The sequence below is a fragment of the Methylobacterium ajmalii genome (assembly GCF_036448855.1).
Lineage (GTDB): Bacteria > Pseudomonadota > Alphaproteobacteria > Rhizobiales > Beijerinckiaceae > Methylobacterium > Methylobacterium ajmalii.
In genome coordinates this window covers 1-54593 of the sequence record NZ_JAZFXT010000029.1, presented here as the reverse complement: position 1 = coordinate 54593, position 54593 = coordinate 1, and the positions used below count along the sequence as shown (strand labels likewise).

Genomic DNA, 54593 nt, shown 5'->3' with positions numbered 1-54593 from the left:
ATGCAGATCGAGGGCCGGGGCGTCGCGAAGGACCAGGCCGCCGGCCGCGCCCTCCTGGAGAAGGCCGCCGCGCGGGCCGACGCGACGGCGAGCTACAACCTCGCCCTGATCCTGCTCGGCACCGGCGTGCCCGCCGACCTGACCCGGGCCGCCGACCTGCTGCGCCAGGCCGCCCACCAGGAGCTGGCCCCGGCCCAGCACGCGCTCGGCGTCCTCCACCTCCAGGGCCGCGGGATGCCGAAGGACACCGCCAAGGCGGCGGACTGGTTCCGCCGCGCCGCCGACAACGGCGATCTGCCCGGCGAGGTCGAGTACTCGATCCTGCTGTTCAACGGCGAGGGCGTGGCGAAGGACGAGGCCCGCGCCGCCCGCTACTTCCGCCACGCCGCCTTCCGGGGCAACGCCGTGGCCCAGAACCGCGTCGCCCGGCTCTACGCCAGCGGCCGCGGCGTCCCGAAGAACCTCGTCGAGGCCGCGGCCTGGGACATGGCTGCCCGGGCGCAGGGGCTCTCGGATGCGTGGCTGACCCAGGCGGTGTCGGGTCTCACGGCCGACGAGAAGGCGCGGGCGGAGCGGCTGGCGGCGGACCGGGCGGGGCCGTGAGCCGAGAGCCGCCGGCGCGCATCAGCCCCGCATCGCCCGAAAAGTGGTTTCCTCGCCTCGTGCCGATGCTCTAGAGCCAATCACCAGCCAAGCGCCCCGCCTCCCCGCGGTCGCGCGCTCTTGCCGTTTTCATCCGACGCGGGCGCCAGCGCCCGCCCCAAAGGATTTCGCCCATGACCCCGACCCGCATTCCGGGAGCCGCCGCCCGATGATCGTCTCCCCCCTGATGACCGTGATGGTCGATGCCGTGCGCAAGGCGGCGCGCGGGCTCAAGCGCGATTTCGGCGAGATCGAGAACCTGCAGGTCTCGCGAAAAGGCCCGGGCGACTTCGTCACCGCGGCCGACCGCAAGGCCGAGGCGACCCTGCGCGAGGCGCTGATGAAGGCGCGGCCGGGCTACGGCCTGATCATGGAGGAGAGCGGGGTCATCGAGGGCCAGGACAAGACCCATACCTGGCACGTCGACCCCCTCGACGGCACCACCAACTTCCTGCACGGCGTGCCGCATTTCTGCATCTCGGTCGGCCTCGAGCGCGAGGGCACGATCGTCGCCGCGGTGATCTACGAGCCGATCAAGGACGAGCTCTACCTCGCTGAGCGCGGCAAGGGCGCCTTCCTCAACAACAAGCGCCTGCGGGTCGCCGGCCGGCAGGACCTCGCCGACAGCCTGGCGCTCTACGGCTCGCCCTATCTCGGCCGCGGCAGCCATCCGCGCCTGCTCAAGGAGCTCGCCGCCGTGATGGCGGTGACCGGCGGCGTGCGCCAGACCGGCTCGGCCGCCCTCGACCTCGCGGCGGTGGCCTGCGGCCGGGCCGACGTCTACTGGGAGCGCGACATCAAGACCTGGGACATGGCCGCCGGCCTGCTCCTGGTACGCGAGGCGGGCGGTTTCGCCAGCAGCGCCGATGGCGGCGCCGACCCGATGACCGCCGGCTCGGTCGCCTGCGGCAACGAGGTGCTGCAGCGCGAGCTCGTCGCCATCCTGCGCAAGGTCGGCGGCTGACCCCGCCCGCCGGGCCGGCTCCCTGCCGGTCCGGACCTTCGCCGACATTTCACGAAAAAGGTCTCCGCATGGACCCGCGCACCACGTCCGCCCTCAAGGACGCGATCCGCTCGATCCCGGACTATCCGAAGCCCGGCATCGTGTTTCGCGACATCACCACCCTGCTCGGCGATGCCCGTGCCTTCCGGCGCGCCGTGGACGAGCTGGTGCACCCTTACGCGGGCGGCCGGATCGACCAGGTCGCCGGCATCGAGGCGCGGGGCTTCATCCTCGGCGGCGCGATCGCCCACCAGCTCTCCTCGGGCTTCGTGCCGATCCGCAAGAAGGGCAAGCTGCCCCACACCACCGTGTCGATCGCCTACGCGCTCGAATACGGCACCGACGAGATGGAGATCCATTCCGACGCGGTGAAGCCCGGCGACCGGGTGATCCTGGTCGACGACCTGATCGCCACCGGCGGCACCGCCACGGCGGCGGTCGAACTCCTGCGCCGGATCGGCGCCGAGGTGGTGGCGGCCTGCTTCGTCATCGACCTGCCGGAACTCGGCGGCGCCGACCGCCTGCGTGCCCTCGACCTGCCGGTGCGTACCCTGATCGAGTTCGACGGGCACTGACAAAAAAGGCGGACCTCTCGGCCCGCCTCCCGGTCGTCACTTATTCCATTCTACCCACCTCATCCTGAGGTGTTGGCGATCGCAGATCGCACGCGATCGAGGATCGACTGACCTCCAAGGAGAGCCCCAGAAGTCTCTGCGCTTCCTGGAGCCCTCCTTCGAGGCCCACTGCGTGGGCACCTCAGGACGAGGTCGTGAATGGGAGGGATGCGGAAGCTTTCCGACAGATCCCTCAGGCTGCCTTGGCCAGGCTCTCGAACAGGCCGCGCCCGTCGGTGCCGCCGACGAGGCCTTCGACGAAGTTCTCCGGGTGCGGCATCATCCCGAGCACGTTGCGGGTGTCGGAGTAGATTCCCGCGATCGAGTTGAGCGAGCCGTTGCGGTTGGCCTCCACCGTGAGCTGCCCGGCCGCGTCGCAGTAGCGGAACGCCACCCGGCCCTCGCCCTCGAGGCGCGCCAGGGTCTCGGGGTCGGCGAAGTAGTTGCCCTCGCCGTGGGCGACGCAGACGTCGATCACCTCGTTCTGGGCATAGGCCTTGGTGAAGGCCGTGTCGGCGCGCTCCACCCGCAGGGTCTGGCGGTGGCAGATGAAGCGGCGGCCGACATTGCGCATCAGCACGCCCGGCAGCAGGCCGGACTCGCACAGGATCTGGAAGCCGTTGCAGATGCCGAGCACCAGCCCGCCGCGGGCGGCGTGGGCCCGCACCGCGTCCATGGCGTGGGCGCGGCCCGCGATGGCGCCGCAGCGCAGGTAGTCGCCGTAGGAGAAGCCGCCGGGCAGGACCGCGAGGTCGGTGCCGGCGGGCAGCTCGGTCTCGGTGTGCCAGACGGTGGTCACCTCGGCGCCGGCGAGGCGCAGGGCCCGGGCGACGTCCCGCTCGCGGTTGGAGCCCGGGAAGACGACGATTGCGGCCTTCATCGGGCGATCTCGACGCGGTAGTTCTCGACTACGGTGTTGGCGAGCAGCCGGTCGCAGGCGGCCTTCACGGTGGCCTCGGCGCTCGCCTCGTCGGCGGCGTCGACCTCGACCTCGAAGAACTTGCCCTGGCGCACGCCGGCGATGCCGGTGATCCCGAGCGAGCGCAGCGCCCCCTCGATCGCCTTGCCCTGGGGATCCAGGACGCCGTTCTTCAGGGTGACGGTGACGCGCGCTTTCATCGGCCAGACCTTCGGCAACGGGGAGGGCTTTTGTCTGGCTCCCGATAGTGCGGAACGTGCGCCGAGGCAACGCCGGGCCGGCGTCCACGGCGGCCGCGCCGACGCGGATTGATCTTTGCTGGTAGGATTCTAATACTCCCCGGGAGACCGGGCGCCGCGGCACGGGCGTGCGCCGCACCGGGGCGGTGTGCCGGGTCAGGGGTGGAACATGTCGGACGCCGACGATGCGTTCATTCGTCAATCATTCGACCTGATCGACGGCCTCGACGGCCTGTCGGATCCCCTGGACGTGCAGAAGACGATCTTCGACCTCGTCGCCCGCTGCGGCTTTTCCTACTTCGCCATCACCCGGTTGCCGCAACCGAGCGACCGGCTCGGCCCCAACCTCCTGCTGAGCGTCTGGCCCGAGGGCTGGCTCACGCATTACGACCGGGTCGGGCATTACCGCTACGATCCCGTGGTGCGGCACTGCTTCCGCACCACCGAGCCGTTCTCCTGGAACGAGGCGCCCCTCGATCCCGACACCGCCCCGCAGGCCCGCCGGGTGATGGAGGAGGCGCGCGAGCACGGCATGGGCGCCGGCTACTGCGTGCCGATCCACGACGCGCACGGCTTCCAGGGCGGGATCTCGCTGGCCGGCGAGCGGGTCGAGATGACGCCGAGGGTCCGGCGCGCCGTCCACCTCCTCGGGCTCTACGCCTGGTCGGCCGCCGCCCGCACCACGTCCCGCCGGCGCAAGCCCGGCGGTCGGCTCCTGAGCGCGCGCGAGCGGGACGTGCTGTCCTGCGCCGCGCAGGGGCGCACCCAGGAGGAGACCGCCGACTTCCTCGGCGTCTCGGTCGAGACCGTCTCCACCTACCTGCGCAACGCCCGCACCAAGATCGGCACCCGCAACACCACCCACACGGTGATCGAGGCCCTGCGGCTGCGGGAGATCACCCTCTAGAGAAACGGCGAGAATCCACGCGATCGGCGGTCACCCTCCCGGTTTTCCGGGATACCGCGGGACGTCCTCCTCTGGCCTTATGGCGCCGGACCGAGGGACGTCAGCGCATGATCCGCCTCCATGCCATCGACCGGACGAGCCGCGGGGCCTACGCGGACGCCCTGGCGCAGCACCATGCGCTGCGCCGCGCCGCCTTCGAGGAAGGCCGCTGCCGGGCGCTGCGCAGCGTCGACGCCGCCGGGCGCGACCGTTTCGACACCGAGGCCACGCGCTACCTCCTGGCCATCGACGGCGACGGCCGGGTGGCGGGCGGCACCCGGCTCCTGCCCTCCGATGGCCCGACCCTCCTGAACGCGGTCTTCCCGCACCTCGCCGACATCCGCGGCCTCCCGCGCGAGCCCGGCACCTGGGAATGCACCCGGCTCTTCTCCTCCACGCGCTACCGCGAGGAGCGGCCGCTGTCGCGGGCCGCCGGCATCGTCTCGGCGGGCATGATCGAGCACTGCCTCGAGCAGGGCATCCCGTACCTGAGCCTCGTCGTCGAGACCTACTGGATCCCGCAACTCGCCGAGATCGGCTGGCGGCCGCGGCCCCTCGGCCTGCCCGTGGCCTGCGAGGGCGTGTCGCTCTGCGCGGTCTCGATCGCGATGAGCGAGGAGGCCCTGCGGGAAACCCGGGCGGCCTACGGCATCGTCGCCTCGGTCCTCGCCCGTACCCCGCCGCCGCCCGACCGCACCCGCGCCGGCCGCGGCTTGGCCGCCTGAGGGGAACCGCGATGCCGTACCACGACGACACCCGCGTCCCGATCCCGCTCCGGGCCCTGCACCTGCCGGCCGTGTCGCGCGCGCCGGCCGACCGGATGGCCGAACACCTGATCGAGGCCTACCGGCACGCCGCCGCCTGCGAGGACCAGGTCGTCCTCGACCTGCTCCGGCTCGCGCTCGGCTATGTCGGGCGGACCTATCCGCCTACCGCGCTCCACGCCGCGGAAGAGCCCTGGTCATGACCTCCGGCGCGCTTCCCGCACCCGCTTCCCGATTCTCATCTCCCCAAGACCAGGCACGCATCATGGCCCTCGCGATCCACGCCTCCGCCCCGCATTCCGACATGTCCCAGGCCGCCCGGGCCGAGATCCAGGCCCTGCGCCTGGCCGCCGGCATTCTCGACCTGCAGCACACCGCGAGCCCGCAGATCCGCGACCTGCCCTCCGTGCAGGCGATGATCCGCGCCGCCACGGCGCTGTTCGACGAGCTCGGCTTTATCGAGGAGGGCGAGCCCGAGCGGACGATGTCGTCCTGAACCGCCGCGGCTCCGGCGTCCCGCCGCGAGGAGCGTCGGACGGACGAGAAGGCGCGCGGCGCCCTGCTCCCGTACGGGAGCCGGGTGCCGCGCGCTTTTTTTGTCCGGATCGTCGTGCGTCCGATCGCGGGCGCCGCGCCGTCCTCGCGGCGGCGTCATACGGGTTCCGCAAGCGATCTTCCGGAAACCGTATCAGTACGCCACCCTCTTCTCGACGTAGCGGAACTGGATCGCGGTGAGCCCGATCACGATCGCCATCAGCACCACCGACTGCGCCGCCGAGCCGCCGAGGTCGGCGCCGATGCGGCCGTCCTGGTAGACCTTGTAGACCAGCGTCTGGGTCGCCCGGCCGGGGCCGCCATGGGTCAGCACGTCGATGACGCCGAACGTCTCGCAGAAGGCGTAGACGACGTTGACCACCATCAGGAAGAACGTGGTCGGCGAGAGCAGCGGGAAGATGATGGTCCAGAACCGCCGGGCCGGGCCGGCGCCGTCGATCGCCGCCGCCTCGATCACGCTGCCGGGGATCGCCTGGAGGCCGGCGAGGAAGAACAGGAAGTTGTAGGAGACCTGCTTCCAGGCCGCCGCCATCACCACCAGGATCATGGCGTGGTTCCCGTCCAGCAGCGGGTTCCACGGGATGCCGATCTGGTTGAGGCCGCGCGCGATCAGCCCGAGGCCGGGCTGGAACAGGAAGCCGAACAGCACGCCCGCCACCGCCGGCGCCACCGCGTAGGGCCAGATCAGCAGGGTCCTGTAGATCCCCGAGCCCCGGATCTCCCGGTCCGCCATCGTGGCGAGGAGCAGCGCGAAGCCGAGGGAAAGCCCCGCCACCGCCGCGGCGAAGACCAGCGTGGTGACGAGAGCCTGGTAATAGGCCGGGTCCGTGAACAGGGCCCGGTAGTTCTCGAACCAGACGAACTCGGTCGAGAGCCCGAACGCGTCCTGCATCTGGAACGACTGCCAGACCGCCTGCACCGCCGGCCAGTAGAAGAACAGGCCGACGATGAGGAGCTGCGGCGCGATCAGCGCCGCCGGCAGCAGCCGGCCTCCGAAGGTGACGCGTTCGGGACCCATGATGTTACCGTCCGGCCTGCTTCTCGAACTGGCGCAGCATCGCGTTGCCGCGGGTCGCCGCCTCGTCGAGGCCTTGCTTCGCCGTCTTCTTGCCGGCCAGCGTCGCCTCGATCTCCTCGGCCCACAGATCGCGCATCTGCGGCAGGTTGCCGAGACGCAGGCCGCGGGAGTTCTCGGTCGGCGGCTTGTTGGTCAGCTCCTTGATCGGCGTCTCGAGGGCCGGGTTCTTGTCGTAGAAGCCGTCCGCCTTGGACTTCTCGTAGGCGGCCTTGGTGATCGGCATGTAGCCGGTGGTCTGGTGCAGCTTCGCCTGCCGGTCGGTGTCCGACAGGAAGGTGAAGAACTTCGCCACGCCCTTGTACTCGTCGGGCTTCTTGCCGCCCATCACCCACAGCGAGGCGCCGCCGATGATGCTGTTCTGCGGCGCGCCCGGCACGTCGGGATAGTAGGGCATCGGCGCCGAGGCCCAGGCGAACTTGGCCGCGCCCTTGACGTTGCCGTAGGAGCCCGACGAGCCGAACATGATCGGGCACTCGCCGGCGGTGAAGCGGCCGAAGCCGCTGTCGTAGCGACCCGAATAGTCGAAGCTCTTGTCCTTCTGCGCCTCGGCGAGGTTGGCGAGGTGCTTGACCTGGAGCGGGCCGTTGATCTCGAGCGTGGTGTCGAGCCCGTCCATGCCGTTGGCCTTGGTGGCCACCGGCACGTTGTGCCAGGCCGAGAGCTGCTCGATGTTGAGCCAGGTGACCCAGGTGGTCGAGAAGCCGCAATTCGGGAAGCCGTTCTGCGTCAGCTTCTTGGCCGCCGCGAACAGGTCCGGCCAGGTCTTCGGCGGCTCGGAGAGGCCGATGGCCTTCAGGGCGTCGAGGTTGGCCCACATCACCATCGACGACGAGTTGAACGGGAACGAGAGCATCTCGCCCTTGGTCGTCGAGTAGTAGCCGGTGATCGCCGGCAGGTAGGCGTTCGGGTCGAACGGCTCGCCGGCATCCTTCATCAGCTGGTAGACGGGCTTCACCGCGCCCTTGGCCGACATCATCGTGGCGGTGCCGACCTCGAACACCTGCATGATGTGCGGCGCGGTGCCGGCGCGGAACGCGGCGATGCCGGCATTCAGCGTCTCGCCGTAATTGCCCTTGTAGGTCGGCACGACCTTGTAGTCGCTCTGGCTCGCGTTGAACTCGTCGGCGAGGCGGTTGACGGCGTCGTTGTTGGCGCCCGTCATCGCGTGCCACCATTGCAGCTCGGTGACGGCGAGCGCCGGGGTCGCGGCCAGCGCCAGGCCTAAGCCCGCGAGCGCGATGCGGATGGTCGGGGTGGGGGCCATCGGGTTGTCGTCTCCTCGTGTGCGGCCCCTCATGCGGGGCCCGCGTGACACTCCGACGACAGGCGCCGGGGGTGACGCGGTCCGCACCGTCTCCAGCGGCGGGCAGCTTGTTAGTAGCTGGCTAAGCACAGCCGTGAGCGGGGGACAAGGGAGGTTGTGAGGACTGCGACTCCGCCGGTGCCGTTCTCCGGATCATCCTACCCACGACCTCATCCTGAGGTGCCGGGCGATCGGAGATCGCTTGGCCTCGAAGGAGGGCTCCAGGGATCGCCGAGACTTCTGGAGCCCTCCTTCGAGGTCAGTCGATCCTTGATCGCGCGCGATCTGCGATCGCCAACACCTCAGGATGAGGTTGCGGGTCGGACGGGGACCTCGGCGTCGACGCGTCAGGACCGCTTCCGGTCCCGCAGCGCCTGAATGGTCGTGGTCGGGGTGATCGCCTCGGGATCGGTCGGGCAGTGCAGGATTGCCGGCAGGCCGGAGGCGAGCGCCCGCGCCAGGGCCGCCGGAAAGTCCTCGGTGCGCTCGACCCGCTCGCCGTAGCCGCCGAAGGCGGTGGCGTAGGCGGCGAAATCGGGGTTCTTGAGCGCGGTGCCGGAGACGCGGCCGGGATATTCGCGCTCTTGGTGCATCCGGATCGTGCCGTACATCCCGTTGTCGACCAGGATGACGATGACCGGCAGCCCGTACTGCACGGCGGTGGCGAATTCCTGCCCGTTCATCAGGAAGTCGCCGTCGCCCGAGACGACGACCACGGTGCGCTCGGGGAGCAGCCGCTTGGCGCCGATGGCGGCGGGCACGCCGTAGCCCATCGAGCCCGAGGTCGGGGCGAGCTGGCCGTCATGCGACCGGAACGGCCAGAAGCGGTGGACCCAGGTGGCGAAGTTGCCCGCGCCGTTGCACAGGATCGCGTCGGCCGGCAGCGCCTCCCGCAGATGCGCCATCACGCCGCCCATCTGGAGCGTGCCCGGCGTGGTGATCCGGGTGGGATCGCTCCAATCGAGGTAATCGGCATGCAGGGCCTCGGTGCCGGCGGCCCAGGGCAGCGCGCGGGGCGGCTGCACCGTCTCGATCGCCGCCGCGAAGGCGGTCGGGCTCGCGTTAATGGCGAGCGCCGGGCTGTAGACGCGGCCGAGCTCTTCCGGGTCCGGGTGGACGTGGACGAGGGTCTGGCGCGGTCCCGGAATGTCGAGGAGCGTGTAGCCCTGCGAGGGGATCTCCGACAGCCGCCCGCCGACGACGAGCAGGAGATCGGCTTCCTTGATCCGGGCCAGCAGCTTCGGGTTGACGCCGAGGCCAAGATCGCCGGCGTAGCAGCGGTGATCGGCCGGGAAATGGCCCTGGCGCCGGAACGAGCAGGCGACGGGAAGCGAGAACAGGTCGGCAAAGCGCGAGAAGCGCCGCACGGCCTCCGCCGACCAGCGGCTGCCGCCGAGGATCGCGAAGGGCTTTTCCGCCTGCCCCAGCAGGTTCTGCAGGGCGACCATCTGGGCGAGCGCCGGATGGGTCTCGACCGGCCGGAAGACGGGAGCGTCCGGGACGGTCGCGGTCTCGACCAGCATGTCCTCGGGCAGCGCGATCACCACCGGGCCGGGCCGGCCGGCGGTGGCGACGTGGAAGGCGCGGGCGATCAGCTCGGGGAGGCGCTCGGCGCTGTCGATCTCCGTCACCCACTTGGCGATGGTGCCGAACACCGCCCGGTAATCGAGCTCCTGGAACGCCTCGCGCTCGCGGGCCGCCCGCTCGATCTGGCCGACGAACAGGATCATCGGGGTCGAATCCTGCTTGGCGATGTGCAGGCCGGGCGAGGCGTTGGTGGCGCCGGGACCGCGGGTAACGAAGCAGATCCCGGGTTTGCCCGTGAGCTTGCCGTGCGCCTCTGCCATCATGGCGGCCCCGCCCTCCTGCCGGCAGACGGTGAGGCGGATCTGCGCGTCGTGCAGCGCGTCGAGCACCGCGAGGTAGCTCTCACCGGGGACGCAGAAGATGTCGCCGACGCCGTGGCGGGCGAGCTGGTCCACCAGGATCTGCCCGCCGGTGCGGGGGCGGGGGGCATCGGTCATGGGTTTGGTCTCCAGCATTCTCTTAGGCCCCGATTCAGGGCTTCTCACGGTCTATCCGATCCACAACCTCATCCTGAGGTGTCAGTCCATCAGAGATGGACTGACCTCGAAGGAGGGCTCCAGAAGGCTCCGCGATCCCTGGAGCCCTCCTTCGAGGTTAGCCGATCTCTGATCGGCTAACACCTCAGGATGAGGTCGAGGGTGGGAGAGAAAAGACTTGCGCGTAATGCTTGCCCTGGATCGATCCGCGTCACCCGCCCCAGGCCGGATCGGCCAGCACGCTCTGCGTATGGTCCCCCACCTGCGGCGAGGCGGTCTCGGCCGCCATCGGCACGCCGTCGATGACGATCGGCGAGCGCACGCTCGGGATCGTGCCGCCCTTGGCGCGCGGATCGGGAAGGTCGAGGCGCATCCCGCGATGGACCACCTGCGGGTCCGAGAAGACCTCGGCGAGGTCGTTGATCGGACCGACCGGCACGTTGACGGCGCCGAGCCGCGCCAGGAGGTCGGCCTTGGTGTGGCGGCCGGTCTCGGCCGCGATGAGCGGGATCAGCACGTCGCGCCGGGTCACCCGGCCCGGATTGGTGGAATAGTCCGGGTCGAGGTGCCAGGTGGTGCCGAGCACGCCGCAGAACTTCTGGAACTGGCCGTCGTTGCCGCAGGCGACGATGATGTGGCCGTCCGACGTCGGGAAGACCTGGTAGGGGACGATGCTGGTATGCTCGTTGCCCATCCGGGGCGGCAGCATCCCGGAGACGAGGTAGACCAGCGCCTGGTTGCCGAGCACCGAGACCTGCGTGTCGAGGAGCGCCATGTCGATGTGGCAACCCTTCCCCGTCGCGTGCCGGCCCTGGAGCGCGGCGAGGATCGCCACCGTGCCGTAGACCCCGGTGAACACGTCCGCGAAGGCGACCGCGGTCTTGACCGGCTCGCCCTCGGGCTCGCCGGTGAGCGACATGATCCCGCCCAGCCCCTGGACCATGAAGTCGTAGCCGGCGCGGGGCGCGTAGGGCCCGTCCTGGCCGAAGCCGGTGACCGAGCAGGTGATCAGCCGCGGGTTGAGGGCGCTCAGGGCCTCGTGGTCGAGGCCGTACTTCTTCAGGCCGCCGACCTTGAAGTTCTCGATCACCACGTCGGCGTGGGCGGCGAGCTTGCGCACCACGGCCTGGCCCTCGTCTGTCTCGAAATCGGCCGCGACCGAGCGCTTGCCGCGGTTCGTCGAGTGGAAGTACGAGGCCGAGAGCGTTTCGCCGTCGGCGCCCTCGACGAAGGGCGGGCCCCAGGTCCGGGTGTCGTCGCCGACGACCGGCCGCTCGACCTTGACCACGTCGGCGCCGAGATCCGCCAGGAGCTGCCCGATCCAGGGACCGGCCAGGATGCGGGCGAGTTCGAGCACCTTGATGCCGGCGAGGGGTTTGTGCACGAAGACCGAGCCTCCCGTTGGCGCGCCTCCCGTTGACGGGATGACGCCTAAGATCCCGCTTCTGCGGAATCGCGTTCCGCCTGCATACGCCGAAGCTTAGGCGGCGGGAAAGGCCGCCGGCCTCCGGTCAGCCCTGCGCCAGCCGCCGCCCGGTGGCGGGGTCGAACAGGTGGAGCGCGCTTGCGTCGATCGCGAGCCGCACCGTGTCGCCCTCCTGCGTGGCGGAGCCGGCGGGCACCTGCACCGCCACGTCGGTGCCGGCGAGCGGCCCGTGCAGCAGGCGCGTGGCGCCGAGCTCCTCGACGAAGGCGACCCGGAACGGCAGCCCGTCCTCGGCGATCCGCAGGTCCTCGGGCCGGATGCCGGCCTCGACGGCGGTGCCGGGGGTGAGGCCGGCAACCGGGATCACCGTCCCGTCGATCCGCACGCCGCCGTCTACGGCCTCGGCGGACAGGATGTTCATCGGCGGCGAGCCCATGAAGGTCGCGACGTAGCGGGTGGCCGGTCGGCGATAGATCTCGATCGGGGTGCCGACCTGCTCGATCTGGCCGCCGTTCATCACCACCAGCCGGTCGGCCATGGTCATCGCCTCGACCTGGTCGTGGGTGACGTAGACCGTGGTGACGCCGAGCTGGCGCTGCAGGCGGCGGATCTCCACCCGCATCTGCACCCGCAGCTTGGCATCGAGGTTCGACAAGGGCTCGTCGAACAGGAAGACTTGCGGCTTGCGCACGATCGCCCGCCCCATGGCGACGCGCTGGCGCTGGCCGCCCGAGAGCTGGCGCGGGTAGCGCGTCAGCATCGCCTCGAGGCCCAGCAGCCGCGCGGCGTCCGTCACCCGGGTCTCGATCTCGGCCTTCGGCGTGCCGCGGTTGCGCAACCCGTAGGCGAGGTTGTCGTAGACCCGCATGTGGGGATAGAGCGCGTAGTTCTGGAACACCATCGCGATGTCGCGGTCGGCCGGCTCGACGTCGTTGACGACGCGTCCGCCGATGGTGATCGCCCCCGAGGTCACGGTCTCGAGGCCGGCGATCATCCGCAGCACCGTGGACTTGCCGCAGCCCGAAGGTCCGACGAGGACGCAGAAGGCACCGTCCGGCACGTCGAGGGAGACGCCGCGCACCGCGTCGACGCCGCCGGAATAGGTCTTGCGCAGGGTGTCGAGGGCGAGGCCGGCCATCAGGGGCGTCCGATCGTCGGGAAAGAGGTCACTTCTCGGTCTCCACCAGGCCGCGCACGAACAGCTTCTGCATCGCGAACACCACCACGACCGGCGGCAGCATCGCCAGCACGGCGGTCGCCATCACGATCTGCCACTCGGTGAGCTGGTCGGTGATCGAGGTCATCTTGCGCAGCCCGATCACCACCGTCTGCATGTCGTCGCGGGTGGTGACCAGCAGCGGCCAGAGGTACTGGTTCCAGCCGTACAGGAACTGGATCACGAACAGGGCCGCCATCGTGGTGCGCGAGAGCGGCAGCAGGGTGTCGAGGAAGAACCGCACCGGCCCGGCCCCGTCGATGCGGGAGGCCTCGACGAGCTCGTTCGGCACCGTGAGGAAGAACTGGCGAAACAGCAGGGTCGCGGTCGCCGAGGCGATCAGCGGCAGGGCGAGGCCCGCGTAGGTGTCGAGGAGCTGGAGGTCGGCCGCGACCTTGTAGGTCGGGTAGATGCGGACCTCGACCGGCAGCATCAGGGTGACGAAGATCGCCCAGAAGGCGGTCTGCCGGAACGGAAACTTGAAGTAGATCAGCGCGTAGGCCGAGAGCAGCGAGATCGAGATCTTGCCGAGCGCGATGGCGAGCGCCATGATCGTGCTGTTGACCAGCATCAGCCCGACCGGCGCGCCGGCCATGCCGGATTCGGTGAGCGCCCGCCGGTAGGTCTCGAGCCCGTGCGAGCCGGGCCAGAGCGGCATCTGGCCGTTGGCGATGGTGGCGGCGTCGTGCGTCGAGCCGATCAGTGCGAGGTAGACCGGGAAGACCACGATCCCGACCCCGAGGCAGAGCACGAGGTGCGGGATCAGGTTGCCGAAGCGGCGGTTCTCGACCAACGGGCCGCTCCCTGGCGGATGGTTTCTTGAGTTCCGGTGCCGCACGCGCGTGACGGGCGTGCGACGATCGGGAGCCCGATGCGCCGCCGACTGTCGTTGCCGCGCCGGCTTAGCATCGCTGCGAAGCCGGCTTAGCATCGGTCAAGCTCTGACGGAAGCGCCGCCCGTCCGTCAGACCTTCAACCCGGCCTGAGCGGCGAGCGCCTTGAGGTCTCCCTGCGGCCGGGCGCCGAGATGCGAGATGATCTCCGCCGCCGCGACCGCGCCGAGGCGGGCGCAATCGGCATGGTCGAGGCCGCGGGCGAGGCCGGCGAGGAAGCCCGCCGCGAACAGGTCGCCTGCGCCGGTGGTGTCGACCACCTCGCGCACCGGCGAGGCCGGCACGGACTTCGTCTCGTCGCCCGAGACCACCAGCGCGCCCTCTTCCGAGCGGGTGACGACGCCGAGGAGGTTCTTCTCCTGGCGCAGGGCCGCCAGCGCCGTGTCGGCGTCGGCGGTCTGGTACAGGCTCTTCAGCTCGTGGATGTTGGCGAACAGGATGTCGAGGCTGCCGTCGCGGATGAGACCCAGGAACTCGTCGCGGTAGCGGTCGACGCAGAACGCGTCCGACAGGGTGAGCGCCACCTTGTTGCCGGCGCCGTGCGCGATCTTCGCCGCCTTGCGGAACGCCTCCTTGGCGGCCGGCGGGTCCCACAGGTAGCCCTCGAGGTAGACGTGGCGGGCGCTCCGCACCGTCTCCTCGTCGACGTCCGAGGCCGAGAGGCCCTGGCAGGCGCCGAGATAGGTGTTCATGGTGCGCTCGCCGTCCGGCGTCACCAGCACGAAGCAGCGGGCCGTCGCCGGGCCCTCGCTCGCCGGGGCGACGTCGAAGCGGACGCCGGTGGCGGTGAGGTCGTGGGCGAAGAGGCGTCCGAGCTCGTCGTCGCGCACCTTGCCGACGAAGCCCGCCCGCGCGCCGAGGAGCGCCGCGCCCACCGCCGTGTTGGCGCCCGAGCCGCCCGAGATGATCGTGGCCTGGCCCATCACCTGGAACAGGTGCTCGGCCCGCGCCTCGTCGATGAGCTGCATCGCACCCTTGTGCACGCCCTCGCGCACCAGGAAGGCCTCGTCGGTACGGGCCATCACGTCGACGATGGCATTGCCGAGGACGAGGAGGTCGAGGGAGGCGGTCATGCAGGGGCTCGCGCGGGGAAGAGGATGCCCGCGCCTGTCGCATCCGCTACCGGGAGGGTCAAGCGCGGGGCTTCAGGGCTCCTCGAACAGTGCCGGGACGGAGAGTTCGAGGCCCGGCGGATCGAGCCTCAGGGAGCCGTCCTGCAGGAAGGCAGTGTCGATCCCGTTGCCGGTGCGGCGGTGGTGGACGACCGTGCGGCGATCGGGATCGATCATCAGGTAGTGGTGGATGCTCGGCACCTTGAAGTAACCGACGAGCTTCTCGCTCGCATCGATCCGGCGGGTGCTGGGAGACAGGACCTCGACGACGATGACCGGATTCTTCACCTCGATCGCATCGGGGTCGATGCGCGGGCCGCAATAGATCAAAGCATCCGGCTCGTAGGCGGTGTGGGCGTTGATGCGGACGGTCATCCCGTCCGGCATCGCCCGGCATGTGATGCCGGCGGCGCGTATTGCACCGCGCAGAGCGTCGAAAACGGCGACGCGTGTGTCCGCATGCTGTGCGCGCTCGGCTGCCATCGAGAACACCTCGCCTTGCACGAGCTCGTATCGTCCGGGATTCGCCTCGCTCCAGGCGAGGTACTCGTCCACGTTCATGCGCGTCTGCGGATGCGGCTTCATCGCGTCGAACCTGTCGATAGATCCTTGCCCCGGCATCGTAGCACGCCGGTCAGCGCGTGCCGAAGAGGTCGTCCACCGCGAGCACGATCCCGGGCGGGTCGAGCGACAGGCTCCCCTCGCTCACGATCCGGGTCTCGATCGCCGCGCCGGCGCGGCGATGATGGATCAGGCCGGGGCGCCGCGGATCGACCAGCAGAGAATGCACGACGCTCGGCAGCAGGAAGTAGCCCGCGAGCTTCGCCCCCGCATCGACCGACCGGGTTCCCGGCGACAGCACCTCGCCCACGATCACCGGCGGAGGCGCCTCGACCGCGTCGGGGTCCATCCAGGGGCCGCAATCGACGAGCGCATCCGGCTCGGAGGCCGTCCGGGCGTCGATGCGGGCGGTCACGCCGTCCGGCAGCATCTCGCAGGACGAGCCGAGCGCCCTCAGGCCGCGATCGAGGGCGGACTGGACGGCGAACCTGACCCGGGCGTGACGCGCCCGCTCCGGCGCCCTCGCGAAGACCTCGCCGTCGACGAGTTCGTGACGGCCCGGAACCGTCGCGCTCCAGGCGAGGAACGCGTCGACATCCATGCGGGCTTGCGGCGGGCCGGCCATGGGCGCGAGCCCACCACGCCGTCACTGCAGCGACTGCATCTCGCAATTCGCGTAGGCGACGCTGCCGTCGGCGTAGGCCTTGAGCTTGCGGGCATAGGCCTCGGCGCTCGTGCGGAACGGGGCGAGCTGCGCGTTGTAGGCCTTGATCCCGTCGTTGTAGGTGTAGGCCTCCCAGCCCGGGCAGCCGCCCTTGGCGTCGAGGCAGGCGGGCTTCTGCGGCAGGGCGGGCTTGACCGGCTTCTCGCTCGCCGGCGGCGGCGTCGGGGCGGTGCAGGCGGCGTGTGCGGCCGGTGCTACGAGGAGAAGGAGGGCGGCGAGGGCGGTGCGCGGCACGGCGGATCTCCACGGGGTGCCGCCTCTCACGCCATCGTGTGGCCGGCGGCCCGGGTCAAACCGGTGCTCGCGGCTTATCTGTGGCGCATCTCGCATTGCACCCGGTTCCCGCATGACCGTCCAACCTCGGATCGCCGATCCCCGCCCGATGCCGTCCCGCCAAGCTGCCCGCCCTGCCGCCCGCGCCGTCTCATGGCCGTGGCTCGACCGCGCCGGCCGCCTGTCGCGGTTCAAGCTCGCGGTCTTCCTGCTCGCGCTGGCGCCCGGCCTGTGGTTCACGGCGGCCTACGCCCTCGACCGGCTCGGCGCCAAGCCGCTCACCGCCTACCTGCACGCCATGGGCGACTGGTCGGTGCGGTTCCTGATCCTCTCGTTGGCGATCACGCCGATGCGGCGCATCGCCAATGCGCCCAAGCTCATCCTGGTGCGGCGGATGCTGGGGCTCACCGCGCTCGCCTACGCGCTATTTCACTTCACGCTCTACATCGCCGACCAGAAGTTCGACCTCGCCCGGGTGGCGAGCGAGATCGTCTTCCGCATCTATCTCACCATCGGGTTCGCCGGTCTGCTCGGGCTCGTGGTGCTCGGCATCACCTCGACGGACGGGATGATCCGCCGCCTCGGCAAGGCCTGGCCGCGGCTGCACCGGCTGGTCTACCCGCTCACCGCGCTGGCGCTGCTGCACTTCTTCCTGCAATCGAAGATCGACGTCTCGAACCCGGTCTACTGGAGCGGGCTCTTCCTCGCCCTGATGGGCTGGCGCCTGATGCACCGCTTCAAGGTGCCGACCGCGCCGCTGCCGCTCCTGGGGCTCAGCGTGGCCGCCGGCCTCGCGACGGCGGGGCTGGAGGCGCTGTGGTACGCGCTCGCCACCGGTGTGCCGGCCTCGGCCGTCCTCTCCGCCAACCTCGACTTCGCCTACGACGTGCGCCCGGCCTGGTGGGTGTTCGCCACCGTGATCCTGATCGTGCCGCTGAACCTGTGGCAGAACCGGACGGCGTCCGGCGGCACGGGGTCGGCGGCGAAGGCGCCGGTGGGGCGGACGGTCAGGGCGTGATGGGCTTGGATCTAACGAGCTTGGATCTAAGGAACTTGGATCTGACGAAGCTGAGCCTGTCGATCTCGCCGGAAGACCCGACATCCTCTGCGTCATCCCGGGGCCGTGCAGCGAAACCCAGGATCCATCACCGCTGACGATTCAGGGTGAGGCGGGACGATCTTCGCCTCATTCTTCCATGTCGGCGGTGATGGATCCCGGATTCTCGTCTTCGACGAGCCCCAGGATGACGGGGAGGGGATGATGACGATGGCTCGACTTGCTTGAGGATGCCGAGCCACCATCCATCGAAGCGAACGCAAGTACATGAAAGCTCGGTCAGCTTACTTGCCGGCATCGACTGAATGTTCAGGGTTTTCGAAGGAATGGTGCCCGGGGACGGAGTCGAACCGCCGACACTGCGATTTTCAGTCGCATGCTCTACCAACTGAGCTACCCGGGCGCACCGGCCGCGCGATGGCGACGGACCAAGCACCACAGATCGTCCTCGATCGAGGACGACACCACCTGCGTCAGGGACGGGAAAGTGGTGCCCGGGGACGGAGTCGAACCGCCGACACTGCGATTTTCAGTCGCATGCTCTACCAACTGAGCTACCCGGGCCCGCCGGCTGCGTGGGGCAGCGGCGTTGAGCGGCGGTATAGAGACGCCCGGTTCGCCTGTCCAGCCGTCTCGTGCGGGCGCGCGGGCGATTGTTTGCCGGCGCCCTCACGCCTCGGCGCGGCGTCGGCGCGGTGCGCGGCCCGGGCTCGCGGCCGCGCGCGGGCCCCGGGACTTCTTGGCAGATGCCTTCTTGGCAGATGCCTTCTTGGCAGGGGCCTTCTTCGCCGGGGCCTCGCGGGCAGGAGCCTTGCCGCCGCGCGACCCGTCCCCGCCCGCATGGGCGTCGAGGAAGGCGCGGCAGGTGGCGAAATCGGTCTCGATCTCGGGCGGCAGCCCCTCCATCCGCTTCTCGCGGGCGAGCGAGGCGGCGAAGCGCAGCATCGCCGGGGTCGGCGGGCGGGTCGCGCCGTCGCCGGCCGGGCTCCCGGCCTCCGTCCCGCTCGTCGCTCCCCCGATCTTGGGCCCCGCATGGGTGTTGAGGAAGACCCGGCAGGCGCCGACCTCGCGGGTCGCCTCCGGGGGGAGGGGGATGCCCTTGCGGGCGGCGAGCGACCTGGCGAACGCCACCATCGCGGCGGTCGGCGCGCGGCCGCCGCGGGACGGCGCCTCGGCATCCACCTCCAGGCGATCGGCCCCCGACACGGCGCCGATCAACGCCTCGACCCGCTCGCGGGTGCGCTGGCGAAACGCCTCGGCCCGGCGGACGGCCTCCGCCTTCGTCGTCGCCCGGCCGATCTCGGCCAGTTCCGATTCGAACACCGCCCGCCCGACCGGGTCGCCATAGGCCGGAAACACCCGGCGCACGGCCGCCACGAAGGCGAGGCCCACCTCCGTCACGGTGATCGCCGGGTCCTTGCCCTTGAGCAGCGTGACGTAGTGGCTCTTCATCAGCTTCGGCAGCACCGCGTCGCGGGTGGCGGCGGTGCCCAGCCCCTTCGGCTCGGTCGGGTTGGCGGGGTTCTCGAGCGCCCGCTTCAGGGCCGGGTCCTCGATCTGGTCGATGAGGCGACCCATCACCACCGGCAACTCGCCCCGGGTGATGCGCCGCGGCGGCTCGGTCCGGGCGGTCTCGATCGTCGGGTCGCCGCCGGTGCCGGCCTCGCCGTCGCGCACCGGCGGCAGCCGCCCGGTGGTCGGCTCGTCGTCGGCCTTGGCCTTGCCGGGCACCACTTCGTCCTCGTCGGCCTCGGTGCCGTAGAGGGCGCGCCAGCCCGGCACCTTCACCACGCTGCCGGTGATGACGAAGCGCTTTTGCCCGAGCGGCGTCGCGACCTCGGCCGTGACCGTGGTGCGGGCGTCGATCCCGTCGGCCATGTGGGCGGCGAGGAAGTTCTTGGCGACGAGCAGCCACAGCCGCAGCGCTTCCGGCGCCACGTCGCCCGGGCCCGGCACCTTGCGCAGGGGCACGATGGCGTGGTGCTCGCCCGGATCCTTGACGTAGTGGCCCTTCGGCCCGCGGCGGATCTGCGGCGTCGCCGGATTGTGGGCCGCGAGGTCCTTGTCGGCCACCGCGATCGCCGCCAGCACCGCGGCGGCGTCCTTGGCTTGCGACTCCGGCAGATGCACCGATTCGGTGCGGGGATAGCTGAGATAGCCCTTGTCGTAGAGCGCCTGCGCATGGCGCGCGGTCACCTGCGGGTCCCAGCCGAAGCGCTTGGCGCAGGCGCGCGCCAGCGTGTCCTTGGAGAAGAGCTTGGGCGGCGTCCGCCGCACGTCCTTCTGCACCACCGCGAGCGGGCCGGCCCAGCCCGCGGCGGCGTCGCGGATCGTCTCGGCGTCCGCGATCTCGAAGATCTTGTCCTTCGGCGCGTGCCAGAGCGTCAGGCGCGCGCCGCTCTCCGTCGTCACCGGCAGGGCGATCTTGTAGAAGTCGCGCGGCACGAAGGTGCGGATGCGCTCCTCGAGATCGGCCAGGATGGCGAGCGTCGGCGTCTGCACCCCGCCGAAGCGCCAGGGCTCGCGGAAGGCCGGCGGGCGCAGGCGCAGGGACACCGCCCGGGTGCCGTTGAGGCCGAGATGCCAGTCCTCGTATTGCCGGCACAGGGCCTCGAGATAGGCGGCGTAATCGCGCTCGCCGGAATCGTCCTCACGCGCCAGCAGCCCGAAGGCGCGGCGGATCGAGATCTCGTCCAGCGCCCCGAGCCGCAGCCGGTCGACCCGGCCGCGCCAGCCGAGATGCTCCAGCACCTCCCAGGCGATCATCGAGCCCTCGCGGCCCGGATCGGTGGCGATGATCACCCGCTCGACCCCGGAGAGCGCCTGGCGGATCGCCGCGAGCTTCGGCGCGTGCGACTGGCCCGAGCGGCCGTGACCGGGGGCGACCGGCAGCCGCTCCATGGCGATCGGCAGCGCGTCGAAGCGCCAGGGCTTCCAGTCCGGCCGGATCTCCCCGGGCTCGGCCACCTCCAGCAGGTGCCCCTCGGCCGCGACGCAGACCGTGCTGGGCGAGCGGAAGAACCGCTGCACCTGGCGCATCGCCGAGGGCTTCTCGAAGAAGAACAGCGTCTTGCCGCGAGGATTCGTGCCGGAGGACGAGCCGGGGGAGGTGGCCTGCGCCATGGCAGCGGGACGCTCCTGGGCGGGCGGAGAGGCCCGAACGAAGCAGGAACATAATGGAGTGGCCCGGGGTCGGTCAACGCGGGGCATCGCGAAAAGAAAGGGCGCGGGCTTCTCCTCTCCCCGCGGGCGGGGAGAGGGCCGCTGACCCCTTGTCGGGTCAGCGGCAAGCGGAGGCGCAGCCGCAGCGAGGGTGAGGGGGTCTCAACGAGTGAGGCACCTCCGGAAACACCCCCTCACCCTCGCGCTTCGCGCTACCTTCGCCCCCAGCAAGGGGGGCGAAGGCCTCTCCCCGCGAGAAGTCGGGCAAGCCCGACTTCGTCCGTTGCTTGCAGATCCCGGGCAAGCCCGGGATCTGTCGGGGAGAGGGGAAACCCGGCGCCACGCCGTTCCCCAGACGGCTCTTCCCCGAATGAGCGCAGCTCTCGGCTCCGCACTCGCGCGCTCCACCCCTCTCCGCCACGATCCCGTCCGCGAAACGCCGCTTGCACCCTGTGCATTCCTCACATAAAGATATCTTTATGTTTCGCATTGGAGGCGAGGAGCCCGACGACATGACCGCCACCGTCCCCTTCGCCGACGCCCTGGGCGTGCTGCGCGCCGCGGCGGAGGAGACGCGTCTGCGCATCCTGGTGCTGCTCGGCGACGGCGAATTGTCGGTCTCGGACCTCACCGACATCCTGGGCCAGTCGCAGCCGCGGATCTCCCGCCACCTCAAGCTCCTGGTCGAGGCCGGGCTGGTGGTGCGCCACCGCGAGGGCGCCTGGGCGTTCTTCCGCCTGCGCGAGGGCGTGGCGGGCCTGGTCGCGCCGCTCATCGCCGCCCTCGACGGCACGGCGCCGCCGCTCTCCGAGGACCGGGCCCGGCTCCAGGCGGTGCGGGCCCAGCGCGCCGACGCCGCCCAGACGTTCTTCGCCCGGCTGGCCCCGCAATGGGACCGGGTGCGCTCGCTCCACGTGCCGGAGGCCACCGTCGAGGCGGCGGTGCTCGACGTGCTCGGGGGCGGCCCGATCGGCAGCCTCGTCGATCTCGGCACCGGCACCGGGCGGATGCTCGGGCTGCTGGCGCCGCGGGCCGCGAAGGCGACCGGGCTGGACGCCAACCACGCCATGCTGTCGGTCGCCCGCGCCAACCTGGAGCGCCAGGGCCTGACCCGGATCGACCTGCGCCAGGGCGACATCCACGCGCCGCCCTTCGGCCGGGCGAGCTTCGACCTCGTGCTGATCCACCAGGTGCTGCACTACCTCGACGATCCCGCCCGGGCGCTGCGCGAGGCCGCCCGCCTCGTCGCGCCCGGCGGTCGCCTCCTCGTCGTCGATTTCGCGCCCCACAATCTCGAGTTCCTGCGGGCCGACGAGGCCCATCGCCGCCTCGGCTTCGCCGCCGAGCAGGTGTCGGGCTGGCTGTCCGAGGCCGGGCTCGCCGACGTGCGGCTGCGCCATCTCGCGCCCTCCGGGGGCGCGGAGCACCAGCTCACCGTGACGCTCTGGCTCGCCCATCACGTGCAGGCGGCCTCCGGGATGCCCGACCGCGCCGTCGCCTGAAGATCCGCCATCATCCTTTCGCCGAGGCCGCCGATGTACCCCACCGCCTTCCGCCCGAGCCGCGAGAGCCGCCGCCCGATCCGGGTCTCGTTCGAGTTCTTCCCGCCCAAGACCCCCGAGATGGAGGCGACCCTGTGGTCGTCGATCGAGCGCCTGGCGCCGCTCGGCCCCAGCTTCGTCTCGGTGACCTACGGCGCCGGCGGCTCGACCCGCGAGCGCACCCACAACACCGTGTCGCGCCTGGTGCGCGAGACCGAGCTGAAGCCCGCCGCCCACCTCACCTGCGTGGCCGCCACCAAGGGTGAGGTCGACGAGGTGGTGCGCGCCTACCACGAGGCCGGCGTGCGCCACATCGTGGCCCTGCGCGGCGACCCGGCGGACGGGGTCGGCACCGCCTACACGGCGCATCCGGGCGGCTACGAGCGCTCCTGCGACCTCGTCGCCGGCATCAAGCGCATCGGCGACTTCGAGGTCTCGGTCTCGGCCTATCCGGAGCGCCACCCCGAGGCCGGTTCCCTCGACCAGGACCTCGACGCGCTGAAGGCCAAGGTCGATTGCGGCGCCGACCGCGCCATCAGCCAGTTCTTCTTCGACAACGACCTGTTCTTCCGCTACCTCGACCGGGTGCAGTCGCGGGGGATCGACATCCCGATCATCCCCGGCATCCTGCCGGTGCAGAACTTCAAGCAGGCCGCGAACTTCGCCCGCCGTACCGGAGCCTCGGTGCCGGACTGGCTCGCCGCCCGCTTCGAGGGGCTGGAGGACGACGTCGCCACCCGCAAGCTGGTGGCCGCGGCGGTCGCCGCCGAGCAGGTGCTGGATCTCGTCGACCGCGGCGTCACCGACTTCCACTTCTACACCATGAACCGCGCCGACCTCGTCTACGCGATCTGCCACTTGCTGGGCTTGCGTGCGGCGCCGGCGGCGGCGGAGAAGGCGGCGGCCTGATCCCCGGACGTCTCGACATCGCTGACAGTCTTCCGGGCCGCATGACGCGGCCCGGACCGATTCCATACCTCGACCGACCTTCTGGAACCCCATCCCGATGACCGATTTCCGCCCCGCCGACGGTGCCGACATCCTGACCGCCCTGCGCCGGCGCGCGGCGGAAAAAATCCTCGTCCTCGACGGGGCGATGGGCACGGTGATCCAGCGCCTCGGCCTGACCGAGGCCGATTTCCGCAGCGAGCGCTTCCGCGATCACGCCCACGACCAGAAGGGCAACAACGACCTCCTGATCCTGACGCAACCGGACGCGATCCGGCAGATCCACCTCGACTACTTCCTGGCCGGCGCCGACGTCGTCGAGACCAACACGTTCTCGGGCACCACGATCGCTCAAGGAGATTACGGCATGGAAGCCGTGATCCACGAGCTGAACGCGCAGGGCGCGCGGCTCGCCCGCGAGGCGGCGGTCCTCGCCGAGAAGCAGGATGGGCGCCGCCGCTTCGTCGCCGGCGCCATCGGCCCGACGAACCGCACCCTGTCGATCTCGCCGGACGTCAACAATCCGGGCTACCGCGCCGTGACCTTCGACCAGGTCCGCGAGGCCTATGCCGAGCAGGTCCGCGGCCTGATCGCCGGCGGCGCCGAGCTGATCCTGATCGAGACGGTGTTCGACACGCTGAACGCCAAGGCGGCGGTGGCGGCGTCCTGGCAGGTCTTCGAGGAGACCGGCATCCGCCTGCCGATCATGATCTCGGGCACCATCACCGACCTCTCGGGCCGCACCCTGTCGGGCCAGACCCCGACCGCCTTCTGGCACTCGCTGCGCCACGCCGATCCGCTGACCTTCGGCCTCAACTGCGCGCTCGGCGCCCGCGAGATGCGCGCCCATATCGACGAGCTCTCGCGCACCTGCGACACGCTGGTCTGCGCCTATCCGAATGCCGGCCTGCCGAACGAGTTCGGCCTCTACGACGAGAGCCCTGAGGCGATGGCCAGGCTCGTCGGCGAGTTCGCCGAGAGCGGCCTCGTCAACATGGTCGGCGGCTGCTGCGGCACCACGCCGGACCACATCCGGGCCATCGCCGGTGCGGTCGCCGGCAAGGCGCCGCGCCGGGTGCCGAGCGTGAAGCCGCTGATGCGGCTGTCGGGCCTCGAGCCGTTCACGCTGACGCCCGAGATCCCGTTCGTGAACGTCGGCGAGCGCACCAACGTCACCGGCTCGGCCCGCTTCCGCAAGCTCGTCACCAACGGCGACTACGCGGCGGCGCTCGACGTCGCCCGCGACCAGGTCGCGGCCGGAGCCCAGATCATCGACGTCAACATGGACGAGGGCCTGCTCGACTCAGCAGGTGCCATGGTCGAGTTCCTGAACCTCGTCGCCGCCGAACCCGACATCGCCCGGGTGCCGGTGATGATCGATTCCTCGAAGTTCCCGGTCATCGAGGCCGGCCTCAAATGCGTGCAGGGCAAGGCGATCGTGAACTCGATCTCCCTCAAGGAGGGGGAGGAGAAGTTCATCCACGAGGCAAGGATCTGCCGCTCCTACGGCGCCGCCGTGGTGGTGATGGCCTTCGACGAGCAGGGCCAGGCCGATTCGCTGGAGCGCAAGGTCGCGATCTGCACCCGCGCCTACAAGGTGCTGACCGAGCAGGTCGGCTTTCCCCCCGAGGACATCATCTTCGATCCCAACGTGTTCGCGGTGGCGACCGGCATCGAGGAGCATGACGGCTACGGCGTCGCCTTCATCGAGGCGGCCCGGATCATCCGCGAGACCCTGCCCCACGCCCACATCTCGGGCGGCATCTCGAACCTGTCCTTCGCCTTCCGCGGCAACGAGCCGGTGCGCGAGGCGATGCACGCGGTGTTCCTGTACCATGCGATCAAGGTCGGCATGGATATGGGCATCGTGAATGCCAGCCAGCTCGCGGTCTACGACGAGCTGCCGGCGGAGCTGCGCGAGCTGTGCGAGGACGTGGTCCTCAACCGCCGCAAGGACTCGACCGAGCGCCTGCTCGACGCCGCCGCCCGCTTCAAGGAAGGCGGCGGGCAGGCGCGCGACAAGACCGCCGACCTCGCCTGGCGCGAGGCCCCGGTCGAGAAGCGCCTGGAGCACGCGCTCGTCAACGGCATCACCGAGTACATCGAGGCCGATACCGAGGAGGCGCGCGCCGCGGCCGCCCGTCCGCTCCACGTCATCGAGGGCCCGCTGATGGCCGGCATGAACGTGGTCGGCGACCTGTTCGGGGCGGGCAAGATGTTCCTGCCGCAGGTGGTGAAGTCGGCCCGCGTGATGAAGCAGGCGGTGGCCTACCTGATGCCGTTCATGGAGGCGGAGAAGGCCGCCAATGGCGGCGTCGGCGGGCGGCAATCCGCCGGCAAGGTGCTGATGGCGACCGTGAAGGGCGACGTCCACGACATCGGCAAGAACATCGTCGGCGTCGTGCTCGCCTGCAACAACTACGAGATCATCGATCTCGGCGTGATGGTGCCGGCAGCCAAGATCCTGGATACGGCGCGCAAGGAGAACGTCGACATCGTCGGTCTCTCCGGCCTCATCACCCCGTCGCTGGACGAGATGGTCCACGTCGCGGCCGAGATGGAGCGCGAGGGCTTCGACGTGCCGCTGCTCATCGGCGGCGCGACGACGAGCCGGGTCCACACCGCGGTGAAGATCCACCCGGCCTACGCCAAGGGCCAGGCGGTCTACGTGACCGATGCCAGCCGCGCCGTCGGCGTGGTCTCGAACCTGCTCTCGCCCGAGACCAAGGGCCAGACGATCGAGACGGTGCGGGCCGAGTACAAGCGCGTCGCCGAGGCCCATGCCCGCTCGGAGGTCGACAAGCAGCGCCTGGCCCTGGCGAAGGCCCGCGCCAATGCCTTCAAGGCCGACTGGTCGGCCTATACGCCCGTCAAGCCGACCTTCACCGGCACGCGGATCTTTCGCAGCTACGAGGTGGCCGAGCTCGTTCCCTATATCGACTGGACGCCGTTCCTGCAGACCTACGAGTTCAAGGGCCGCTATCCCGCGATCCTCGACGACCCCGAGCAGGGGCCGGCCGCCCGCGCCCTGTTCGAGGACGCGCAGGCCATGCTGCGCCAGATCGTCGAGGAGCGCTGGTTCAACCCGAAGGCGGTGATCGGCTTCTGGCCGGCCAACGCGATCGGCGACGACATCCGGCTGTTCACCGGCGAGAGCCGGACCGAGACGCTCGCCACCTTCCACGGCCTGCGCCAGCAGCTCTCGAAGCGCGACGGGCGTCCCAATACCTGCCTGTCGGACTTCGTGGCGCCGGCCGAAACCGGGCTCCCCGACTATGTCGGCGGCTTCGTCGTCACGGCGGGTCTCGAAGAGGTGCGGATCGCCGAGCGCTTCGAGCGCCAGAACGACGATTACAAGTCGATCCTGGTCAAGGCGCTGGCCGACCGCATCGCCGAGGCCTTCGCCGAGCGGATGCACGAGCGGGTGCGCCGGGAGTTCTGGGCCTATGCGTCCGACGAGGCCTACTCGCCGGCCGAGCTCGTCACCGAGCCCTATGCCGGCATCCGCCCGGCCCCGGGCTACCCGGCCCAGCCCGATCACACCGAGAAGGTCACGCTGTTCGACCTGCTCCAGGCCGAGCGGCGCATCGGCGTGAAGCTCACCGAATCCTACGCGATGTGGCCGGGCTCCTCGGTCTCGGGCCTCTACATCGCCCACCCGGACGCGCATTACTTCGGCGTCGCCAAGGTGGAGCGCGACCAGGTCGAGGATTACGCCGCCCGCAAGGGGATGGACGTGGCCGAGGTCGAGCGCTGGCTCGGGCCGGTGCTGAACTACGATACGGCGCGCTATCGCGTGGCGGCGGAGTAGGGGGCGCTTGCCTTGAGGGGGCGGTCCGTCCGACGACGCATGGCTCTCTAAGAAAACTCCGAGACGACGATAGCGCGGGTTTCTCCTCTCCCCGCGGGCGGGGAGAGGCTTTCGCCCCCCTTGCCGGGGGCGAAAGGAGCGCAGGCGAAAGCCGGAGCGAGGGTGAGGGGGCGACGCCGGAGGAGCCATATCCGTGGATACCCCCTCACCCTCGCCCTTCGGGCTTGTCGCATCCCCTGGACGGGGACGCGACCCTCTCCCCGCCCGCGGGGAGAGGGGAAACCCGCGCCTTTTCCTTTCCCCCGGACCTCTCAGTGGACGACGCGGTGGAGGATGACGAGTCCACCTCCTGACCCGGGCTTGACCGCCGCGCCCGCCCCGGCTCAAAGCTGGGCTTGAGGATGCGGGAAGGATCGGGGATGCGGACAGGACCAGGGAGGCTCGCCCTCGTCGCCGTGGCGGGCGCCGTCGCGGCGGCGGCCGGCTGCACCGAATTCTCCTACATCTCGAAGACCTATGTCGGCCTGCCGCCCCAGGTCGTGACGATCGGCTGCAACGATCCCTACGAGGTCTACGACCAGCGCCAGCAGCGCAAGGTCCTGATCGTCTCGAACAGCCTGCGGGAGATCGCCGGCTGCGGCCTGGAGGGCAAGGACCCGGCGCTGACCCGCCGGCGCCGCTTCTCGGAGGCCGCCGCGACCTACCTCAAGGAGACGGCGCGGGAGACCTGCACCATCGTCGGCGAGACGGTATTCACCGACCTGCAGACCGAGTTCGTCTATTCCTGCGCCGAGCCGATCGAGAAGCCCGGCACCAAGGTGCCGCGCCTGCCGGGCCGGTACTGACGGCTCGCGCCGCCGGCGATCACGCCTCGTCGGCGAGCGGCGGGTGCGGGAAGGTGCGCTCGGCGGCATCGCCGGCCGCGGCCAGCATGGCCCGGGCGAAGTGGCGCGCCTCGGCCCTGTCGAGGGCGATCGCCGCCGTGACCGGCGCGCCGTCGAGGTCGGCGAGGTCCAGTTCGAGCCGCACGCCCGCCTCGGTCGGCGTCACCCGCAGGGTCCAGTCTCGGTCGCTCATCCGTCCGCATCAGCTCTGTGGGCCATCGGGACCCGTCCCGGCCCTATAGACCAATTTCCGGACAGGTCGATGGGTTCGCCGCGGTTGACGCTGCGACCGCCGCCGTGGTCGACCCGCGCCGGGATCCGAAGCGAGGAATCGAACCATGAGCGAGATCATCTTCCGCACCGGCGAGGCCACGGTGCTGGCGGCCGAGGGGCAGTACACCGACGCGATGCCCGAGGTGCTGATCGGCTCGGTGCGCGGCCCGGTCGGCCAGGCCTTCGCCTCGATGATGGGCCAGGTCCAGGGCCATACCCGGATGTTCGTGGTGCGCGACCTCAACCAACTCGTCCGCCCCGCCACGATGATGACCACCAAGGCGACGATCCACACCGCCGAATACGTCGAGCTCCTCGGCGGCGTGGTCCAGGCCGCCACCGGCGACGCCATCGTCGACTGCATCATCGAGGGCATCCTGCCCCGCGACGGGCTCGACGAGCTGTGCATGATCATCATGATCTGGCTCGACCCGCGCTGCCCCGAGGATCCGAACCTCGACCGCAAGGACCTCTACCGCACCAACTACGAGGCGACGAAGCTCGCCATCGCCCGGGCGCTGAAGGGCGAGCCGACGATCGACGAGCTGATCGCCAACCGGCACACCGTGCGGCACTACGCCCTCGAGGGCGTGCTCGACGACGAGGCCTGACGGGGGCGATCCGGCGGGCGCCTGCGTAGTTGACCGCAGCTTGGCGGCACCCCAAGGTGCGGCGCCCGCCGATCCGGTTTTTTCTCGAGCGCGGGCCCGTCCGTCACGCCTCTGGGGCTAGCCGATGCGTCCTCTCCGCGCTGCGTTGATCCTGTCCGCGGTCCTGCCCGCCTGCGCCGTCCTGTCCGGCGCGGGCCTCGCACAGCCGCAGCCCGCGGGCTCGCGCGCCGCCCCGGCGGGGCAATCCGCCATCACGGTCTGGGATGCCCGGATCGAGGCCGGCGACCTCACCGTGTCGGGCAGCGTCGGCAAGGCCGGGGTGGTGGTCACCCTCGACGACGACATCCCGGTCACCTCGGACAAGCGCGGGCGCTTCACCCTGAAGGTACCCTACGTGCCGCAGAACTGCGTCGCGACGCTCAAGGCCGGCGAGGCCTCCCGCGAGATCGCGATCGCCAATTGCGGCGCCACCGGCGCGCCGGGGGCGAAGGGCGAGCCGGGCCCGACCGGGCCGCAGGGCGTCGCCGGCCTCGCCGGGCCGGCGGGCCCGAAGGGTGACATGGGTCCGAAGGGCGAGCCCGGTCCCAAGGGTGACGCCGGTCCCAAGGGTGACACCGGTCCCAAGGGCGAGGCGGGCCCCAAGGGCGAGGCAGGTGCGAAGGGCGCGGCGGGTGCGCGGGGCGAGGCCGGGCCGAAGGGCGAGCAGGGGCCGGCCGGCCCGCAGGGTCCGGCTGGAGCCCCGGGTCAGGCCGGATCGCAGGCCGCGGCCGCGACGGGTGCGTCGCCGTTCCGGATGTTGCGCACCGACGGCTGCGCCAAGCCGCATTGCGAGCTCGTCTGCGACGAGGGCGAGACCTTCGTGTCGTCCTACTGCCTGCGCGGCGGCAACCCCACCTTCACCCGTCGCGAGAGCGGCGAGGCGGTGGCGATGTGCCCGCCCGACAGCTCCGGCATGGTCGGGTTCTGCGCCAAGCTCTGATCGATCCTTCGGCTTTCTCCGCCGGATCGACATCCTCACCGTCATCCCGGGTTCCGCTGCGCGGCCCCGGGATGACGTCAAGAGGGTGTCGCCCGGACCGGATCATCGATGTTCCGTCCCCGGGATGTCAGGACGCGTCACCGCACGGCGAGCCAGTCCAGCACGCCCCTCGCGGCCGCCCGGCCGCTGGCGAAGCTCGCCTGGAGCAGGTAGCCGCCGGTCGGCGCCTCCCAGTCGAGCATCTCGCCGGCCAGGAACGTGCCGGGGCGCGCCCGCAGCATGAACCGCGCGTCGAGGTCCGCGAAGGCGACGCCGCCGGCGCTCGAGATCGCCCGCGCGATCGGCTGCAGGCCGGTGAGCCGCAGCGGCACCGCCTTGATCAGCGCGGCGAGCGCCGCGGGATCCGCCGGCAGGTCGCGCACCGCCTCGCGCAGCAGCCCGGCGGCCGGCGGGGAGAGGCCCGCGGCCTTGCGCAGCACGGTCGCGCGGGATTCCTTCGGCCGCGCCCCGGCGAGGCGGCGGGCGAGCGACGCCCCGTCGAGGTCCGGCCGCAGGTCGACGGTCGGCACCGCCTCGCCGCGCGCCTCGATCGCCTCGCGGATCGGCCGCGACAGGGCGTAGACCGCCCCGCCCTCGATCCCGTCGCGGGTGATCACCGCCTCGCCCCGCACCGTCTCAGACCCGAGGCCGAGGGCGATCCGCTTGAGCGGCGCGCCGGCGAAGCGCTCGGCGAAGAGGGGCGACCACGCGGCCGTGAAGCCCGCATTGGCCGGTCGAAGCGGGCGCACCGCCACGCCCTCGGCCGCCAGCACCGGCACCCAGGCGCCGTCCGAGCCGAGGCGCGGCCAGCTCGCACCGCCGAGCGCCAGCACGGCCACGTCCACCCGCAGGCTCTCGGGGCCGGCCTCGCCCGCGAGGCTCAGCGCCCCGTCCGCGTCCCAGCCGGTCCAGCGGGTGCGGGTGCGCAGGGTCACGCCGGACTGGGCGAGGCGCGCGAGCCAGGCCCGCAGCAGCGGCGAGGCCTTGAAGGCCTCGGGAAACACCCGACCGCTCGATCCGACGAAGGTCGGCTGGCCGAGCCCCGCGCACCAGTCGCGCAGGGCCTGCGGCGGAAATGTCTGGATCGCCGCGTCGAGCCGCGGTTCGGCCGGGGCGTAGCGGGCCAGGAACCGCTCCAGCGGCTCGCTGTGGGTGATGTTGAGGCCGCCGCGCCCGGCGATCAGCAGCTTGCGGGCGGGGGAGGGCATCCGCTCGATCACCGTGACCGCCAGCCCGGCTTCGGCCAGGACCTCAGCCGCCGCGAGACCCGCCGGCCCGCCGCCGATCACCGCCGCGCGGGCCGCATTCCCCGGGCCGCGCGCACCACCATCGATCTCGCTCATGGGACGCCCCAAGGCCGTGCCCCGGCGGCCCTGTCAACCTGCCGTGTCGGCAGCACGGAGAAAATAAGTGCGGGGGGGCCGGCCGGGCCTGCCCTTGATCCGCCGCCATCGGGGACATAAGTCGCTCTCATCGGCTGCGGGCCCCTCTGGCGAGCTGCGCTTTTCGCGCTCGTGATGTCGGAGCCGATGCTTTCCTCCTTGAAGCATCACGGTCCCGCGATGGTCGATTTCCTGTACATGACGTGGCTCGGCAAGCCCGTGTGGATGTGGCTGGGTTTCCACGCCGTCATCTTCATCCTGCTCGCCCTCGATCTCGGCCTCCTGCACCGCGACAAGAGCCGCGAGATCGGCGTGAAGGAGAGCCTGCTCCTCACGGCCTTCTACCTCACCCTCGGCCTCCTCTTCGGCGGCTGGGTCTGGTGGTACATCGGCCCGCAGGCGGGCCAGGAATACCTCGCCGGCCTCGTGGTCGAGAAGTCGCTGTCGATGGACAACGTCTTCGTGATCGCGGTGATCTTCGGCTATCTCGGCATCCCCCGCAACGCGCAGCACCGGGTCCTGCTCTGGGGCATCCTGGCGGCGATCGTGCTGCGCGGCCTGATGATCGGACTCGGCGCTGCCCTGGTCCACCAGGCCGAGTGGGTGCTGACGATCTTCGCCGCCTTCCTGATCTATGCCGGCATCAAGATGCTAGTCTCGGGCGACGAGGAGGAGGGCGAGAACAAGTCCGCCGACCGCTTCACCGGCTTCATGCGCAAGCACATGCGGGTGACCGACGAGCTCGACGGCCAGAACTTCACCACCCGCCGGCCGGACCCGAAGACCGGCAAGCCGGTGCTGTGGCTGACCCCGCTCGCCATGGCGCTGGTGCTGGTCAACGGCGCCGACGTGATCTTCGCCGTCGACAGCGTGCCGGCGATCTTCGCCATCACCACCGACACCTACGTGGTCTACACCTCGAACATCTTCGCGATCCTGGGGCTGCGCGCGCTCTACTTCGCGCTCGCCGCGATGGTCGACCGCTTCGCCTACCTCAAGACCGCGCTGGCCCTGATCCTGATCTTCATCGGCCTGAAGATCGTGATCGCCGACACCTTCGAGCTGATCGAGATCCAGCCCTGGGTGGCGCTGGTGGTGACGGTGGTCCTGCTCGCCGGCGGCGTGATCTACAGCCTGTGGCGCACCCGCGGCACGGCGGAGGCACCGGTCGCCGTACCGCCGCAGGCCCATGCCGAGACGCCGCGCGAGCGGCTCGGCAGCAGCCACGGGTGAGCATCGAGGGGGCGCCGCGAGCGCCCCCTTTTTTCGTTACGCTGGCTTGCCCGCCAGCAGGTCGCGCAGGGTCGTGATGGTCGAGGCGTCGGCCACCCCGTCGACCCGCGCCGGGCGGAAGTGGCGCTGGAAGGCGGTCACCACGGCCTTCGTCCGGGCATCGAAGGTGCCGCTCACCGGCACGTCGTAGCCGTAGAGCCCGAACATCGATTGCAGCGCCTCGATCGGCTGGCCGGCATCGCCCTCCGAGAAGAAGCGCCCGTCGCGGATCGCCGCGGGCGGCACCCAGTGGCCGATCCCGTCGCGGTGCAGGCTCTCCCAGGAAAAACTCTCGCCCGGGTCGATCTTGCGCTCGGGCGCGATGTCGGAATGCCCGAGCACCCGGTCGGGCCGGATCGGCCAGCGGCCGAGGATGTCGCGGCAGAGCGCCGTCACCGCCGCCATCTGCGCTTCCGGGAAGGGGGCGACGGTGCCGTCGTCGCGGTGGCCCGGATGCGCGATCTCGATCCCGATCGAGCGCGAGTTCATGTCGCGCACGCCCTCCCAGGCCGAGAGGCCGGCATGCCACGCGCGGCGGGCCTCCGGCACCATCTGCACCACCCGGCCCCCCTCCAGGACGAGGTAGTGCGACGACACCTTGGAGAGCGGGTTGCAGAGCCGCAGCAGCGCCTCCGATCCGCTCGCCATCCCGGTATAGTGCAGGATCAGCGCGTCGACCGGCAGGGTCCGCTCGTCGTGGTTGGGGGAGGGCACCACCTGGGTGGCGACCGGGCTGTCGGGGGTGAGGCTCATCAAATCAGCTCAGGTGCCGCTCGGCGGCGATGCGGTCGTAGGCGGCGTTGATCGCGGCGAGCCGCCGGGTCGCGATGGCGACGGCGGCGGGCGGCAGGCCGCGGGCGATCGCCCGGTCGGGATGGTTCTCGGAGACGAGCGCGCGGTACCGCGCCTTCAGCTCCGCATCGGTCAGGTCGCGGGCGGCGCCCAGCACCTCGTAGGGATCGTCGGCGAGGCGGACGTGCCGGGCCGTGACGGCGGCGAAGCGCGCATCGTCGAAGCCGAAGATCGCCGCCACCTCGGCGAGGTAGCGCGCCTCGCTCTCGTGGATCGCACCGTCCGCCTTGGCGATGTGAAAAAGGCCGTCGAGCACGTCCTCGAGCAGCGCCGGCTCGTCGCGGAAGGCCTCGGCGACCTGGCGGGCATAGCCCTCGAATCCGCTGGTGGTGCGCTTGGCGAGATCGAACAGGCGCTCGACCCCGGCGCGCTCGTCCTGCGGCACCTGCACGATGTCGGCGAAGGCCGCGACCTCGGAGGGCGTCACCACCCCGTCCGACTTCGCCATCTTGGCGGCGAGCGCGACGAGCCCGGTGGTGAACACCACCTCGCGGGGGGTGGGCCCGAGCAGCGAGCCCTCGCGGTCGAGGAGGAAATGGCCGGCCACCGCGCCGATGAGCGCCCCGAGCGGTCCGCCGGCGGCAAGGCCCAGGCCGGCGCCGCCGAGCTTGCCCCACACGCCCTGGGTCCAGACGCCCTGGCTCATGCCGGCCTCCGAACAGCGGTCGGGCAGCCAAGGGAGGCGGGGGTTTGGGCAGGGACTCGGGGAGGCGCGGGCGTCATGCCGCCCTTGTAGCGCCCGCGGGCCGTTCGCGGAATGTGGAAGCGCACCCGGCGGCCGATCCGCCGGGTGCGTTCAGGCGGTCGCGATCAGCGGCAGTAGACGTTGCCGTAGGGGTCGCGGTAGGTGCCGTAGGGGCACTGGGGGGCGGTGGCCGCGCCGACCACGGCGCCGCCGGCCGCGCCGATCAGGCCGCCCGCGAGCGCGCCGCCGGCCCGGCCGGTGGCCGCCGCGCCGATCGCCGCACCGGTCAGGCCGCCGAGGGCGGCGCCGCCGGCGGCGCGGTCGCCGGGGGTGTTGCAGGCGCCGAGCGACAGCGCCAGGGCGCCCGCGAGCGTGGCGGCGATGAGCTTCTTCATGGAGTCTTCCCCTCGTGCTTGTTCGGCGTCCGGCACCGGGTTCCGGCCCCACGCCCTGCCCTTGAGCTTAGCCGTATCGCGGCTGAACGCCAAATGAGCTTGGCCGTCAAAGAGTTCCCGGCGACCGGGGCCGATGGGTAACGAATCGTCAAGGTGCGACGCCGAAGCCACACGGTCCGGGGCCTGCCGCCCGCCCGTCAAATGCTCTACAGGGAGCCGGACAAGCCCCCGGCTCGAACGCCCGCGAGGACCCGATGCAGCGTGCCACCACCATCGTCCGCAAAGCCGCCGTGCGCCCCGACGCCGTCGCCGACGAGGTCGCCCTCGACCATGCCGCCCGCTCGGTCCGCAGCGCCGACCTCACGGCGCGGGGCGGCCTCGCCTTCCGGCTCGACCTCGACCGGGCGACGGTCCTGGAGGACGGCGACGCCGTGCGCCTCGAGGACGGCCGCCTGGTGCGCATCCTCGCCGCCCCGCAGGCGCTCCTCGCGGTCACGGCCGAGAACCCGCTTCGGCTCACCCGCCTCGCCTGGCAGCTCGGCAGCAACCACGTCCAGGCCGAGGTGACGGCGGACGCCCTCTACGTCCTCGACGACCCGGTGGTGGCCGAGCTGGTCCGCGGCCAGGGCTGCACCGCGACGGCGCTCCGGCGCCCGTTCCGCCCGGAGAAGGAGGTGGAGGCCCACGACCACAGCACCTGCGGGCACGACCATCATCACCACGGCCACGATCACGGGCACGCCCACCACGATCACGGCCACGGTGATCATGGCCAAGACCACGGTCATCATGCTCACGGCCACGATCACGCCCATCACGATCACGGCCATGCGCATGGCCACGCGCACGACCACCAGCACCACGATCACGGTCACGTCCACGGCCCGAACTGCAAGCACGGCCACTGAGCGCCCGCGCGGCCGATCCTCGGACGTCATCCCGTCGGCGATCTCGTTCCGGGATGTCGAAGCGAAGGGCGGGTCTCCCGGAGGCGCGGGAGGGTACCGGGACCTCTGGGCCCCCGCCTTCCGGGCTTCCTGAGTTTGCATCTCGAGATGACGCGCGGACGGGATCGCACGGCTCCTCGCGATGCTGCCGCCGCAAGTCGATGAAGCATCGAAACCAGGTCGTCGGCATTCGGAGCGGCATCGCCGATCACCTGTTGCGACCTGCGATTTTTGTGCAGTGCAAGATCAGCCATCCGTCGAAGTCTTAAGTCGGACTTAAGCCAGCTGTCATAGCCAAGATCCCGGTGACAGGAAGACCCGGGTTCACGGTCCGATGACGATCAAGACGCGCCTCCTCTGCGGCTTCTCGGTGATGCTGGCGCTGACCGCCGGCGTCGCCGCCTCGGGCTGGGTCAGCCTGTCCGGCTTCGCCCAGCGCGTGGACACCGCGAACGCGGCCCAGATGCTCGCGGGCCGCGTGGGCGACCTCGCGCTGGCCGCCGAGCGGTCGCTGCACGATCCCAGCGGCAAACGGGAACAGGCGGTGACAAACGGGCTCGCCCAGGCCCGTGCCGGCCTCGCCACCGTTCCGGGCGCCGAGGCGATGGCGCGCGGCATGGACGCCTTCGCACAGACCCGCATCACCTACGCGGCCGAGCAGGACGGCAAGGCGCGGATCCAGGCCGAGCACCTCCGCCTGATCGCCGATCTGCAGGCGGCGGCCGGCCGGATCGGCAGCGCGCAGAAGGCCCGCCTGGCGGCGGCGAGCCGGGCGCTCCAGGACAGCGTCGAGGCGCTCAAGGAGGCCGCCACCGCCGGCTCGCTCGCGGGCTCGGCGGTCCGCGGCGCGCTCGAGATGCGCAACGCAGAGCAGGTCCCCGGTGGCGATCGGGCGGTGGTCGCGGAGAGGTACCGTCTCCTGTCCGGGATCCTGAAGCGGCTCGGCGGGCAGGACGCGATGCGGGTCCCGGCCAAGGCCGCAGGCGACGCCCTCGACGATTACTTCGACGCCATCGACCTGCCTCCGGACGAGGCCGGGCGGGGCGACAAGATCACGACCGCCTTCGCCGCCATCATGGCGGCCCTGCGGGAGGTCGAGCAGGTCCAGAGCGACGCCGGCAGCGCGGTCCAGGCCCGCCTGCAGGAGCAGCAGGACCGGGTCGAGCGGGCGGCGGCCCTCCTCGCCGCCAGCGCGGAGGCGATCGAGGCCTCGAAATCGCTCCAGATCGCCGAGACCGCCCTGTTCGCGGCCAAGGACGCCCTGGCCGAGGATTCCTCGGCCAGGGACGAGGGTGGCGCGGTCGTCGCCAGCGCCGACGCGCTGACGACGGCGATCGAGACGATCCACCGGTTCGAGACCGATCCGGCCGCGCGCCAGGCGATCGAGGCGCTGATCGCGAAGGTGCAGGGCCTCAAGGGCCAGGTGCCCGGGGTCGTCGCGGCGAACGCCGCGCAACGCGCGATCCTCGGGCAGCGCGACGGGCACCTGACCACCCTCGTCACCGCCGCCCAGGCGGCGGGCGACGGCGAGATCGCCCGGATCGGCTCCGAGCGGCGCGCCGCCGAGATCCTGCTCCTCGTCGGCGTGGCGCTGGCCGCGTCGCTCGGCATCGCGGCGGCGTCGTGGCTCGCCCGCGGCATCGTGCGGCCGATCGGGCAGCTCGGCGCCGCGATGCGGGCGCTCGCCGCCGGCGACCTCTCGGTCGCGGTCGCGGGGCAGGAGCGGCGCGACGAGATCGGCGGCATGGCGCGGGCGGTGGAGGTTTTTCGGGAGGCGCTGGCCGCCAAGGCGCGGAGCGACGCCGAGTCCGCCGAGGCCGCCCGTGCCGAGGCCGGGCGGGCCCGCAGGCTCGGGGCGCTGACCGCGGACTTCGAGGCGACGATGTCGTCCTCGACGGAAGGACTGGCGCAGGCCGCCGACACCATGCAGGGCACCGCGACGTCGATGTCGGCGGCCGCTGCGCGCACCAACGCCCGGTCGGCCGAGGTCGCCGAGGCCGCCGCCCGGACCTCGGCCAACGTCGAGACGGTCGCCGCGGCCACGGAGGAGATGGCGATCTCGATCCGCGAGATCGCCCGCCAGGTCGCGCATTCGGCGACGATGGCGACCGGCGCCGTCGGCCGCGCCCGGGAGACCGATGCCGTCATCGCGGCGCTCGCCGCCGGCGCCGAGCGCATCGGCGAGGTCGTCACCCTGATCCAGGGCATCGCCGGGCAGACGAACCTGCTCGCGCTCAACGCCACGATCGAGGCGGCCCGGGCCGGGGAGGCGGGACGGGGCTTCGCGGTGGTGGCCGCCGAGGTCAAGGAGCTGGCCGGCCAGACCGCGAAGGCCACCGAGGAGATCGGCGGCCAGATCGCCCGCATCCAGGAGGCGACCCGCGAGGCCGTGGCGGCCCTCCAGGCGATCGGCGGCGTGATCGGCGAGATGTCCGAGATCGCCACCGGCATCACCGCCGCCATGGAGCAGCAGGGCGCGGCGACCCAGGAGATCGCCCGCAACGTCGGCGAGGCCGCCCAGGGCACCCAGGTGGTCTCGACCGGCATCCGCGACGTGCGCCGCGACGCCGAAGGCGCCGGCGAGGCCGCCGCCCGAGTGCTCGCCGCGGCCGAGGCGCTTGCCGGCACCGCGACGGGCCTGCGCGGCGAGGTCGATGCGTTCCTGGGTGGCGTGAAGGCGGCGTGACGGGCCGCGGGCCGACGCCCGAGACCGATGCCGGGCCCGGGGTACCCTCGCGCGCTCGGGCGCGATACAACTCGGTCTCCGGTGCGGACGGGACCGAATTATCCCCGTCGGCAGCGAAGCAGTACGAGATAGGGAACAGGTGACGGTTTTGGTCGAGCGGTCCGGAAATTTCAGCGCCTGGCGCTTCTCCGTCGCCCCCATGATGGATGGGACGGACGGAGCCGATTTTCTCTAGGAGGAAACGGCTCGCTGTACCTTCATGCTGTACGAAATGCTGTAGTCGATCCCATGCCTCTGTCCGACCTAGGCGCCATCCCCGACACCGTCCTCACCTGGTCCCGCGGCCTCGCCAGCCTCTCCCCGGGCGTCGTCCCGTGCCGAGGACTCCGACCCGACGAGTGGCGCGAGACGCACCGGCTGTGCGGCGAGTTCATCGAGCGCTGGGGGATGCAGGCGCACGCGGCGGGGTGGGACACGCTGCGGCTGTTCGGGGTCCACCCGGAGCTCGGTACGATCCGCGGGGACTACAGCGGCATCCTCGTGACGCTCTCGGTCGAGATCCACGAGGTGACGCCCGAGTGGATCAAGCTCGGGAGGTGGACCGCCTACCGGCACGAGCCCGTAAAGATACCGGGCATGATCCCGATCTGGGAGACGAAGCGATGACCGGCGGCGAGGCCTACAAGGCGAAGCTCCTCACCGAAGACGTCCTCAACGCGGCGGTCGCGGCCTACCTCGCGGATCCATCGGCGCCGGCAGTGTTCAAGATCGGCGAGGGCCGCATCGACGTCGCCGCGGCCGTCCTGGCTCATCCCTACGCCGTCGAGGTGCTTGGGCGGGAGGACGTGACCGGGCCGCAGAAGCGGAACGCGGTCAGGACGGCGGTGCTGCTGGCGACGGTCTAAGAGCGTCTAACAGAACGGCACGATTGGGTCAGTTGGGCGTTGGGGTGGTATGGCTCGCCCGCTTTGCCCTGACGATCTCTGGGCTGCGATCGCCCCGCTTCTGCCGCCCCACCCGCCTCGCCCGAAGGGCGGGCGCCCCCGGGTGGACGATCGGGCTGCCCTGACCGGCATTCTGTTCGTGCTGCGCTCGGGCATCCCCTGGGAGATGCTGCCGGCCGAGATGAAATGCGGCTGCGGCATGAGCTGCTGGCGCCGGCTGCGCGACTGGCAAGCGGCCGGCGTGTGGCGGCGCTTGCATCAGGTCCTGCTCGAGCGCCCACAGGCGGCGGGTGAGATCGACTAGAGCCGAGCGAGCGTCGACAGCGCGAGCGTGCCGGCCAAAAAAGGGGGTCTGCCACCGGCCCGAACCCGACGGACCGGGGCAAGGCGGGGACCAAGCGCCACCTTATCACCGACGCGCGTGGCACGCCGCTCGGCCTCGTTCTGACCGGTGCCAACTGCCACGACAGCCCACTGATGGCCCCGACGGTGGACGCCATCCCGCCCCTGCGCAACGGACGGCGTGGACGCCCCCGCCAGCGCCCCGACAAGCCGCACGCCGACAAGGCCTATGATGCCAGAGCGCGGCGTCGGGAGTGCCGGGCACGCGGGATCAGACCGCGGATTGCCCGGCGCGGTATCGAGAGAAGTGACAGGCTCGGGCGGCATCGCTGGGTGGTCGAGCGCAGCCACGCCTGGTTCAACCGTACCCGCCGCTTGCCCGTCCGCTATGAGCGGCGCGCCGACATCTACGAGGCTTTCACGCTCCTGCAAGCCAGCCTCATCACCCTCAACCAGATCAAAAGGTTCTTTTAGGCGCTCTAAACCACGAGTGGCTGATTTAGCGGGAGGTCCAACCCAAGGCGGGAGTGGCAATTCCGCAACAACTCTTCCACACGGTTCAGCATATCACTTTCGTATGAGAATCGGCTGATTCGGTGCATGGGGCGGACGGCGATGTCTATGCGGATTTGCGGAGAGATATTGCCGGGTCACCCGGTCACGCAAACCTTTTTGGCTGCTGATAATTACCTGAGCGGCATCGCAGTCTTAATAGCTACTTATGACGAAAAGAAACGCACGAGTTCCATAAATATTTCTTTGCGATGCATAACTGATACTGTTCGTTATATCGCTAGCAGGGAGATAAAACTGTCTCAAGTATATGACAATTCCTTTGTTGAAGTATTTTTCGAGCCCGAGTTGTCTTCTGCTGGCTCTTTGTACGAAATTTGTGTTTGTTCAGACGACTCATCCCATAATAATGCCGCAACACTCTATATAACAGACGGGGATCAAAGAATTAAGGGGCACGTTGCCTGCGACTCATTCGCAAAACTAAGTGATGAAGATGGCATAATTGCCAAACTGTCGTATGCTCCGTCTATAGTCAGCAGTCGAGTCCCTCCAAATCTCGAGATTAGTTTGGTGACTCAATGTAATCTCAATTGCGTCCATTGCATATCTCGCGAAACAAGGAAAGTTGCGCGGAGAATGGGTCCCATCATTAGGGATGCTGTGAGATCGTGGGCGCGGTCTGGGGCTTTACAGACCGCATACACTGATTTCAGTGGAGATATTTTCTGGGCAGACGCGCGCTTTGGCGGGGAGTTAGATTTCTTAATATCTCTAGATATTCCATTTCACGTTGATACTAACGGCACTCATCTAAGTCTGGATGCTATCAACAAGGTGCTCGCCTCCAAGGTCACGTCCATCAATATATCTATCGACGCGGCAAATCCGGAAACTTATAAACGCATCCGAAAAGGGTCGCCTCATCTAGACACCATTTTCGGCAACATGAAGATGCTCAGTGAAAGGCGATATGTACTCGGCCGCCACGATGTTCCGCTGTCGGCAGCATTTGTAGCGATGCGATCTAACATTGAAGAATTGCCAGAATTTATTATGAAAGTTAAGAGCGCGGGTTTTGATGCAGTAAGAACTATACATATGCAGGCATACACCTCAGATATGGATCACGAAAGCTTGTGGCACGATCAAGAATTATTTAATAATGTAAGAGAGTCTGCAATTGAAGTCGCAAATACAATTGGAATTGATATATTTATAGATCGACCATTTGACGATAGAGACGATCAGATCGGAACATCGTTCTGCACCCTTCCGTGGCGAGCCGCTTACCTGCTTGGTAATGGCGATGTGCTTGCCTGCTGCGTTCCCGGACTTCGGATGGGAAATTTAAATGAACAATCAATGGAGGAAATATGGAATGGGCAAAAATATCAGGCGTTAAGGCGAGCGGTAAACTCCGACAATCGCCCAGCATCATGTCGCGCATGCCCCTTTGTCAGAAAGACAAACAACCCATTAAGTTATATGCCGCATCGAGTAATTAGGGGACTTGATTTCGAGGAGGCATGAAAAAGCCCCGCTCGGCGGCTGCCGGCGGGGCTGAAGGCGGTGTCCTGGGTCTGGAAATCCGCCGGGGTAACGGCTCGGCGGCGGGATGGGTTCTGGATCAGGGGTGTCGGGTCCGACCCTGCACGTCCTGCTCGCGTTCGATCCGTTCAAGAATCTCGGTCTGCTTCCGTGCTTCCTCGCGCATGATCCTCACGCACTCGGCGATCCGGCGCTGAAGCTCAACGCACTCGCGCAGGATGTCCCGGATCTCCCGGGTCATGTCCGTGAAGACCACCGCACCCTGAAGGTGCATGGCGCCATCCGGCGCGGCGAGCGTCGCCCCGGCCGGCGCGGCTGGCGCGGCTGCGGCATCCTTCGCCTTGTCGGCCTTGAACATCAGCTTCAGCCCGGCGATCACGATCAGCGCGCCCAGGGCGGCTTGCAGCACCGGAAAGCCGGCCAGGCTGTCGTAGATCTGCTTCAGGAACCCGGCCTCAAGCATCGGTCGCCTCTCCCCCGTGCGCCCGCGGCTTGGGCGTGAGCACCAGCCCGCTCGCAGCGGCCGACGCCCTCAGCTCTTCGATCTGGCCCTCGAGGGTGTCCTTGCGCCGTACCGCGTCGCGGCGGGCGATGTAGCAGGACAGCAGCTCGAACATCGTCAGGGTGCCGAAGACCGGGATGTTGAGCGAAGGGGAGTTGGCGTGGAAGGCGTCGAGGAACAACGCAAGGGTGAGCTGCCCCCAGACCACGGCGCTGAACAGCGCGCACCAGGCGCGGATGTATGCCCCCGAGGGGAAGACTCTACCGTTGTTGATGTGCCCGTTCATGTAGAGGGCGAAGGCCCGGGCGATGCCGACCACGGCGTAGAAGGTCGCCATGTTCTCCTCGGTGGCGCCGAGGGCGGCGATCGGCCGGAGAGCGGAGCGCTCAAAGGTGTCCCCCGGCATCGCGAGGGTCAGGGCGATCATGATCATCATGACCGCCATCGACCACTCGAACAGGCGCTCCGAGCTGTAGGGCCCGGCCGGGTGGCTGGGGTCGGCCTCGAACAGCGGCATCAGCGCCTCCCCCAGCCGCAGGCGGCCACGCCTTTGGCGTTGTGCGCCCGGACCTGCCGGCGGGTCTCCGGTGTGTCCTTGGCGCAGTAGATGATGGGGGCCGCGGTCCGGCAGAACCGGGCCGCGTCGACCTGGACGTCAGGGGCCGAGCACGCGAAGACGAAGAAGCCCGCGGCCGCGCAGGTGAACGTCATGGCCTCAGTCCTTTCGGAGGAAGGGGTCAGCCGGATCCTCCGGCGCGGCGGCAGCGGCCTCGCCCGCCGCCCGGGCGGCGGTCTCCTGGCGCTCGGCTTCGGCGCGGGAGGCCGTCGCCTGCGTGGCGGCGCCGAGATCGCGCAGGGCTTGCTCGGCGCGCAGGTTGGCGAGCCACTGCGTGACGCCTTTGACCACCAGGGTGATGAGCGCGGACGCCCACAGCGGCAGGGAGATCACTGCGCGACCACCTTCGGCCCGGCCGCCTCGGCGATGTGCGTCGAGGTGGTGACGATCTGGGCCACCTGCGGCACCGCCGCGGCGGACTGCACCAGGGCGGTGTTGCGCCGGGCGTAGAGGCCCCAGGCGGTGACGGCGATCGTCACGATGGCGCCGGTGACCGCGGTGGCGGTGTCGGCGTCGATCCAGCCGCGGCCCACGGCGATGCCGCCGCCGAACTGCAGGAGGGTGCGCAGGAGCGCGGCAAGCTGGTCCTGGTTCATGGTCGTGTCCTTGAGGGGGTGCTCGGCTGGCCCGGCCGGCGCGGGTCGAACTGCCGCAAAATCTGCGGAGGTTGGTCAGGCGGCTGCCTTGGCGCCGTCGATCGCCGCCCAGGTGCCGGGCCCGGCGATGCCGTCGGCCACCAGTCCATGCGCCCGCTGCCAGGCGCGCAGGCTCGCCTCGGTCAGGGCGCCAAACGATCCATCCGTCGTCACGCCGATCGCAGCCTGCAGCGCCTTCACATCGCCACCCTTGGCTCCGCGCCGGAGCGTCGGGCGCCCGGTGGTGTCCTTCGCCGGCACGAGCGGCCGCACCGGCGCGCCGTTCATGATGCCGGCGACCCGGGCCCGGAACGCCTGCATGTCGATCCCGGCCGGGTCGATCTTCCGGCCCTTCGGCAGCGCCCATTCCCGGTGCGCGACCGCCATGATCGGTGCTGCGCCAACATGGGACAGGACCGCGGCGCAGAGCCGGGCGTAGGCGTCAACCTGCACCTCGGGCCAGGGCTCGCCCACGCCGGTGTTCTCAGCCTCGACGCCGATGCTCGAGCTATTGCCGGCGGTCATGCCCTGCCAGGCGCCCGGGCCGGCGTGGTAGGCGATTCCGGCCGCAACGACGTAGCAGGTGCCGTCCCGACCGAGCGCGACGTTGCAGAGCGGGCCGGCGAGATCGGGTCGGCCCTTGGTGACGGTGCCGAGCGACGGCATGTTGCCGGTCTTCGGCCCGGCGGTGTGGTGCAGCATCACCATACGCACGGTGCCGAGCTCGCCGTGGCCACGGGTCTTCCACCCGTCGACCTCGGCGAACTTGAGGCCGGCGGCGCGGAGCACGTCGGCGAGCCAGAGCGCGTTCGGCATCAGGCGGCTCCCGCGCTGGTCTTGGTGGCGCGCGACCGGCGCTTGCGCTGCTCCTCCACCCCGCCCCCGGCCGCCGGCAGGTCGTGATCCAGCGTCGCCTCGTGCTCGGCGTGGTCATGACCGCAGAGGCAGCCGTCGACGTGGTCGTGATCGTTGGGCGCGTGCGGGCGCGCCGCTGGGGTCTTGGCGGTCATGGTGTCTCCAGATTGTCAGGGGTGTCTGGACCGGGCCGGGTGGCGCAGCGGTCGGGGTTGGATCAGAGCGCCGCGGCAGCACTCCACAGCGCGTCGAGTGCCGCGGCATCGTAGCCGAGCATGGCGCCGAGCGCCGGCACGAGCGGGTGATCGCGCTCGTAGGTCGTGGCCGAGGACATCAGCATTCGGGCGGGGAAGCGCTGATCCACCGGAAGGCTGGCGATGGCGGCCGCCATTCAGGCCGGCAGGTCGCCCCGCGCCGCCCAGGCCAGCGCCTCGTCCTCGGTGATGACGTGGGCGAGCGCGAGTGCCTGAGCGAACTGGCGATCGGAGATCGGCGCGAGGTCTGTGGCTGCGAAGGCCAATGGCGGCGTCTCACCCTCCGGCGTGAAAATGACGCCGGAGACAGCATCGATGGTCGAGGGCATGGCTAGAGGCTCGTCTGGCTGACGGCGGCCGTCTCGCCGGCCTGCCCGCTGGGATCGGCGTTGCTCTGGGGGCCGAGGTAGAAGGCGCCTGTGCCGGCCGTCAGGTCGAATTGGCTCACAAAGCCGCCCCAGCCGGCTCCGCCACCGCGCCCGGCCGTGCCCGTGCCGTTGCCGTTGGCGCCGTTGCCGCCGTCGCCGCCCGACACGTCGATGGCATTCGCAGCGGCAGACCCGGTAAGGTAGCGGTAAACGATCGTCACCCACCCCCCGCCGCCGCCTGCTCCGCCGCCGCCGCCGCCGACGTTGCCGGTGGTTGGGCCGTACCCAGCTCCACCCTTCGCCCCTCGGGCGCGCACGGCAGCAGCGCCCGTCGAGACGCCGCGGATGATGGTCCGGGCGTAGATGGCGACGACCGCTCCGCTGCCGCCGCCGGATCCGCCCGCCCCGCCGCGGTTAGTGCCGTCGCCGCCACCGCCGGAGCCGCCGGGCGTCTGCGCGGCGCAGCCTACGATCGGGGTATTGCCGCGCAGGAGATCGATGGCGCTCCGACGATACCGCGTGATGGGCCCTAGCAGAGTCTGGGCCGTAGACGTCCCTCCTGATCCGCTCGGCCCGGCTCCACCCGCGCCTCCCGACCCGGTATTCCCGGCCCCCGCTGCTGCGGGGGCGCCCGCGCCCACGATCGCCTTGTTTCCAGCGGCCGTGCCCCCGGATCCTCCGGCGACCCCGACCACCCCGCCGCCCACCGTGCCGGACGCGAGCGCCGTGGTGGCGGCCGGCGCGGTGCTGGATGTCGCGTCTGTGCCCGCGAGTGCGGCGCGTCCAATCCACCCGCTCGTCAAGCCCGAGATGTCGAGCGTGCCGAGGGCGTGCAGGCGATACCCTGCCGTATCGACTACCGCCGATCCCGACAGGGTGAGGTTGCGGAAGTAGGTGTCGCGGGTGAGGGTGACCGTGCCGCTGGAATAGCTCGCGTCCCCGTCGGAGCCGTCACCGAACCAGAAGAGGTCGGAGGCCGCGGCGCTGCTCGCGGCGCCCGGCAGATCGTCGCCGACGGGCAGCTCTGCTGTGCGCCCGTTGATCCGGACGAGAGGGCGCCGCGTCGCCATGTCAGCTCGCCTTGACCACGTAGTCGTCGGGCTCGAACGTCAGTTCGCTCGTGCTCGTCGCCTTGCCGATGTACTGGTCGACGGTGCCGACGCCCGTGACCGGCGTCGCGGTGAGGCCGCCGGGGGTCGTCGCGAGATAGTATCGGGCGCCGTCGGTCAGGCCCGACAGGCCGGTGATCAGGCGCGAGAAGTAGACTGTCGCGTTCCCGCCCTGGACGACGGCGGCGAGCACGAAGCCGTTGCACTCCTTGCCCTCGACTGACGCGTCGGCTTTGCGGACGTTGATGGTGCCGGCGTTGTCGTAGAGGTTGACGAGGTTGCCGGCTGACAGCGCTTCGGACGCGACGACGACCTTGGTGTCGGCGCCGTAGCCGACCGGCATCACCGACGTGTGCAGGCGCCCGGTCGCGTCGAGCGCCGGGATATCGCCGTCATTCGCGGCACCCGTCGAGACTACGACGCCCACGATCTCGCGCCACACGCCGGCGACGCGGCGCGCGAAAGTCTTTGCAGCCATGATGATGTCCTATAGTTCAGGCGGCGAGGATAAACGGCTCGTCGATCTCGACGACGACCGTTGTTGCGGAAATCGCAGTCGCGACTTGCAGGACGAAACCGGTACTCGGCGCGGTTTGCGTCATCAGTCCGTTGAGCCCGAGGTAGAGGGGGCCGGGCTGCCACGTCCACGTCGTCTCGGTCATGACGCCGGATCGGATGATGTCGGCCGGTGCACCGGCTACGGCGGCGGCCGCGGTGACGCCGAGCACCTGCGCGGCGTCGGCGACCGCATCGCTCGAGGCGAAGACGACGCCCGAGGGAGATCCGCGCACGACCCAGTGGCCGCCTAGCGCCGCCGGTCCGACCGGCAGCCGGAACCCGACGCCGGCGGCGCCGTCGCGCCCCGGTGGGCCCTCCGGACCCTGCTCCCCTGGCACCTCGACGACGATCACGTCAGGGTCGGGTGGCACCTCGACGGTAGCCACAATGTCATCAGTCATCAGAAATGCTATCGACGCCGATGACGCCTCCCGAGGCGAGGTAAGATTGTCGCCCCGCGATGCGGCGCTCGATCTCGTAGCGCCCGACTTGGCCGAGGCTGATCTGGCGGCTGTCAGCGAGCGTGCGACGCCACCTCAGCAGGCCCGTCGCGCCATCGTAGGTCAGGCCATCGCCAGGATTGGCGGTGCTGCGCACGAGGCGGCTACCGCCGCTGACAATGGTGAGCACGAGGGTCGAGCCTGCGCCGTCGAACGGGGCCCCGCCGCTCAGCAACTTCCATGCGATGTCAGGGGCGTTCGTGCCGCGTCGGATTTTGATGGCAGGATCAGCCATGCTGCCTCCGGTGGGTTTAAAGTCGTAGTGGCGCGAAAGCGGGCAACATGGCCGCTTCACTGCATGTAATTTGCATATATAATAAACGCGGTCGGTTAATTATTATTGTTACTACTGTGAGAAACTATATTTCGCTATCAAGCGTGATAAATATCTTGCCGTGCGTATTGATGGCGACCGGGTTGACGGAGAGCGTCACGTTCGTTGCATCGACGGCCGCGACCATCACCGACACGGATTGCACGGATGCGCCTCCCGCCCCGGCAATCGAGGCTGTTGCCCTGAACTTGGTCGGGGTCGCCGCCAGGCCATGGGGCACCAGCAAATAGCCGCCGCCCGTCTGCGTGTCATAGCTCGCGATTTTCGTTGAGCGCACGGCGCCGGCCGGACCGCCCGCGACCGACACGAAGGGCTTGGCCTCGCACTGGCTCGCCGACCCGAACTCGATCGCCGGTAAGAGCGATGCAGAGGTCAGCAGCAGGCAGGCGGCGCCTGAGAAGCCGTGCATGGTGTTGCCGACGAACGACCCGCTGAAGCCGGGCGCAAGGCTGGCAGCGGCCGTGCCGAACGCGATTTCGTTGCCGACGAACGATGCCCCCGAAGCAACCGCGCCGCCCGTGCCCGCCACGCTCTGGATAGCGGGCGCGCCACCACTGCCCGGCGCGGCGATATAGTTGCCCTGCGCGAGAACGCCGCTGATCCCGGTGCCCTGATAGCCCCCAGGCTCGAACCGCAGGGCCCCCGACCCGTTGCCCTGGTCCATCATGTTGCCCAGGAGCCTCGCGTTGAGCACGGACGAGAGCGTTAGGAAGGGCCCGCCGGTCAGGACGCTTTCATTGTAGGCAACCAGGGTGCCTTCGGGGCGAAACGCTGCGCCATTGTCGCCGATCCACCCGCCGCTTGCCGTCCCGCCAAAATAATTGCCGACGACATGATTGTTGATCGAGATCTTCGCAGGGTCGTTGCGGATCTGACGCCAAGTGAAAGAGCCAGAACGGAGATTTGTGATATTATTGAAACGAATATGGTTGTTGGAAGTCGAGAACTCGATCAGCGGACCGCTTGCCGAAATATTATCCGCAATGATCTTGTTGTTCTGTATTTCGTTTGCATCGGTGGTCAGGTTGAACACCCGTCCGCTTGACCCGCGATGATAGATTGTCAGGCCGTGGACGTTTCCCGGAAGTGAGGTGGCCCTGAACATGTCGATCGGGTCGTTGGTCAGCACGCAGCCGCCACCGCCGACGATCTCGACGCCTGAGATGTCGACCGTTGACCTGATCTTGTGGCAGGCTCCCGGCACCCCGGGGACGATCAGTCGTGCGTTCGCGGCTTTCGCGGCAGCGACCGCGCGGCCGAAGTCCGCCGACACGTCGCTGCCCGCCAGCACGGACGGCACGGAGACGTAGGCCAGCAGATCGATGCCAGCGGCTGTCGCGCGAAAGCGCTCGGCGATGGGGCTGGCGTTGGGGCCGACTGTCGCATTCGCCCCGGACACCTCGCCGGTCAATCCTAGACCCGTGAGCGCGATGCTCGGGGTGGTGACCGCGTCCGGCGTCAGGGTCAGCTTGCCGGCCTGACGTTTGCCGAGCGTGAGAGGGCCGAGCTTGAGGTTGCCGGCGGCATCGATTTGGCCCGGGGGCAAAACCTGTTGCGCGTAGACCGGTGCGGAGGCGCAGAAGAGCGCGTCGAGCGCGAGCGGGATGAGGGCAAGCTTACGCATCACGCGAAGGTCCACAGGTTTGAGCCATTGGAGTGGAAGATGAGCTTCTGATAGGGCGAGCCCATCACGACTGATGGCTGTCCCGCGATTGTGTCCGAGCCCAGGGCGGAGACCGTAATCGTCAGCCCCGCATCGAATGAGCAAAGGCCGGTCTCGTCGGCAACGTAAAGCGGCTGGCCGGGCTCGAAGCCCGCCCGCCGCCGGGGGCAGCGATACCGTGCGCCCTGCTGTGAGGCCGGTGACGCCCACGTAGGCGTCCGATGCGGCGAGCGCTACGCTCTGGTCCGCCACTTGGCGCCGGCCGCAGCGCACCAGGGACACGCCGCCCGGGGTGGCCCCGTCCTGCATTCGCAGGCGCTCCCCATCCCAGATTGGTTCGCCGGGAGCTCCGATATAGCTGCGCACCGCGGATCGATCGGGCAGATCGCTGGCGGCTCCCTGCCGCGCAAATTGGCGCTTCTGGCGAGCCATCAGCTGCTCCAGTCGTTTGAGGGATCGGGGCTGCCGTCGAAGGACCAATCATAGGCAGCCGTCTGCAGCTGGGCGGCGTAGGACCTAGCGTCGGCGGCGGCGGCGGCCGCGGCATCCCGGGCGGCCTGGGTCAGGCTGACGGCAAATCCCGACACATCGCGGTCGTTGCCGGTTTGCGCCCGGTCCTGCGCCGTGGCTGATGCCGCCGCTTGAGCCGTCGAAGCAGCGGGCAGCGCTAGATCCCGCGCGGCCTCAGCTGCCTGTCGGGCCGCCGCCGCCGCTGAAGCCTGTGCCAGCGCCGTCGCGGCCTGGTTCGTCGCCTCCGTTGCGCCGCTAGATGCGGCGGCAGCCTGGGACGCCGCTGTTCCCGCGCTCGCCTGGGCGTCGCGGGCGCTCAATGCCGCCATGCCGGCCGAGCCCGCAGCACCGCTGGCGCTACCAGCCGCCGACGATGCCGCTGATGTGGCCGCACCAGACGCCGTGCTGGCACGATCCGCGGAGAGTATCGCGTCGTCTCGGGCAGCCTGCGCCTCTACCGTGCTCTCCGCCGGTGATCCTTTGATCTCCTGGCCCGCAGACCAATCACTAGCTTGGCCTGTGTTAGCGATCTTCGTGTAGAGCGTCCAGGGGTCGCCAAGGCTCAGGAAGACAAAGCCGACACCCTGGTCATTGTATTTCGCCCGGTCGCTCGGCGGCCCGGCCACGTCCCATTTGATCGGGCCTGCCTCGAACTGCGCCAGGAGCTGGCTGAGCCTGAGGTTGGTGGTGGTCGACTGGTTCCAATACGGGCCGGTCAGGGAGATGTCCCAATCCGACGCGCCTGTGATGTCCGGGCCCGGCCAGGCCTGCTTGAGCTGCAGCTGGCTGGGCGAGATCGCTCGGGAGATCAGCGCGGTGATGCCGCGCAGCACCAGCTGATCTCCCTCAGCCGCCACGAAGCTGGTCAGCGTCCCGGACACGACGAAAGACCCCGTCGTCACGGAGACGAGGCCGGCAGAGGTAGCCATGAGGTAGGTGCTCCCGTAGCGTCAGGCTCGACGGTGGTGGGGCGCTCGTCCGGGCCTGCCCGCGGCGCGGCTTCAGGCCTGCCCGCGCTCGTAGCCGACGGCGACGTTGGCGATGGTGAGGGCGAGGTTGGTGCAGCCGGCACCGGGGATCATGCCGGCGGTGAGGACCGGGATCAGGGCATCGCCGATCTTGATGGCGGTGATCTGGTTCTGGGCGTTCTGCACCAGCGTGACGGCGGTGGGCTGGTTGGTATCGGCCATGGGAGGCTCCTGGGTGATGGGCCTCACGGGCCCGGGGGAAGGACGAATTCCAGACCGACAGCCTGCAGTGCGGCGACGACTTCGCTCTCGGTGGTGGCGCGGGCGACGGCCTGGGTGACGCGGACCCGCTCTTTCTCGCGCTCGACCGTCTTCGTGCTCTCGGCAATGATCGCCGCGGCCAGCACGGCAGGATCCTGACCGCGCTCGGCCGCCTCCTCGGCGATCCATTCGCTGTCGCCGCCAGCGAGTACGCGAGCCGCCTCCTGCGCCTTGAGCAGGTCGGCCGCCTGCAGCCCGGCGGGCCGGGAGACCAGGGCCTGCTCGGCGTAGTGGAGGGTGGCGATCTCCTTTGCCCGGGCGCGCACCGCCTCGAGGCCTGGGCCGATCACGACCGCGCCGGCTGGCGCCTCCGGGACGGGGCCGGTGGCGACCGGCACCGTCAGCGTCTCGACCGCCGGCCGGCGCGGCCATGCCACCATCGTGACCTGATAGGTGCCGGGCACCATCAGGACGAGGTCGACCGCGCCGCTGGCGGTCACGGTCTCGGTGATGGGGCCCGTGACTGCGATGACGGTGTCCGGCGGCAGGTGCACGCGCGCCGGTGCGCCGGGGGCGGGCTCGCGGGTGGCGAAGGCCACGACGAGGGCGCGCCGCAGCCGCAGGCGCCGAGCCGGGCCGGTCGGGTCCTCGATGTAGTGCGTCGCGTCGGCCGCCTCGCCAGCCAGGATGCCGCCGCGCTCGGCATCCTCGGCCACGATGTACTGCATCTCCATCCGGCCGCGTTCGGTGATCCGGCCGGCTTCATCGTGCCTCACAAAGGGCACAGGCGCCGAGGTGTACGGCCCCATGCTCATTTGCTCTCCTGAACGCTGATGTAGACGCCGCCGATCCCGACGGTGTTGTCATCGACGACCTGATAGGTGTGCGATCCAACGCCAGGATAATCGAGTATGGGGTATGTGGTTGGCCCGAGCCGCAGGTATGAAGCGTTGACGTTTGGGCTTGGGTCGAAGTCCATCGTGAAGTTTGCGGGAATGGCGCCGATCAGGGTGCCATCTCGGTAAATCTTGATCGCCCCGGTGCTGATCCCGGTCTGTCGGAAGCGCGAGCTGAGATCCCCGACCCGGTTGGCGAGCACCGCCACGGCCCGCGCCGTCCGGACAGTGATGGTCACGCTCGCTTGCTGGCCGTTCGATTGCGCCGAGACGAGGCCCGAGATGGCCCCGTCCTTCACGTTAATGTTGTCGACGACCAAGTTGCCGATCTGGGCCGAAGTGACGATCAGCGCCTCGGTCGCGAGCTTCCGCGCGGTGATCGTGCCGTCCACGAACACGTCGGCGCTGATACGGAGGTTGAACGAGACCGATCCGTCGAGTTGCCGGACGCCGGTGAACACGAACCCGCCCGACTGGCCGTCGATGTAGCCGGTGACGCCGTATTGGACTTTCACGCCGTCGTAGGAAGCGGCCAACGTCGTGATCTGGGCGGTGTGCCCATTCTGCGTCGTCGAAAGCGATTGGATGGACGACGCCTGCGACGACAGTTGCCCGTCGACATTGTCGGCCCGGGTCTGCAGCTGGGACACAGCCTGGGCATTGGCGCCGATCTGCCCGCCCTGGCCCGATACCGTGCTGGACAGGTTCGAGAGCTGCTGCGCCTGGGTCGACAAGCCCTGCTCGGTCACGCTGGTTCGTGTACTGAGGTCTTGTAACGCCTGGCTGTTCGCGCCGATCTGGCCGCCCTGGGTGGAGACTGAGCTTTCGAGCGCCGTGGTCCGGTTCGCGACGCTCGTGACGTTGCCTTCGGTCGTCGAGGTTCGCGCCGCGAGATCGTCGATGGCTCGGGCCTGTCCGACGATCTCCCCGCCCTGGTCGGAGACCGAGGCTGCGAGTGCATCAGTCCGACGTGCCTCACTCTCGATCCTGCCCTCGGCGGCAGAGGTGCGTGTGGTGAGCCGCGAGACCGCGTCGGCGGTACCGCTGATCTGGCCTCCCTGAGTGGACACGGTCGAGGATAACGCGTCGAGGCGAGCGGCCTCGCTGGTGATCCGGTCCTCCGCGGTGGTCGTGCGTGCCGTTAGGTCCGACAAAGCCGTGGACGTGCCGCTGATCTGCTGGCCCTGATCTGAGACGGTTGCCTCAAGCGCCGTGGTGCGCTTCGCCTCGGACGTCACCCGGCCGTCGATCTTCTCCGCCCGGGTGCTGACGCGGTCGATCGCCGTCGCGTTGGCCGAGATCTGCCCGCCCTGCGTCGTCACCGTCGATCGCAGCTCCGTCAGGCTCTCCGAGAGGCTGACGATGTTGTCCTCGGTTAGGGTCACGCGCGCGGTGAGAGCCTGCACCGCATTCGCTTGCCCGGACAGGGCAAGATCGTTGGCGTCGATCCGCGACGAGAGCTGCGTGATCGACTGCGACTGGGCTGTGATCGTCCCCTCGGCGTTCGTGACCCGGGTCGACAGGCCCTGGATCGCCGAGGCGTTACCGACGATGCCGCCCTCGGCGACGTCGAGGCGCGCCGCGAGGGTGGTGGTGATCGACGCCAGAGCCTCGTCGCCGGAGACCCGCAGGCGCGTCTCGCGCTCGATCGCCGCATAAGATCGGCCATCCGCGACCTTGAGCACCTGGCGCTGCTCGTAGCTGTTCGCGGCCTCCGTCGCTGCCTCGGCCGCGAGACGGTCCACCGCCGCCGTCAACTGCCGGATGGAGCCCAGGATGCTGTCGTCCCCAATGCTGAGGGCGAGCCGCGTGGCCTCGCGCGCGCTGTCGATCAGGCCCTGCGCCTCGGCGAGCTTGTCGACCGTCAGCTGCTGCCCGAGCGCCAGGGTGCCCCGCCCGAGGTCGTTGATCGCGCCGATGTCCTTCTGCAGCTGCGCGGACATCTTCTCGATCTGGATGGACAGGGGCTCGATCAGCTCGCCCTGAACGACCGGCGCCACCGTCGTGAACGTCGTCGTGATCCAGTCGCCGGGCAGCCCGGTCCGGCCGTAGGCCCGGGCGCGCACCGTCACGGGCCGGTCGGTCTGCCGCATCTGGGCGCGACCGCTCGAGGCGGGGACGAGCGGCGATAGCACCTCCCAGGTGGTGGCGCCGTCGTAGCTGATCTCGACCTCGTAGGCGCGGGCGCCGAGGGTTGCCGAAACGCCCCACACGACCTCGATGCCGGTCTCCACCCTCTGGCAGTGGGCATGGAGCACCGAGATCTCGGGCATCAGCGGCTCGGCCAGCGGGTCGGCGTTCACAGGCGCCGGCGCGATCGTCTGCTCGTCCAGCAGTTGCCACACCCGAGCGTCGTCCTTGACCATCTCGATCTGAACGTGGTCCGGGTCGCTCGGAATCGCCGAGCGTGCGACGTAGGTCTCCCGAAGCTCGACGAGCTCGCCGAGCACCACCGTTGTCGGGTCCTGCGTGTCCCGGGCGAGCACGTCGGCGAGGCTCAAGCCCGTCTGCGCGGACAGCGTCGTCACGTCGTCGGGATGCAGCTCGAGCCCGCGGGAGCCGACGCCGCGCATGCGCAGGATGCCCCACTCCTTGCCCTGGCGCGTGCGGATCGATCCGTAGCCGTAGGCGGCCGGGACGTTCGCGGTCGCGTCGAGGGTCAGCACGTTGCCGGCGGCCGACGCGACGCCGTAGGCCTGCTTCCCGCGCAGGAACCATAGGTCCGACAGGACGTGGTCGCCCGGGTAGACGAGGCGGCCGTCCCACTCGGTCTGAATCTTCCGCTCGGCGCCGCGGAACACCGCGACCGCGGCGAGCCAGGTGGCGTGCTTGAGCGCGTGCAGCCCGTCGGTGATGCCGGCGACCTTGTAGCGCTTCGGGGTCCGGGTCGGCGCGCCGTAGCTGTAGCGCACCTCGTCCGGCCGCTTCGGATCGCCGTCGCGATCGAACTCCACGATGACGTCGCCGCCCTCCACCTTCGTCTTGTAGGTGGCGCCCGACGAGTCCCGCACGATCTGCCGGCGGGTGAGGACGTGGCGCGGCTCGGCCCGGCTCTCGTCGCGGACGAAGCTGTGCACCGCGCCCACCTTCACCGGGTCGGCGCGCAGGGGTAGGAGCAGTTGGCCGGCCGCCTCCCAGAACGAAGACACCTCCGGCAGCGCGCCGTCATAGGTGTCGTTGTCCGCCAGCAGGTTCGCGTAATAGAGCGCCTTCGACGCATCGACGCTGTTCGGTGTCAAACGGCATCGGAACGGGACCCCTGATCGGCGTCCAATCGGGCCCCCTTGTTGAGCATGCGCGACGCCCCTGCTCAGCCCGGCGAAGCGGGTCGGGGTGGCGCAGCCGGGCTGAGCAGGGGG

At 69.9% G+C, this 54593-nt stretch carries 56 protein-coding genes, 2 tRNA genes and 1 pseudogene (1 of these 59 running past the window's edge); 21 read left to right on the top strand and 38 right to left on the bottom strand.

Features of this window, described 5'->3' with window-relative positions; translation table 11 throughout:
• From V3T34_RS15235 to V3T34_RS15225, 3 genes are all read left to right on the top strand, one after another.
• Window positions 1-603: the 3' portion of a tetratricopeptide repeat protein gene (locus V3T34_RS15235; RefSeq protein WP_082742859.1), read on the top strand. 453 nt of this gene lie to the left of the window's left edge; 603 of the gene's 1056 nt are visible here — the last part of the coding sequence; the start codon falls outside the window, past its left edge; it ends in the stop codon at window positions 601-603.
• A 208-nt stretch (window positions 604-811) separates the two neighbouring features.
• A complete protein-coding gene (locus V3T34_RS15230) occupies window positions 812-1606 on the top strand; it encodes an inositol monophosphatase family protein (protein ID WP_060849787.1) in 795 nt (264 codons plus the stop codon).
• 68 nt (window positions 1607-1674) lie between these two features.
• Entirely contained in the window at window positions 1675-2220 is a 546-nt protein-coding gene (locus V3T34_RS15225) for an adenine phosphoribosyltransferase (RefSeq protein ID WP_060849788.1), read from the top strand.
• Window positions 2221-2452: 232 nt separating this feature from the next.
• On the opposite strand, the gene purQ is transcribed toward V3T34_RS15225, so the two are convergent.
• Both purQ and purS read right to left on the bottom strand, forming a co-directional pair.
• Window positions 2453-3139 carry a phosphoribosylformylglycinamidine synthase subunit PurQ gene (gene purQ / locus V3T34_RS15220; protein WP_060849789.1) on the bottom strand — a complete coding sequence of 229 codons (687 nt, stop codon included), beginning with the start codon at window positions 3137-3139 and terminating at the stop codon, window positions 2453-2455.
• On the bottom strand, window positions 3136-3378 hold the full coding sequence (gene purS, locus V3T34_RS15215; protein WP_060850814.1) for a phosphoribosylformylglycinamidine synthase subunit PurS: 243 nt from the start codon (window positions 3376-3378) through the stop codon (window positions 3136-3138). The genes purQ and purS overlap by 4 nt, the downstream gene beginning before the upstream one ends.
• Window positions 3379-3586: 208 nt before the next feature.
• Here purS and V3T34_RS15210 point away from each other — a divergent pair, with 208 nt between their 5' ends.
• The 4 genes from V3T34_RS15210 (at window position 3587) to V3T34_RS15195 (ending at window position 5623) form a co-directional block, all read left to right on the top strand.
• Window positions 3587-4324, top strand: a complete 738-nt coding sequence (locus V3T34_RS15210; RefSeq protein WP_060849790.1) for a LuxR family transcriptional regulator — start codon at window positions 3587-3589, stop codon at window positions 4322-4324.
• A 107-nt stretch (window positions 4325-4431) separates the two neighbouring features.
• A complete protein-coding gene (locus V3T34_RS15205) occupies window positions 4432-5088 on the top strand; it encodes an acyl-homoserine-lactone synthase (protein WP_060849791.1) in 657 nt (218 codons plus the stop codon).
• An 11-nt stretch (window positions 5089-5099) separates the two neighbouring features.
• A complete protein-coding gene (locus V3T34_RS15200) occupies window positions 5100-5330 on the top strand; it encodes a hypothetical protein (protein WP_091882661.1) in 231 nt (76 codons plus the stop codon).
• Window positions 5331-5392: 62 nt separating this feature from the next.
• On the top strand, window positions 5393-5623 hold the full coding sequence (locus V3T34_RS15195) for a hypothetical protein (RefSeq protein ID WP_060849793.1): 231 nt from the start codon (window positions 5393-5395) through the stop codon (window positions 5621-5623).
• Between the two features lie 192 nt (window positions 5624-5815).
• On the opposite strand, the gene ugpA is transcribed toward V3T34_RS15195, so the two are convergent.
• The 10 genes from ugpA to V3T34_RS15145 all read right to left on the bottom strand — a co-directional run bounded on the left by ugpA (window position 5816) and on the right by V3T34_RS15145 (window position 16292).
• Window positions 5816-6700: a sn-glycerol-3-phosphate ABC transporter permease UgpA gene (gene ugpA / locus V3T34_RS15190; protein ID WP_060849794.1), complete on the bottom strand. Its 885-nt coding sequence runs from the start codon at window positions 6698-6700 to the stop codon at window positions 5816-5818.
• A gap of 4 nt (window positions 6701-6704) precedes the next feature.
• Window positions 6705-8024, bottom strand: a complete 1320-nt coding sequence (gene ugpB / locus V3T34_RS15185; RefSeq protein ID WP_060849795.1) for a sn-glycerol-3-phosphate ABC transporter substrate-binding protein UgpB — start codon at window positions 8022-8024, stop codon at window positions 6705-6707.
• Between the two features lie 386 nt (window positions 8025-8410).
• Window positions 8411-10087, bottom strand: coding sequence for a thiamine pyrophosphate-binding protein (locus V3T34_RS15180; RefSeq protein WP_305078984.1), 1677 nt, complete (start codon window positions 10085-10087; stop codon window positions 8411-8413).
• Window positions 10088-10337: 250 nt separating this feature from the next.
• Window positions 10338-11510, bottom strand: coding sequence for a CaiB/BaiF CoA transferase family protein (locus V3T34_RS15175; protein ID WP_091882655.1), 1173 nt, complete (start codon window positions 11508-11510; stop codon window positions 10338-10340).
• A gap of 127 nt (window positions 11511-11637) precedes the next feature.
• The gene (locus tag V3T34_RS15170; protein WP_305078983.1) at window positions 11638-12690 is read right to left on the bottom strand and encodes an ABC transporter ATP-binding protein; all 1053 of its coding nucleotides are present in this window, start codon (window positions 12688-12690) and stop codon (window positions 11638-11640) included.
• A gap of 28 nt (window positions 12691-12718) precedes the next feature.
• Window positions 12719-13561: a sn-glycerol-3-phosphate ABC transporter permease UgpE gene (gene ugpE / locus V3T34_RS15165; protein ID WP_060849799.1), complete on the bottom strand. Its 843-nt coding sequence runs from the start codon at window positions 13559-13561 to the stop codon at window positions 12719-12721.
• Between the two features lie 171 nt (window positions 13562-13732).
• Window positions 13733-14734 carry an adenosine kinase gene (locus tag V3T34_RS15160; protein ID WP_091882649.1) on the bottom strand — a complete coding sequence of 334 codons (1002 nt, stop codon included), beginning with the start codon at window positions 14732-14734 and terminating at the stop codon, window positions 13733-13735.
• A gap of 72 nt (window positions 14735-14806) precedes the next feature.
• Window positions 14807-15358, bottom strand: a complete 552-nt coding sequence (locus tag V3T34_RS15155; protein ID WP_236012633.1) for a Uma2 family endonuclease — start codon at window positions 15356-15358, stop codon at window positions 14807-14809.
• 49 nt (window positions 15359-15407) lie between these two features.
• Entirely contained in the window at window positions 15408-15935 is a 528-nt protein-coding gene (locus V3T34_RS15150) for a Uma2 family endonuclease (RefSeq protein WP_305078982.1), read from the bottom strand.
• A 45-nt stretch (window positions 15936-15980) separates the two neighbouring features.
• Window positions 15981-16292 carry a hypothetical protein gene (locus V3T34_RS15145; protein WP_060849803.1) on the bottom strand — a complete coding sequence of 104 codons (312 nt, stop codon included), beginning with the start codon at window positions 16290-16292 and terminating at the stop codon, window positions 15981-15983.
• A 148-nt stretch (window positions 16293-16440) separates the two neighbouring features.
• On the opposite strand from V3T34_RS15145, the gene V3T34_RS15140 reads away from it, so the two are divergent.
• Window positions 16441-17349, top strand: coding sequence for a protein-methionine-sulfoxide reductase heme-binding subunit MsrQ (locus V3T34_RS15140; RefSeq protein WP_305078992.1), 909 nt, complete (start codon window positions 16441-16443; stop codon window positions 17347-17349).
• Window positions 17350-17715: 366 nt separating this feature from the next.
• Here the strand turns inward: V3T34_RS15140 and V3T34_RS15135 are convergent.
• The 3 genes from V3T34_RS15135 to V3T34_RS15125 all read right to left on the bottom strand — a co-directional run bounded on the left by V3T34_RS15135 (window position 17716) and on the right by V3T34_RS15125 (window position 20511).
• A tRNA-Phe gene (locus tag V3T34_RS15135) sits at window positions 17716-17791 on the bottom strand.
• 85 nt (window positions 17792-17876) lie between these two features.
• Window positions 17877-17952, bottom strand: a tRNA-Phe gene (locus V3T34_RS15130).
• A gap of 105 nt (window positions 17953-18057) precedes the next feature.
• Entirely contained in the window at window positions 18058-20511 is a 2454-nt protein-coding gene (locus tag V3T34_RS15125) for a type IA DNA topoisomerase (protein ID WP_305078981.1), read from the bottom strand.
• A gap of 551 nt (window positions 20512-21062) precedes the next feature.
• On the opposite strand from V3T34_RS15125, the gene V3T34_RS15120 reads away from it, so the two are divergent.
• The 4 genes from V3T34_RS15120 to V3T34_RS15105 all read left to right on the top strand — a co-directional run bounded on the left by V3T34_RS15120 (window position 21063) and on the right by V3T34_RS15105 (window position 27695).
• Entirely contained in the window at window positions 21063-22052 is a 990-nt protein-coding gene (locus tag V3T34_RS15120) for an ArsR/SmtB family transcription factor (protein WP_060849805.1), read from the top strand.
• Window positions 22053-22085: 33 nt separating this feature from the next.
• The gene (metF, locus tag V3T34_RS15115; RefSeq protein ID WP_060849806.1) at window positions 22086-23000 is read left to right on the top strand and encodes a methylenetetrahydrofolate reductase [NAD(P)H]; all 915 of its coding nucleotides are present in this window, start codon (window positions 22086-22088) and stop codon (window positions 22998-23000) included.
• Between the two features lie 97 nt (window positions 23001-23097).
• A complete protein-coding gene (metH, locus tag V3T34_RS15110) occupies window positions 23098-26850 on the top strand; it encodes a methionine synthase (protein ID WP_305078980.1) in 3753 nt (1250 codons plus the stop codon).
• Between the two features lie 419 nt (window positions 26851-27269).
• Complete coding sequence (locus tag V3T34_RS15105) at window positions 27270-27695, top strand: hypothetical protein (RefSeq protein WP_060849808.1); 426 nt, start codon at window positions 27270-27272, stop codon at window positions 27693-27695.
• A gap of 19 nt (window positions 27696-27714) precedes the next feature.
• On the opposite strand, the gene V3T34_RS15100 is transcribed toward V3T34_RS15105, so the two are convergent.
• Window positions 27715-27927 carry a hypothetical protein gene (locus V3T34_RS15100; RefSeq protein ID WP_060849809.1) on the bottom strand — a complete coding sequence of 71 codons (213 nt, stop codon included), beginning with the start codon at window positions 27925-27927 and terminating at the stop codon, window positions 27715-27717.
• 145 nt (window positions 27928-28072) lie between these two features.
• Between V3T34_RS15100 and V3T34_RS15095 the strand changes: the two genes are divergently transcribed.
• Both V3T34_RS15095 and V3T34_RS15090 read left to right on the top strand, forming a co-directional pair.
• Window positions 28073-28618: a formaldehyde-activating enzyme gene (locus V3T34_RS15095; RefSeq protein ID WP_091745349.1), complete on the top strand. Its 546-nt coding sequence runs from the start codon at window positions 28073-28075 to the stop codon at window positions 28616-28618.
• 124 nt (window positions 28619-28742) lie between these two features.
• Complete coding sequence (locus V3T34_RS15090; protein WP_305078979.1) at window positions 28743-29597, top strand: collagen-like domain-containing protein; 855 nt, start codon at window positions 28743-28745, stop codon at window positions 29595-29597.
• A gap of 137 nt (window positions 29598-29734) precedes the next feature.
• On the opposite strand, the gene V3T34_RS15085 is transcribed toward V3T34_RS15090, so the two are convergent.
• Window positions 29735-30979 carry a TIGR03862 family flavoprotein gene (locus V3T34_RS15085; RefSeq protein WP_060849812.1) on the bottom strand — a complete coding sequence of 415 codons (1245 nt, stop codon included), beginning with the start codon at window positions 30977-30979 and terminating at the stop codon, window positions 29735-29737.
• 219 nt (window positions 30980-31198) lie between these two features.
• On the opposite strand from V3T34_RS15085, the gene V3T34_RS15080 reads away from it, so the two are divergent.
• On the top strand, window positions 31199-32251 hold the full coding sequence (locus V3T34_RS15080) for a TerC family protein (RefSeq protein WP_305078991.1): 1053 nt from the start codon (window positions 31199-31201) through the stop codon (window positions 32249-32251).
• 36 nt (window positions 32252-32287) lie between these two features.
• Here the strand turns inward: V3T34_RS15080 and V3T34_RS15075 are convergent, their stop codons facing one another.
• The 3 genes from V3T34_RS15075 to V3T34_RS15065 all read right to left on the bottom strand — a co-directional run bounded on the left by V3T34_RS15075 (window position 32288) and on the right by V3T34_RS15065 (window position 34222).
• On the bottom strand, window positions 32288-33043 hold the full coding sequence (locus V3T34_RS15075; RefSeq protein ID WP_305078978.1) for an N-acetylmuramoyl-L-alanine amidase: 756 nt from the start codon (window positions 33041-33043) through the stop codon (window positions 32288-32290).
• Window positions 33044-33047: 4 nt separating this feature from the next.
• Window positions 33048-33788 (bottom strand): J domain-containing protein, encoded by a 741-nt coding sequence (locus V3T34_RS15070; RefSeq protein ID WP_060849814.1) that lies wholly within the window; start codon window positions 33786-33788, stop codon window positions 33048-33050.
• Window positions 33789-33952: 164 nt separating this feature from the next.
• On the bottom strand, window positions 33953-34222 hold the full coding sequence (locus V3T34_RS15065; protein ID WP_048426387.1) for a hypothetical protein: 270 nt from the start codon (window positions 34220-34222) through the stop codon (window positions 33953-33955).
• 254 nt (window positions 34223-34476) lie between these two features.
• On the opposite strand from V3T34_RS15065, the gene V3T34_RS15060 reads away from it, so the two are divergent.
• The 6 genes and pseudogenes from V3T34_RS15060 to V3T34_RS15035 all read left to right on the top strand — a co-directional run bounded on the left by V3T34_RS15060 (window position 34477) and on the right by V3T34_RS15035 (window position 41187).
• On the top strand, window positions 34477-35130 hold the full coding sequence (locus V3T34_RS15060) for an urease accessory protein UreE (RefSeq protein WP_305078977.1): 654 nt from the start codon (window positions 34477-34479) through the stop codon (window positions 35128-35130).
• A gap of 373 nt (window positions 35131-35503) precedes the next feature.
• Window positions 35504-37855, top strand: coding sequence for a methyl-accepting chemotaxis protein (locus V3T34_RS15055; RefSeq protein ID WP_331369222.1), 2352 nt, complete (start codon window positions 35504-35506; stop codon window positions 37853-37855).
• A 288-nt stretch (window positions 37856-38143) separates the two neighbouring features.
• The gene (locus V3T34_RS15050; protein WP_331369221.1) at window positions 38144-38521 is read left to right on the top strand and encodes a hypothetical protein; all 378 of its coding nucleotides are present in this window, start codon (window positions 38144-38146) and stop codon (window positions 38519-38521) included.
• Window positions 38518-38760, top strand: coding sequence for a hypothetical protein (locus V3T34_RS15045; protein ID WP_331369220.1), 243 nt, complete (start codon window positions 38518-38520; stop codon window positions 38758-38760). The genes V3T34_RS15050 and V3T34_RS15045 overlap by 4 nt, the downstream gene beginning before the upstream one ends.
• Window positions 38761-38809: 49 nt before the next feature.
• Window positions 38810-39615, top strand: a pseudogene (locus V3T34_RS15040) (IS5 family transposase).
• Window positions 39616-39741: 126 nt separating this feature from the next.
• On the top strand, window positions 39742-41187 hold the full coding sequence (locus tag V3T34_RS15035) for a radical SAM protein (RefSeq protein ID WP_331369219.1): 1446 nt from the start codon (window positions 39742-39744) through the stop codon (window positions 41185-41187).
• Window positions 41188-41284: 97 nt separating this feature from the next.
• On the opposite strand, the gene V3T34_RS15030 is transcribed toward V3T34_RS15035, so the two are convergent.
• From V3T34_RS15030 to V3T34_RS14945, 18 genes are all read right to left on the bottom strand, one after another.
• Window positions 41285-41668: a hypothetical protein gene (locus tag V3T34_RS15030; protein ID WP_331369218.1), complete on the bottom strand. Its 384-nt coding sequence runs from the start codon at window positions 41666-41668 to the stop codon at window positions 41285-41287.
• Window positions 41661-42224: a hypothetical protein gene (locus tag V3T34_RS15025; protein WP_331369217.1), complete on the bottom strand. Its 564-nt coding sequence runs from the start codon at window positions 42222-42224 to the stop codon at window positions 41661-41663. Before V3T34_RS15025 ends, V3T34_RS15030 begins: the two co-directional genes overlap by 8 nt.
• Window positions 42224-42418 (bottom strand): hypothetical protein, encoded by a 195-nt coding sequence (locus tag V3T34_RS15020; protein ID WP_331369216.1) that lies wholly within the window; start codon window positions 42416-42418, stop codon window positions 42224-42226. The genes V3T34_RS15025 and V3T34_RS15020 overlap by 1 nt, the downstream gene beginning before the upstream one ends.
• A 4-nt stretch (window positions 42419-42422) precedes the next feature.
• Window positions 42423-42656: a peptidoglycan-binding protein gene (locus tag V3T34_RS15015; RefSeq protein ID WP_331369215.1), complete on the bottom strand. Its 234-nt coding sequence runs from the start codon at window positions 42654-42656 to the stop codon at window positions 42423-42425.
• Window positions 42653-42919 (bottom strand): Pam3-gp28 family putative phage holin, encoded by a 267-nt coding sequence (locus V3T34_RS15010; RefSeq protein WP_331369214.1) that lies wholly within the window; start codon window positions 42917-42919, stop codon window positions 42653-42655. The genes V3T34_RS15015 and V3T34_RS15010 overlap by 4 nt, the downstream gene beginning before the upstream one ends.
• 75 nt (window positions 42920-42994) lie before the next feature.
• Window positions 42995-43774 (bottom strand): peptidoglycan recognition protein family protein, encoded by a 780-nt coding sequence (locus tag V3T34_RS15005; RefSeq protein ID WP_331369213.1) that lies wholly within the window; start codon window positions 43772-43774, stop codon window positions 42995-42997.
• On the bottom strand, window positions 43774-43968 hold the full coding sequence (locus V3T34_RS15000) for a hypothetical protein (RefSeq protein ID WP_331369212.1): 195 nt from the start codon (window positions 43966-43968) through the stop codon (window positions 43774-43776). Before V3T34_RS15000 ends, V3T34_RS15005 begins: the two co-directional genes overlap by 1 nt.
• A 62-nt stretch (window positions 43969-44030) precedes the next feature.
• Window positions 44031-44204: a hypothetical protein gene (locus V3T34_RS14995; protein ID WP_331369211.1), complete on the bottom strand. Its 174-nt coding sequence runs from the start codon at window positions 44202-44204 to the stop codon at window positions 44031-44033.
• Window positions 44205-44396, bottom strand: coding sequence for a hypothetical protein (locus V3T34_RS14990; RefSeq protein WP_331369210.1), 192 nt, complete (start codon window positions 44394-44396; stop codon window positions 44205-44207). It lies immediately after the preceding gene.
• A gap of 2 nt (window positions 44397-44398) precedes the next feature.
• Window positions 44399-45505 carry a hypothetical protein gene (locus tag V3T34_RS14985; protein WP_331369209.1) on the bottom strand — a complete coding sequence of 369 codons (1107 nt, stop codon included), beginning with the start codon at window positions 45503-45505 and terminating at the stop codon, window positions 44399-44401.
• Window position 45506: 1 nt separating this feature from the next.
• Window positions 45507-46022 carry a hypothetical protein gene (locus V3T34_RS14980; RefSeq protein ID WP_331369208.1) on the bottom strand — a complete coding sequence of 172 codons (516 nt, stop codon included), beginning with the start codon at window positions 46020-46022 and terminating at the stop codon, window positions 45507-45509.
• 16 nt (window positions 46023-46038) lie between these two features.
• The gene (locus V3T34_RS14975) at window positions 46039-46503 is read right to left on the bottom strand and encodes a hypothetical protein (RefSeq protein WP_331369207.1); all 465 of its coding nucleotides are present in this window, start codon (window positions 46501-46503) and stop codon (window positions 46039-46041) included.
• Window positions 46496-46837 (bottom strand): hypothetical protein, encoded by a 342-nt coding sequence (locus V3T34_RS14970; protein WP_331369206.1) that lies wholly within the window; start codon window positions 46835-46837, stop codon window positions 46496-46498. The genes V3T34_RS14975 and V3T34_RS14970 overlap by 8 nt, the downstream gene beginning before the upstream one ends.
• 124 nt (window positions 46838-46961) lie before the next feature.
• Complete coding sequence (locus V3T34_RS14965; RefSeq protein WP_331369205.1) at window positions 46962-48560, bottom strand: hypothetical protein; 1599 nt, start codon at window positions 48558-48560, stop codon at window positions 46962-46964.
• A gap of 470 nt (window positions 48561-49030) precedes the next feature.
• Window positions 49031-50038: a hypothetical protein gene (locus V3T34_RS14960; protein ID WP_331369204.1), complete on the bottom strand. Its 1008-nt coding sequence runs from the start codon at window positions 50036-50038 to the stop codon at window positions 49031-49033.
• Window positions 50039-50110: 72 nt separating this feature from the next.
• Window positions 50111-50299, bottom strand: coding sequence for a hypothetical protein (locus V3T34_RS14955; protein WP_331369203.1), 189 nt, complete (start codon window positions 50297-50299; stop codon window positions 50111-50113).
• Window positions 50300-50322: 23 nt separating this feature from the next.
• Window positions 50323-51153 (bottom strand): hypothetical protein, encoded by an 831-nt coding sequence (locus tag V3T34_RS14950; RefSeq protein ID WP_331369202.1) that lies wholly within the window; start codon window positions 51151-51153, stop codon window positions 50323-50325.
• Entirely contained in the window at window positions 51150-54473 is a 3324-nt protein-coding gene (locus tag V3T34_RS14945) for a host specificity factor TipJ family phage tail protein (RefSeq protein WP_331369201.1), read from the bottom strand. Before V3T34_RS14945 ends, V3T34_RS14950 begins: the two co-directional genes overlap by 4 nt.
• Window positions 54474-54593 lie beyond the last annotated feature (120 nt).

Excerpts from the sequence above, each read along its gene's own strand:
- V3T34_RS15230 (WP_060849787.1), top strand. The coding sequence starts at position 812 with ATGATCGTCTCCCCCCTGATGACCGTGATGGTCGATGCCGTGCGCAAG.
- V3T34_RS15225 (WP_060849788.1), top strand. The coding sequence starts at position 1,675 with ATGGACCCGCGCACCACGTCCGCCCTCAAGGACGCGATCCGCTCGATC.
- purQ (WP_060849789.1), bottom strand. The coding sequence starts at position 3,139 with ATGAAGGCCGCAATCGTCGTCTTCCCGGGCTCCAACCGCGAGCGGGAC.
- purS (WP_060850814.1), bottom strand. The coding sequence starts at position 3,378 with ATGAAAGCGCGCGTCACCGTCACCCTGAAGAACGGCGTCCTGGATCCC.
- V3T34_RS15210 (WP_060849790.1), top strand. The coding sequence starts at position 3,587 with ATGTCGGACGCCGACGATGCGTTCATTCGTCAATCATTCGACCTGATC.
- V3T34_RS15205 (WP_060849791.1), top strand. The coding sequence starts at position 4,432 with ATGATCCGCCTCCATGCCATCGACCGGACGAGCCGCGGGGCCTACGCG.
- V3T34_RS15200 (WP_091882661.1), top strand. The coding sequence starts at position 5,100 with ATGCCGTACCACGACGACACCCGCGTCCCGATCCCGCTCCGGGCCCTG.
- V3T34_RS15195 (WP_060849793.1), top strand. The coding sequence starts at position 5,393 with ATGGCCCTCGCGATCCACGCCTCCGCCCCGCATTCCGACATGTCCCAG.
- ugpA (WP_060849794.1), bottom strand. The coding sequence starts at position 6,700 with ATGGGTCCCGAACGCGTCACCTTCGGAGGCCGGCTGCTGCCGGCGGCG.
- ugpB (WP_060849795.1), bottom strand. The coding sequence starts at position 8,024 with ATGGCCCCCACCCCGACCATCCGCATCGCGCTCGCGGGCTTAGGCCTG.
- V3T34_RS15180 (WP_305078984.1), bottom strand. The coding sequence starts at position 10,087 with ATGACCGATGCCCCCCGCCCCCGCACCGGCGGGCAGATCCTGGTGGAC.
- V3T34_RS15170 (WP_305078983.1), bottom strand. The coding sequence starts at position 12,690 with ATGGCCGGCCTCGCCCTCGACACCCTGCGCAAGACCTATTCCGGCGGC.
- V3T34_RS15160 (WP_091882649.1), bottom strand. The coding sequence starts at position 14,734 with ATGACCGCCTCCCTCGACCTCCTCGTCCTCGGCAATGCCATCGTCGAC.
- V3T34_RS15155 (WP_236012633.1), bottom strand. The coding sequence starts at position 15,358 with ATGAAGCCGCATCCGCAGACGCGCATGAACGTGGACGAGTACCTCGCC.
- V3T34_RS15150 (WP_305078982.1), bottom strand. The coding sequence starts at position 15,935 with ATGGATGTCGACGCGTTCCTCGCCTGGAGCGCGACGGTTCCGGGCCGT.
- V3T34_RS15140 (WP_305078992.1), top strand. The coding sequence starts at position 16,441 with ATGCCGTCCCGCCAAGCTGCCCGCCCTGCCGCCCGCGCCGTCTCATGG.
- V3T34_RS15125 (WP_305078981.1), bottom strand. The coding sequence starts at position 20,511 with ATGGCGCAGGCCACCTCCCCCGGCTCGTCCTCCGGCACGAATCCTCGC.
- V3T34_RS15120 (WP_060849805.1), top strand. The coding sequence starts at position 21,063 with ATGACCGCCACCGTCCCCTTCGCCGACGCCCTGGGCGTGCTGCGCGCC.
- metF (WP_060849806.1), top strand. The coding sequence starts at position 22,086 with ATGTACCCCACCGCCTTCCGCCCGAGCCGCGAGAGCCGCCGCCCGATC.
- metH (WP_305078980.1), top strand. The coding sequence starts at position 23,098 with ATGACCGATTTCCGCCCCGCCGACGGTGCCGACATCCTGACCGCCCTG.
- V3T34_RS15105 (WP_060849808.1), top strand. The coding sequence starts at position 27,270 with ATGCGGACAGGACCAGGGAGGCTCGCCCTCGTCGCCGTGGCGGGCGCC.
- V3T34_RS15100 (WP_060849809.1), bottom strand. The coding sequence starts at position 27,927 with ATGAGCGACCGAGACTGGACCCTGCGGGTGACGCCGACCGAGGCGGGC.
- V3T34_RS15095 (WP_091745349.1), top strand. The coding sequence starts at position 28,073 with ATGAGCGAGATCATCTTCCGCACCGGCGAGGCCACGGTGCTGGCGGCC.
- V3T34_RS15090 (WP_305078979.1), top strand. The coding sequence starts at position 28,743 with ATGCGTCCTCTCCGCGCTGCGTTGATCCTGTCCGCGGTCCTGCCCGCC.
- V3T34_RS15085 (WP_060849812.1), bottom strand. The coding sequence starts at position 30,979 with ATGAGCGAGATCGATGGTGGTGCGCGCGGCCCGGGGAATGCGGCCCGC.
- V3T34_RS15080 (WP_305078991.1), top strand. The coding sequence starts at position 31,199 with ATGGTCGATTTCCTGTACATGACGTGGCTCGGCAAGCCCGTGTGGATG.
- V3T34_RS15075 (WP_305078978.1), bottom strand. The coding sequence starts at position 33,043 with ATGAGCCTCACCCCCGACAGCCCGGTCGCCACCCAGGTGGTGCCCTCC.
- V3T34_RS15070 (WP_060849814.1), bottom strand. The coding sequence starts at position 33,788 with ATGAGCCAGGGCGTCTGGACCCAGGGCGTGTGGGGCAAGCTCGGCGGC.
- V3T34_RS15065 (WP_048426387.1), bottom strand. The coding sequence starts at position 34,222 with ATGAAGAAGCTCATCGCCGCCACGCTCGCGGGCGCCCTGGCGCTGTCG.
- V3T34_RS15060 (WP_305078977.1), top strand. The coding sequence starts at position 34,477 with ATGCAGCGTGCCACCACCATCGTCCGCAAAGCCGCCGTGCGCCCCGAC.
- V3T34_RS15055 (WP_331369222.1), top strand. The coding sequence starts at position 35,504 with ATGACGATCAAGACGCGCCTCCTCTGCGGCTTCTCGGTGATGCTGGCG.
- V3T34_RS15050 (WP_331369221.1), top strand. The coding sequence starts at position 38,144 with ATGCCTCTGTCCGACCTAGGCGCCATCCCCGACACCGTCCTCACCTGG.
- V3T34_RS15045 (WP_331369220.1), top strand. The coding sequence starts at position 38,518 with ATGACCGGCGGCGAGGCCTACAAGGCGAAGCTCCTCACCGAAGACGTC.
- V3T34_RS15035 (WP_331369219.1), top strand. The coding sequence starts at position 39,742 with ATGGGGCGGACGGCGATGTCTATGCGGATTTGCGGAGAGATATTGCCG.
- V3T34_RS15030 (WP_331369218.1), bottom strand. The coding sequence starts at position 41,668 with ATGCTTGAGGCCGGGTTCCTGAAGCAGATCTACGACAGCCTGGCCGGC.
- V3T34_RS15025 (WP_331369217.1), bottom strand. The coding sequence starts at position 42,224 with ATGCCGCTGTTCGAGGCCGACCCCAGCCACCCGGCCGGGCCCTACAGC.
- V3T34_RS15020 (WP_331369216.1), bottom strand. The coding sequence starts at position 42,418 with ATGACGTTCACCTGCGCGGCCGCGGGCTTCTTCGTCTTCGCGTGCTCG.
- V3T34_RS15010 (WP_331369214.1), bottom strand. The coding sequence starts at position 42,919 with ATGAACCAGGACCAGCTTGCCGCGCTCCTGCGCACCCTCCTGCAGTTC.
- V3T34_RS15005 (WP_331369213.1), bottom strand. The coding sequence starts at position 43,774 with ATGCCGAACGCGCTCTGGCTCGCCGACGTGCTCCGCGCCGCCGGCCTC.
- V3T34_RS15000 (WP_331369212.1), bottom strand. The coding sequence starts at position 43,968 with ATGACCGCCAAGACCCCAGCGGCGCGCCCGCACGCGCCCAACGATCAC.
- V3T34_RS14995 (WP_331369211.1), bottom strand. The coding sequence starts at position 44,204 with ATGGCGGCCGCCATCGCCAGCCTTCCGGTGGATCAGCGCTTCCCCGCC.
- V3T34_RS14990 (WP_331369210.1), bottom strand. The coding sequence starts at position 44,396 with ATGCCCTCGACCATCGATGCTGTCTCCGGCGTCATTTTCACGCCGGAG.
- V3T34_RS14985 (WP_331369209.1), bottom strand. The coding sequence starts at position 45,505 with ATGGCGACGCGGCGCCCTCTCGTCCGGATCAACGGGCGCACAGCAGAG.
- V3T34_RS14980 (WP_331369208.1), bottom strand. The coding sequence starts at position 46,022 with ATGGCTGCAAAGACTTTCGCGCGCCGCGTCGCCGGCGTGTGGCGCGAG.
- V3T34_RS14975 (WP_331369207.1), bottom strand. The coding sequence starts at position 46,503 with ATGACTGATGACATTGTGGCTACCGTCGAGGTGCCACCCGACCCTGAC.
- V3T34_RS14970 (WP_331369206.1), bottom strand. The coding sequence starts at position 46,837 with ATGGCTGATCCTGCCATCAAAATCCGACGCGGCACGAACGCCCCTGAC.
- V3T34_RS14965 (WP_331369205.1), bottom strand. The coding sequence starts at position 48,560 with ATGCGTAAGCTTGCCCTCATCCCGCTCGCGCTCGACGCGCTCTTCTGC.
- V3T34_RS14960 (WP_331369204.1), bottom strand. The coding sequence starts at position 50,038 with ATGGCTACCTCTGCCGGCCTCGTCTCCGTGACGACGGGGTCTTTCGTC.
- V3T34_RS14955 (WP_331369203.1), bottom strand. The coding sequence starts at position 50,299 with ATGGCCGATACCAACCAGCCCACCGCCGTCACGCTGGTGCAGAACGCC.
- V3T34_RS14950 (WP_331369202.1), bottom strand. The coding sequence starts at position 51,153 with ATGAGCATGGGGCCGTACACCTCGGCGCCTGTGCCCTTTGTGAGGCAC.